General features: G+C 40.6%; 47 protein-coding genes and 1 pseudogene (1 of these 48 only partly in view). 35 read left to right on the top strand and 13 right to left on the bottom strand.

The window, feature by feature from the left end; all coding sequences use genetic code 11:
* The 11 genes from iolB to ACOOE0_RS00400 all read left to right on the top strand — a co-directional run.
* Positions 1–416: the end of a 5-deoxy-glucuronate isomerase gene (iolB, locus tag ACOOE0_RS00450; protein WP_420400530.1), read on the top strand. 460 nt of this gene lie to the left of the window's left edge; the window shows 416 of its 876 coding nt (coding positions 461–876); its start codon lies beyond the left edge, outside the window; it ends in the stop codon at positions 414–416.
* 4 nt (positions 417–420) lie between these two features.
* A complete protein-coding gene (iolC, locus tag ACOOE0_RS00445) occupies positions 421–1,434 on the top strand; it encodes a 5-dehydro-2-deoxygluconokinase (protein ID WP_420400529.1) in 1,014 nt (337 codons plus the stop codon).
* A 10-nt stretch (positions 1,435–1,444) separates the two neighbouring features.
* Positions 1,445–3,304, top strand: a complete 1,860-nt coding sequence (gene iolD / locus ACOOE0_RS00440) for a 3D-(3,5/4)-trihydroxycyclohexane-1,2-dione acylhydrolase (decyclizing) (RefSeq protein WP_420400528.1) — start codon at positions 1,445–1,447, stop codon at positions 3,302–3,304.
* Between the two features lie 21 nt (positions 3,305–3,325).
* Positions 3,326–4,921, top strand: a complete 1,596-nt coding sequence (locus ACOOE0_RS00435; protein WP_420400527.1) for a solute:sodium symporter family transporter — start codon at positions 3,326–3,328, stop codon at positions 4,919–4,921.
* Positions 4,922–4,966: 45 nt separating this feature from the next.
* Positions 4,967–6,445, top strand: a complete 1,479-nt coding sequence (locus ACOOE0_RS00430) for a CoA-acylating methylmalonate-semialdehyde dehydrogenase (protein ID WP_420400526.1) — start codon at positions 4,967–4,969, stop codon at positions 6,443–6,445.
* 11 nt (positions 6,446–6,456) lie between these two features.
* Positions 6,457–7,362, top strand: a complete 906-nt coding sequence (locus tag ACOOE0_RS00425) for a TIM barrel protein (protein WP_420400525.1) — start codon at positions 6,457–6,459, stop codon at positions 7,360–7,362.
* A complete protein-coding gene (gene iolG, locus ACOOE0_RS00420) occupies positions 7,362–8,366 on the top strand; it encodes an inositol 2-dehydrogenase (RefSeq protein WP_420400524.1) in 1,005 nt (334 codons plus the stop codon). Before ACOOE0_RS00425 ends, iolG begins: the two co-directional genes overlap by 1 nt.
* Before the next feature lie 244 nt (positions 8,367–8,610).
* The gene (locus ACOOE0_RS00415) at positions 8,611–9,210 is read left to right on the top strand and encodes an RNA polymerase sigma-70 factor (protein ID WP_420400523.1); all 600 of its coding nucleotides are present in this window, start codon (positions 8,611–8,613) and stop codon (positions 9,208–9,210) included.
* Positions 9,211–9,259: 49 nt separating this feature from the next.
* Positions 9,260–10,423 (top strand): FecR family protein, encoded by a 1,164-nt coding sequence (locus ACOOE0_RS00410; RefSeq protein ID WP_420400522.1) that lies wholly within the window; start codon positions 9,260–9,262, stop codon positions 10,421–10,423.
* Positions 10,424–10,565: 142 nt separating this feature from the next.
* Positions 10,566–13,901, top strand: coding sequence for a TonB-dependent receptor (locus tag ACOOE0_RS00405; RefSeq protein WP_420400521.1), 3,336 nt, complete (start codon positions 10,566–10,568; stop codon positions 13,899–13,901).
* A gap of 18 nt (positions 13,902–13,919) precedes the next feature.
* Positions 13,920–15,674 (top strand): RagB/SusD family nutrient uptake outer membrane protein, encoded by a 1,755-nt coding sequence (locus ACOOE0_RS00400; protein WP_420400520.1) that lies wholly within the window; start codon positions 13,920–13,922, stop codon positions 15,672–15,674.
* Positions 15,675–16,153: 479 nt separating this feature from the next.
* Here the strand turns inward: ACOOE0_RS00400 and ACOOE0_RS00395 are convergent, their stop codons facing one another.
* From ACOOE0_RS00395 to ACOOE0_RS00345, 11 genes are all read right to left on the bottom strand, one after another.
* Positions 16,154–16,789 (bottom strand): CAP domain-containing protein, encoded by a 636-nt coding sequence (locus ACOOE0_RS00395; RefSeq protein ID WP_420400519.1) that lies wholly within the window; start codon positions 16,787–16,789, stop codon positions 16,154–16,156.
* A gap of 596 nt (positions 16,790–17,385) precedes the next feature.
* Positions 17,386–17,943 (bottom strand): sigma-70 family RNA polymerase sigma factor, encoded by a 558-nt coding sequence (locus ACOOE0_RS00390; protein ID WP_420400518.1) that lies wholly within the window; start codon positions 17,941–17,943, stop codon positions 17,386–17,388.
* Positions 17,922–18,305, bottom strand: coding sequence for a hypothetical protein (locus tag ACOOE0_RS00385; protein ID WP_420400517.1), 384 nt, complete (start codon positions 18,303–18,305; stop codon positions 17,922–17,924). The genes ACOOE0_RS00390 and ACOOE0_RS00385 overlap by 22 nt, the downstream gene beginning before the upstream one ends.
* A 371-nt stretch (positions 18,306–18,676) precedes the next feature.
* Positions 18,677–19,255 carry a flavodoxin family protein gene (locus ACOOE0_RS00380; protein ID WP_420400516.1) on the bottom strand — a complete coding sequence of 193 codons (579 nt, stop codon included), beginning with the start codon at positions 19,253–19,255 and terminating at the stop codon, positions 18,677–18,679.
* 4 nt (positions 19,256–19,259) lie between these two features.
* Positions 19,260–20,249, bottom strand: a complete 990-nt coding sequence (locus tag ACOOE0_RS00375) for an alpha/beta fold hydrolase (RefSeq protein ID WP_420400515.1) — start codon at positions 20,247–20,249, stop codon at positions 19,260–19,262.
* 2 nt (positions 20,250–20,251) lie between these two features.
* Complete coding sequence (locus ACOOE0_RS00370; RefSeq protein ID WP_420400514.1) at positions 20,252–20,677, bottom strand: DoxX family protein; 426 nt, start codon at positions 20,675–20,677, stop codon at positions 20,252–20,254.
* A gap of 117 nt (positions 20,678–20,794) precedes the next feature.
* On the bottom strand, positions 20,795–21,574 hold the full coding sequence (locus ACOOE0_RS00365) for a DUF6503 family protein (RefSeq protein ID WP_420400513.1): 780 nt from the start codon (positions 21,572–21,574) through the stop codon (positions 20,795–20,797).
* Between the two features lie 30 nt (positions 21,575–21,604).
* Positions 21,605–22,267 carry a peroxiredoxin-like family protein gene (locus tag ACOOE0_RS00360; RefSeq protein ID WP_420400512.1) on the bottom strand — a complete coding sequence of 221 codons (663 nt, stop codon included), beginning with the start codon at positions 22,265–22,267 and terminating at the stop codon, positions 21,605–21,607.
* Between the two features lie 362 nt (positions 22,268–22,629).
* Positions 22,630–23,217, bottom strand: coding sequence for a Crp/Fnr family transcriptional regulator (locus ACOOE0_RS00355; protein WP_420400511.1), 588 nt, complete (start codon positions 23,215–23,217; stop codon positions 22,630–22,632).
* A gap of 265 nt (positions 23,218–23,482) precedes the next feature.
* A complete protein-coding gene (locus tag ACOOE0_RS00350; protein WP_420400510.1) occupies positions 23,483–24,031 on the bottom strand; it encodes a carboxymuconolactone decarboxylase family protein in 549 nt (182 codons plus the stop codon).
* A 285-nt stretch (positions 24,032–24,316) separates the two neighbouring features.
* Entirely contained in the window at positions 24,317–25,555 is a 1,239-nt protein-coding gene (locus ACOOE0_RS00345) for a hypothetical protein (RefSeq protein WP_420400509.1), read from the bottom strand.
* Positions 25,556–25,680: 125 nt separating this feature from the next.
* Here ACOOE0_RS00345 and ACOOE0_RS00340 point away from each other — a divergent pair, with 125 nt between their 5' ends.
* From ACOOE0_RS00340 to ACOOE0_RS00310, 7 genes are all read left to right on the top strand, one after another.
* On the top strand, positions 25,681–28,011 hold the full coding sequence (locus tag ACOOE0_RS00340; protein WP_420400508.1) for a TonB-dependent receptor: 2,331 nt from the start codon (positions 25,681–25,683) through the stop codon (positions 28,009–28,011).
* A 72-nt stretch (positions 28,012–28,083) separates the two neighbouring features.
* A complete protein-coding gene (locus ACOOE0_RS00335; RefSeq protein ID WP_420400507.1) occupies positions 28,084–29,139 on the top strand; it encodes a hypothetical protein in 1,056 nt (351 codons plus the stop codon).
* A gap of 39 nt (positions 29,140–29,178) precedes the next feature.
* Positions 29,179–30,624 (top strand): aminoacyl-histidine dipeptidase, encoded by a 1,446-nt coding sequence (locus ACOOE0_RS00330; protein WP_420400506.1) that lies wholly within the window; start codon positions 29,179–29,181, stop codon positions 30,622–30,624.
* 8 nt (positions 30,625–30,632) lie between these two features.
* Positions 30,633–31,892 (top strand): purine-cytosine permease family protein, encoded by a 1,260-nt coding sequence (locus ACOOE0_RS00325; RefSeq protein ID WP_420400505.1) that lies wholly within the window; start codon positions 30,633–30,635, stop codon positions 31,890–31,892.
* The gene (locus tag ACOOE0_RS00320) at positions 31,889–32,830 is read left to right on the top strand and encodes an arginase (protein ID WP_420400504.1); all 942 of its coding nucleotides are present in this window, start codon (positions 31,889–31,891) and stop codon (positions 32,828–32,830) included. The genes ACOOE0_RS00325 and ACOOE0_RS00320 overlap by 4 nt, the downstream gene beginning before the upstream one ends.
* A 26-nt stretch (positions 32,831–32,856) precedes the next feature.
* A complete protein-coding gene (locus ACOOE0_RS00315; protein ID WP_420400503.1) occupies positions 32,857–33,486 on the top strand; it encodes a hypothetical protein in 630 nt (209 codons plus the stop codon).
* 3 nt (positions 33,487–33,489) lie between these two features.
* The gene (locus ACOOE0_RS00310) at positions 33,490–34,086 is read left to right on the top strand and encodes a YhgN family NAAT transporter (protein ID WP_420400502.1); all 597 of its coding nucleotides are present in this window, start codon (positions 33,490–33,492) and stop codon (positions 34,084–34,086) included.
* Here ACOOE0_RS00310 and ACOOE0_RS00305 read toward each other — a convergent pair.
* On the bottom strand, positions 34,070–34,723 hold the full coding sequence (locus ACOOE0_RS00305) for a helix-turn-helix domain-containing protein (RefSeq protein WP_420402244.1): 654 nt from the start codon (positions 34,721–34,723) through the stop codon (positions 34,070–34,072). The two genes, ACOOE0_RS00310 and ACOOE0_RS00305, sit on opposite strands and share 17 nt — an antisense overlap.
* A 9-nt stretch (positions 34,724–34,732) precedes the next feature.
* Positions 34,733–34,831: pseudogene (locus tag ACOOE0_RS00300) on the bottom strand (AraC family transcriptional regulator); the annotation flags it as partial.
* 232 nt (positions 34,832–35,063) lie between these two features.
* Here ACOOE0_RS00300 and ACOOE0_RS00295 point away from each other — a divergent pair.
* The 17 genes from ACOOE0_RS00295 to ACOOE0_RS00215 all read left to right on the top strand — a co-directional run bounded on the left by ACOOE0_RS00295 (position 35,064) and on the right by ACOOE0_RS00215 (position 57,606).
* Positions 35,064–36,245, top strand: a complete 1,182-nt coding sequence (locus ACOOE0_RS00295) for a cytochrome P450 (protein WP_420400501.1) — start codon at positions 35,064–35,066, stop codon at positions 36,243–36,245.
* On the top strand, positions 36,233–36,541 hold the full coding sequence (locus ACOOE0_RS00290; RefSeq protein WP_420400500.1) for a 2Fe-2S iron-sulfur cluster-binding protein: 309 nt from the start codon (positions 36,233–36,235) through the stop codon (positions 36,539–36,541). Before ACOOE0_RS00295 ends, ACOOE0_RS00290 begins: the two co-directional genes overlap by 13 nt.
* A gap of 6 nt (positions 36,542–36,547) precedes the next feature.
* The gene (locus tag ACOOE0_RS00285) at positions 36,548–37,792 is read left to right on the top strand and encodes an NAD(P)/FAD-dependent oxidoreductase (RefSeq protein WP_420400499.1); all 1,245 of its coding nucleotides are present in this window, start codon (positions 36,548–36,550) and stop codon (positions 37,790–37,792) included.
* Between the two features lie 10 nt (positions 37,793–37,802).
* Entirely contained in the window at positions 37,803–38,921 is a 1,119-nt protein-coding gene (locus ACOOE0_RS00280) for a Zn-dependent alcohol dehydrogenase (protein ID WP_420400498.1), read from the top strand.
* 9 nt (positions 38,922–38,930) lie between these two features.
* A complete protein-coding gene (locus tag ACOOE0_RS00275; RefSeq protein WP_420400497.1) occupies positions 38,931–39,725 on the top strand; it encodes an alpha/beta hydrolase in 795 nt (264 codons plus the stop codon).
* Positions 39,726–39,917: 192 nt separating this feature from the next.
* Entirely contained in the window at positions 39,918–41,483 is a 1,566-nt protein-coding gene (locus ACOOE0_RS00270) for an MFS transporter (RefSeq protein WP_420400496.1), read from the top strand.
* A gap of 27 nt (positions 41,484–41,510) precedes the next feature.
* The gene (locus tag ACOOE0_RS00265) at positions 41,511–43,481 is read left to right on the top strand and encodes a glycoside hydrolase family 127 protein (protein WP_420400495.1); all 1,971 of its coding nucleotides are present in this window, start codon (positions 41,511–41,513) and stop codon (positions 43,479–43,481) included.
* Positions 43,482–43,720: 239 nt separating this feature from the next.
* Positions 43,721–44,605 (top strand): AraC family transcriptional regulator, encoded by an 885-nt coding sequence (locus ACOOE0_RS00260; RefSeq protein WP_420400494.1) that lies wholly within the window; start codon positions 43,721–43,723, stop codon positions 44,603–44,605.
* A gap of 169 nt (positions 44,606–44,774) precedes the next feature.
* Positions 44,775–46,076, top strand: coding sequence for a GntP family permease (locus ACOOE0_RS00255; protein ID WP_420400493.1), 1,302 nt, complete (start codon positions 44,775–44,777; stop codon positions 46,074–46,076).
* A gap of 452 nt (positions 46,077–46,528) precedes the next feature.
* Positions 46,529–47,536 (top strand): L-rhamnose/proton symporter RhaT, encoded by a 1,008-nt coding sequence (locus ACOOE0_RS00250; protein WP_420400492.1) that lies wholly within the window; start codon positions 46,529–46,531, stop codon positions 47,534–47,536.
* 58 nt (positions 47,537–47,594) lie between these two features.
* Positions 47,595–48,758: a mandelate racemase/muconate lactonizing enzyme family protein gene (locus ACOOE0_RS00245; RefSeq protein ID WP_420400491.1), complete on the top strand. Its 1,164-nt coding sequence runs from the start codon at positions 47,595–47,597 to the stop codon at positions 48,756–48,758.
* Entirely contained in the window at positions 48,730–50,175 is a 1,446-nt protein-coding gene (locus ACOOE0_RS00240) for an aldehyde dehydrogenase family protein (RefSeq protein ID WP_420400490.1), read from the top strand. The genes ACOOE0_RS00245 and ACOOE0_RS00240 overlap by 29 nt, the downstream gene beginning before the upstream one ends.
* A 54-nt stretch (positions 50,176–50,229) precedes the next feature.
* Positions 50,230–50,904, top strand: a complete 675-nt coding sequence (locus ACOOE0_RS00235) for a bifunctional 4-hydroxy-2-oxoglutarate aldolase/2-dehydro-3-deoxy-phosphogluconate aldolase (RefSeq protein ID WP_420400489.1) — start codon at positions 50,230–50,232, stop codon at positions 50,902–50,904.
* On the top strand, positions 50,901–51,989 hold the full coding sequence (locus tag ACOOE0_RS00230) for a sugar kinase (protein ID WP_420400488.1): 1,089 nt from the start codon (positions 50,901–50,903) through the stop codon (positions 51,987–51,989). The genes ACOOE0_RS00235 and ACOOE0_RS00230 overlap by 4 nt, the downstream gene beginning before the upstream one ends.
* Before the next feature lie 14 nt (positions 51,990–52,003).
* Positions 52,004–52,327, top strand: coding sequence for a hypothetical protein (locus ACOOE0_RS00225; protein WP_420400487.1), 324 nt, complete (start codon positions 52,004–52,006; stop codon positions 52,325–52,327).
* 321 nt (positions 52,328–52,648) lie between these two features.
* Positions 52,649–55,873 (top strand): SusC/RagA family TonB-linked outer membrane protein, encoded by a 3,225-nt coding sequence (locus ACOOE0_RS00220; protein WP_420400486.1) that lies wholly within the window; start codon positions 52,649–52,651, stop codon positions 55,871–55,873.
* A gap of 17 nt (positions 55,874–55,890) precedes the next feature.
* Positions 55,891–57,606: a RagB/SusD family nutrient uptake outer membrane protein gene (locus ACOOE0_RS00215; protein WP_420400485.1), complete on the top strand. Its 1,716-nt coding sequence runs from the start codon at positions 55,891–55,893 to the stop codon at positions 57,604–57,606.
* The last annotated feature ends 65 nt before the right edge of the window (positions 57,607–57,671 follow it).

Raw genomic sequence — 57,671 nt, 5'->3', positions numbered from 1 at the left:
AGATTGTGGTGAGGGAAGTCTATACACCTTCTGGTAACTGGAGTTCCTTTCCAGCACATAAGCACGATGAACGGATTTTGGATGATGAAGGGAATGTGTTGGAGCCCATTCAAGAGGAGACCTACTTTTATAAGTTTCAAAAACCTGAAGCCTATGCAATACAACAGGTGTATACGCAAGACAGATCTTTAGATGAGATTGTGAGACCAAGGCACAACAATGTGGTCATGATTCCCAAAGGATTCCACCCGGTAGTAGCAGAACATGGCTTTCATTGTTATTACCTGAATTTCTTGGCGGGAACAGACCAATGTTTGGCAAATACCACAGACCCTGACCATGAATGGATCTATGATTCCTGGTCTGGAAAAGATAAACGTTTGCCTTTGGTCACTGCAGAAATGAACAAACAATAATCCCATGTCCAATAAAAAACTTGATGTAATCACATTTGGCCGATCATCCATCGATCTGTACTCCCAAAATATTGGTACCTCCTTTAATGATATTAAGGGCTTTGATGCTTTTGTGGGCGGCTCTCCCTTGAACATTGCAGTGGCCTGTGCACGACTTGGGGTCAATGCCAGTTTGCTCACCGCAGTGGGAAATGACAAAGTTGGGGAGTTTATTCTGGATTTTTTGAAGCGGGAAAAGGTAAATACCGAGTGCATCCCTGTCAAAAATGGAACCAGAAGTAGCGCCGTGGTTCTGGGGATAGAGCCTCCAGATAAATTCCCTTTGGTGTATTATCGGGACAACGCCGCAGATAGCCAAGTGGACATTGATGACGTGCAAAGGGCAAATATTCCAAATTACCGAATCCTGTTGATCAATGGTACCGCCTTGAACGTGGAACCGAGCAGAAGTGCCACTTTTTTCGCAACTGAAATTGCGAATAAAAACGATGTGGACGTGGTTTTGGATTTGGATTTCAGGGCAGACCAATGGCACGATTACCGAGCCTTTGGATTAACGGTAAGAGCCATTCTTCCCAGAGTGAAGATTGCCATTGGAACAGAAGAGGAAATATTGGCCGCGACCATGGATGATGCTTCGCAAGTGACCATCAAAGATCAGCAAATCTCAGCTCCTGAGATCAAAGGGGACATCGATGTTTCCATCGATCGTCTTTTGGCTTCGGGGATTGAAACCCTAATCGTAAAAAGAGGGGAAGCGGGTGCCAGTATTTACAGTGCCGATGGGAATAGAACCGATGTTCCTGGGTTTCCCGTGGAGGTTTTGAATGTTCTGGGTGCAGGTGATGCTTTTGCTGGAGGTTTCTTGTACGGAATCTTACAGGGATGGGATTTATACAAGGCTTGCCGAATGGGAAATGCCAGTGGGGCACAGGTGGTAACCAAAAATGGTTGTGCCAATTTTATGCCCACTTTGGAGGAATCCCTAAAGTTTATTGAGGATAAAGGAGGGTTTTAATATTGAAAATATGAAAACTAAAAGGCTTACGGTAGCCCAAGCTACCATCGAATATCTGAAGAACCAATATGTGGAACGGGATGGGGTGCAAAATAAATTTTTTGCAGGTTGTCTGGGCATCTTTGGCCATGGAAACGTGGCGGGAGTGGGACAGGCATTGCACCAAAATCTGGATTTTCCCTTTTATGTGGCTCGAAACGAGCAGGCCATGGTGCATACTGCGGCAGCCTATGCCAAGGTCAAAAATCGGCTTCAAACGTTTGTTTGTACCACCTCCATAGGGCCCGGTGCCACCAATATGTTGACGGCCGCCGCTGGTGCTACCATCAACAGAATTCCCGTTTTACTGATACCAGGAGATATTTTTGCAACCAGACAAGTAGCTCCGGTGCTACAACAATTGGAGTCCTCGCAAACCCAGGATATTTCGGTGAACGATTGTTTTAAACCCATTTCCAAATATTGGGATCGCATCAATAGACCGGAACAATTGATTACTGCCCTTCCAGAGGTTATGCGTGTGTTGACATCCCCAGCGGATACAGGAACGGTAACCCTGAGCATACCACAAGATGTGCAGGCAGAGGCGTTCGATTTTCCAGAAGCCATGTTCGAGAAAAAGGTGTGGCATATTGGTAGACCCATGCCAGATGCTTCACTACTGAAGAAGGCCATACAATACATTCGGGAAAGCAAGCGCCCTATAATCATAGCAGGAGGAGGCACTATTTATAGTGGCGCCACAACCGCTCTGAAGAGTTTTGTAAACCGAACCGGCATCCCAGTTGCTGAAACCTATGGAGGGAAAGGATCTTTGACTTATGATGAACCTCAAAATTTGGGGGCTATGGGTGTTACGGGAACCCCAGGTGCCAATGAGATAGCGAAAGAAGCCGATGTGGTCATTGGGATTGGTACCAGATATAGCGATTTTACCACCATTTCAAAATCGGCATTTCAAAATCCACATGTTCAGTTCATCAATATCAACATAACTGAGTTTGATTCCTTCAAGCATGGGGCCATTCCGTTGACGGGAGATGCGAAATCCGTCTTGGAAGCTTTGGACAAGGCACTTTCGGATTTTCAAGTGGATTCCGCTTACGCCAACAAGGTGGAAAAATTCAATAAAAGTTGGGATGATTTTGTTGCGGAAATTTATACAGAGAAAAATGAATCCCCTGCCTTTCAAGGAGAGGTGATTGGAGCGGTAAATGATGTGGCCACGGATAAAGATATAGTCCTATGTGCCGCAGGAAGCTTACCGGGTGACCTGCATAAGTTATGGAGGACATCACACCCCAAAGGTTTTCATCTGGAATATGGTTATTCCTGCATGGGCTATGAAATTGCTGGAGGTTTGGGTGCTAAAATGGCCAATCCCGATGGGGAGGTCTATATCATGGTAGGGGATGGCAGCTATCTGATGATGGCCCAGGAAATAGTGACCGCCATTCAGGAAAAACAAAAACTGACCATAGTAATGCTGAACAACGATGGCTATTCCAGTATTGGTAGCTTGTCCAGTTCCGTGGGAAGTGAAGGATTTGGTACTTATTACCGATATCGAAACGAACAAACCCAACAACTGGATGGGGAAGTACTGCCCGTGGATTACCCAGCAAATGCCGCCAGTATGGGAGCCCATGTAATGACGGCCGCAAATGTAAGTGAGTTGAGGGCAGCTCTGAAAGAGGCCAAGACCATAGACCGAACCACCTTCATCTATATTGAGGTGGACCGCAAAAAAGCTGTTCCAGGATTTGCATGGTGGGATGTGCCTATTGCACAGGTGTCTGAAAAACAGGCAGTAAAGGAGTCCTTAAAGACCTATGGAGAAAATCAAAAGACACAAAAGTATTACCTCTAATAACCACCAACAACCAACCCTATGGATGCCAATCTAGCCATTACGCTTCTTTCCTTCCTGCTTTTTACCGGGGGAGTTGCCTTTTTTACTTGGTACAATCTTAGAAAAACCAATTTAAACTCTTCAACAGGGTATTTTCTGGGAGGAAGAAGCTTAACTGGTGTGGTCATCGCGGGATCCATGTTGTTGACCAACATTTCATCCGAACACTTGATTGGGATGAACGGGAATTCCTATGTCAATGGTTTTATTGTTATTGCCTGGGAAGTGACATCCTCAATTGCCTTGGTCATAGCGGCGGTGATTTTTATTCCCAAGTATCTAAAAATGGGCTTGACCACAATCCCCCAATTTTTGGAAAATCGCTTTGACGGTACCACAAGAACCTTGGTGGCCTTGATCTTGATTCTATCTATGGTGGTGACACTCTTACCTATAGTGCTGTACTCTGGTGCTATTGGGATTGAAAGCTTGTTTGGGATTTCAGATGTTCTTGGGGTAAGCAAAACCAAAGGATTGTGGATTACGGTAGTTGCCATAGGTGCCATAGGTTCCATTTATGCCATATTTGGAGGATTGAAAGCAGTAGCTTATTCGGACACCATAAACGGGATTGGTTTATTGATAGGAGGCATGTTGATTCCCATTTTTGCCCTGTGGGCCATTGGGGATAGCAACATTGTGGATGGATTGGTCAAGGTATACGAGTTTGCACCAGAAAAGTTCAATGTGATCGGAGAGGCAGATTCGGTGATGCCTTTTGAAGTGCTCTTTACGGGATTAATCATCAACCAACTGTATTTCTGGGGAATGAACCAGACCATTATCCAGCGGGCATTGGGAGCCAAAAATTTGAAGGAGGCCCAAAAAGGACTGCTGTTGACAGGACTTTTTAAAATACTGATTCCTTTGGTCATCATTCTTCCAGGCGTCATTTGCTACTACTATTTTCAGGATTCCTTCTTTGATAATCAGGATGCAGTATATCCAGAATTGGTAAAAAAAGTGCTCCCAGTATGGATGATCGGGTTCTTTGCTGCTGTGATTATGGGGGCGGTATTGAGCACCTTCAATTCCGTGTTGAATTCTATTGCCACCCTGTTCAGTGTTGGAATCTATAAAAGACATATCGATAAAAAAGCCTCGGATACCAGCATGGTACGTGTAGGAAAGATTACCTCTGCAGTTTTGGCCATCGCGGCCATTTTTACTGCCCCAATGGTGGCCAATGCCTCAGATGGACTTTACCAATTATTGCAGCAATTGAATGGGATTTTCTTTATCCCGATTGCTTCCATTTTGTTGGCAGGTTTCTTTATGAAAAAGGTGTCAGCATTGGGAGCCAAGGTGGCGCTCATTTTTGGTCTGTTCTTTTACATTTTCATGTCCTGGGGTTATACGTCCCATGGCATTCATTTTATACATCTCTGGGGAATCGAGTTTGTGTTGAACGTGATCATCATGTATGCCGTTTCCCATTTCAGCCCAAGAAAAAATATGTACGAAGTAACGGATGTAGGTGCAGTTGATTTGGTGACTTGGAAATATACCAAGCCCATGTCCATTGCCTTATGCGTGGTAACCGTGTTGATCTATATCCTACTTGGTAACAGTTGACCCTAACATTACAAGAATAAAAACAAATCGTATTTAAGTTTTACAATGAACACTTTAAAGAATTATATAGACGGCGTTTGGACCGAAAGCGTATCAAAACAGACCATTGATGTGTTGAATCCTGCCAATCAGGAAGTCCTGGCAACCGTGCCTTTTGGCAATGATACTGCCCAAGACATGCAAAACGCCATTGAAAAGGCGCATCAAGCCTATTTGGAATGGAAGGATGTCCCTACGATGAGAAGGGTACAACCGCTTTTCAAACTAAAGACTCTTTTAGAAGATCATAGGGAGGAGATCGCTAAGTTGATTACCAATGAATGTGGAAAGACCTATGCGGAATCTTTGGGGGAACTGCAACGGGCCATTGAAAATGTGGAAGTTGCCTGTGGTACCTATGTGATGGCACAATCCGAGTTTTCGGAAAACATTGCCAATGGAATTGATGAGTTTATGATCAGGCAACCCTTGGGAGTTTGTGGTTGTATTACCCCATTCAACTTTCCGGGGATGATTCCTTTCTGGTTTTTGCCCTATGCCATAGCCACTGGCAATGCCTTTGTCATCAAACCTTCCGAAAAGGTACCGATGACCATGCAGTATGTCTTCGAACTTATCGATGAAAAATTGGATTTGCCCAAGGGACTGTTAAGCTTGGTGCATGGTGGAAAAGATGCTGTGGATGCCATGTTGCAGCATCCCAAGGTCAAGGCCATAAGTTTTGTGGGGTCTACTAACGTGGCCAAGTACATTTATTCCGAAGGAACCAAATACGGCAAGCGGGTGCAAGCCCAAGGTGGAGCTAAAAATCCAGTGGTGATCATGCCAGATGCCGATGTGGAAATGACCACGCAAATTATCATTGATTCTGTATATGGATGTGCGGGTCAGCGCTGTTTGGCAGCCTCCGTGATCATTCCAACAGGGGATAACAAACGACAATTTACCGAAGCTTTGGTAGAAGCAGCTAAATCTAGAAATGTAGGTTATGGATTGGAATCAGGAGTAGAAATGGGCCCCGTAATTACCCCGGAGAGCAAACAAAGAATTGAAGGATTGATTCAAAAAGGACAGGATGAAGGGGGGAACCTTTTGTTGGATGGTAGGAATGCCAAAATATCGGGATATGAAAAAGGGAATTTCGTAGCGCCGACCATCTTGGAAGGGGTGCCTTTGCAAGGAGAAATTATCAATACAGAAATTTTTGGTCCCGTAATGAGCTTGGTGAATTTTGATGAGTTGGACCAAACCATTGATTTTATTAACCAAGGGCGGTATGGAAATATGGCCTGTATATTCACCAGGGATGGACTGGCCGCTCGAAAATTCAGGAGCGAAGTGATGGCTGGGAATGTTGGTGTCAACATTGGTGTTGCCGCCCCGGTAGCACAATTCCCATTTTCCGGATGGAAGGAATCTTTCTTTGGGGACCTGCACGGACAGGGGAGACATGCCATTGAGTTCTTTACGCAGACCAAGGTGGTCATAGAACGCTGGCCAAAGAACTGGAGTCGTAAATTTTAAAACCGTTAAGAATGATCAAGATTGCAAATGCTCCATGCTCGTGGGGCGCCTTGGAATTCGATTTGGAAGAAAAATCCGAAGAGATTGGTTTTGAACAGGTTTTGGATGAAATCAAGGAGACCGGTTATGTAGGAACTGAACTGGGGGATTGGGGTTATATGCCAACCACCCCAAGTTTGTTGCGGCAAGAAGTGGACAAGCGCGGATTGCAATTGTTGGGTGCCTTTGTACCCGTGGCTTTGGCTGATCCTACCAAACATGAGCAAGGGATAACAACGGCCTTGAAAACCGCCGAACTCATGTATCAGGCGGGTTATAAAAATGCGTTCATCGTTTTGGCGGATGACAATGGAACCGTACCTGAGCGCACTAAAAATGCGGGAAGAATCTCCCCACAAATGGGGCTTACGGAGGAGCAATGGGAACACTATGCCAAGGGAGCCAATAATATTGCCAAAATAGTGAAAGACACCTTTGGAATCCGAACGGTTTTCCATCATCATTGTGCAGGCTATATCGAAACTCCGGAAGAAATAGATAAACTCATGTCATTGACGGATCCTGAACTACTGGGTCTATGCCTTGATATGGGTCATTATGCGTTTGGCGGAGGAAATCCCATGGAGGCTTTGAAGAAGTATGCCAACCGAATCTGGCATGTGCATTTCAAGGATTTTGATCCCGAAATAGCTCAATTGTCAAAGGAAGGTCAAGGGGATTATTTCGATGCCATAAAAAGAGGGGTGTTCTGCAAGCTTGGTGATGGCGCGGTTGATTTCAAAGAAATAGTAGATCATTTAAATGAAATGGGGTATTCCGATTGGATTGTTGTGGAGCAGGATATCCTTCCTGGAATGGGACATCCAAAAGCCTGTGCGCAGGCCAATAGGGATTATATAAAAACACTGGGTTTATAATGGAGAAATTGAGATTTGCAGTCGCTGGACTGGGTCGTATCGGCAAGATACATTTGGACAACTTGCTGCACATGGATAATGTGAAGGTTGTTGCGGTTACGGACCCGCAAAAAGAATCGATGCAATACGCGAAGGATTTAGGCATTCCAACGGTAGCTAACTATGAAGACTTGTTGGGATACCCAGAAGTGGATGCCATCATCATTTGCACCCCAACAGATACCCATGCAGATTATGTAGAGAAGGCAGCCATTGCCGGGAAACATGTTTTTTGTGAAAAACCACTTGATTTGGACCTCAAACGTGTTGTGGATGTCCTGGAAATAGTGGAAAAAACGAAGGTTAATCTTATGATTGGATTTAACCGAAGGTTTGATCCAGAATTTACAAAAGTGAAGGACTCTGTAAAGAGCGGTCAGGTGGGAGAGCCACATTTGGTTAAAATAACGAGCCGTGATCCAGGGGCTCCCCCAGTCTCCTACATAGAACAATCTGGAGGCCTTTTCTTGGATATGACCATTCACGATTTTGATATGGCGCGCTTTGTTGTTGGGAAGGAAGTGAAGGAGGTTTATGCAAAAGGGGCTGTCCTGGTGGATGAAGCCATTGGAAAAGCAGGAGACATTGACACTGCCATAGTCACCCTTACCTATGCAGATGGCACCATGGCGGTCATTGACAACAGCCGAGAGGCCGCATATGGATATGACCAACGTGTAGAAGTTTTTGGGTCCGAAGGAATGGTGCAAGGCAACAATAATTTGCTGAACAACCATAGGTTGTACAACAAGGATGGGATTCATGGCGCATTGCCCCTACATTTTTTCTTGGAGCGCTATGCGCAAGCCTATAAAACGGAAATGCAAAGTTTTGTGGATGCCCTTACTGGCGATTGCGATATCCCAGTAGGGGGTGAGGATGGATTATTGTCCTTGAAGATTGGTCTGGCAGCTAAAAAGTCGTTGCAAGAAAATAGACCTGTGAAACTGGAAGAAATAAAATAATATAATTGTTTTTAGCGGAGATCAATGTGAATAATAATAGTGCCGTAAAAGTTCAATGATATGAAAATGGAACTTTGATAAGATGTAATTGATGGTATAGTAATATTAAGTCCGAACAGATAACTTTTTGGTTACTTAAAGTAGTAATTGGAAAGGTAGTTTTACAGCTCAATCAGGCTAAATCAGAGACTGGTTTAACAACTGATTTGTTGAAACAATATAGAACTGGAACAAACTGGTTTTTTTGGAAAGTCGCAGCATAAATATCAATGCAAATTCTTTTATCCTTCTTCTAAGGAAGGGGGATAATAGGGCTTTTGAAACCTTGTTTCGATTGTACTATGACAAGCTCTTTCACATTGCCAAGGGGTACTTGGATAGTCATGAAGATGCTGAGGGAGTGGTCCAGAATACTTTTCTGAAGATTTGGGAGTATAGATCAAAGCTGGAAGAGTGCACCAATTTGAACGGGTATCTTTATGCGATGACCAAAAATGCCTGCTTGGATCATTTGAAACATCAAAAAGTCAAAAACAATTATTTTGACCTACGTCAGCATAAAAAAAGGATGATTCAATACCAGTTTTTAAAGGATGAAGCAGCATCCCTACTCTTGAAAAATGAATTGGAGCGAAAAATAATCCAAGGGTTGGATTTACTTCCCGAAAAATGTAAAAAAGTCTTCGTAAAAAGTAGAATGGAAGGCTTAAAACACCACGAGATAGCCAAATTGATGGGCATTTCGAAAAGAACCGTGGACAATCACATTGCCAATGCCTTAAGGCATATGAGGCTTCATTTAAGGGAATTTTTGTCCCTTATTTTCATAATTCTTCTCAAATAGACTAGGTATACTTCACGGTTGAATCGTCTTTAATATATAGGCGATTTTTATGAGCACCGAAGAAATTCTAAAATACATCAAAGGAGATGCTTCAACTGAAGAAGCCAAGCAAGTTGAAGATTGGATAATTTCCTCCGATCGGAATGCAAAAAAGTACAACCTGCTGAAATCCCAATTTATTGCGGCCACTTTTGACCAAACTTCGGATGAGGTTGAGGTTGGAAGGGAATACCAAACATTCAGCAAAAAGGCTCAAAAACTCAAGAGGATTCAAGGACTTAGATCCTTGTTGAAATATGCAGCTTCCATCATTTTTGTGCTGGGGACCGGCTATATTCTGTACACCGCCAACTTGAATGATAATGAACCCGTTCCGATACCCGAGAATGCCATAACGCTCGAAACCGGGGATAACAATATCATGGTCATTTCCGAAGATGGAACCGCAAAAGTCTTGGACAAACAAGGAAATATAGTGGGGGCACAGTCCGGATCCAAACTGGTCTATGACAACACATCAGAATTGGAAGAATTGGTATACAATACACTTACAGTGCCCTATGGAAAGACCTTTGACTTGCAACTTTCCGATGGAACCAAAGTGACATTGAATGCAGGAAGTTCCATAAAATATCCCGTGAAATTCCTTAAAGAGGGTAATAGAGAGGTTTTTTTGATTGGGGAAGCCTTTTTTGATGTAGCTCATGATGCGGAACATCAATTTGTGGTGAATGCGGATCAGATGAACATCACAGTACTGGGCACCAAGTTCAATGTTTCATCTTATCCGGAAGATACGATGGTCAACACGGTTTTGGTAGAAGGTTCCGTTCAAATTTCACCTGTGGATGAAGAACAAAATATGAAGACCAACACCCAGTTGGAACCAGGCTTTAAAGCTTCTTTGGAAAAAAGGAATGGCGAGGTTACGGTTGATGAGGCCGATATTTCGCTTCACACGGCTTGGATCAATGGTAAAATAGTTTTTCGTCACACTCCATTTAAAAACATCGTCAAAAAACTGGAACGCCACTACAATGTGGAAATAATCAACAATAATCAGCTACTGGACGATGAAGTGTTTACGGCCAGTTTTGATATTGAAACCATAGAAGAAGTATTGGCTACGTTCAGCAAGACATATCCGATAAACTATCAATTCAACGAAATCAAACAACTAGTAATCAACTCAAACGAAACGCCTATGAATTAAACCAACGGTAGAAAGAACAACACAATACCAAACAAGTTAACCTAATCACACTTGTAAAAACAAAAAAACCGGGAAATGGGCCAGCATTCCCCGATTGGAAAGGTGATTAAATTAATTAACCACACAATACATTGATAAAAATATGAAAAAACGAATCAAGCTAGGGAACGTGCGTCCCTTTAGACTAAAATTCGACCTCAAAATGAAACTCACTACTTTTTTATTGATAGTTGCTTTGTTTCAAATCCATGCTAATGAATCTTACGCGCAAAAGACCAAGATTACATTAAATGTGGAAAGCATTAGTCTGGAAAAAGCATTGGACAGAATAGAATCCATGACGGAATTTAAGTTTCTGTACAATGACAGAGAGGTGAACTATACCAAATTGGTCAGCGTTAAGGCCAATAAAAAAAAGGTTTCCACAATTTTGGAAAGGCTTTTGAAAGATACCGATGTAATTTTTGAAGTATACGGGAAACAAATCGTATTAAGAAAAAGGGATGTCGAAGAAACTATCCAACCGGAAGAGAAAGCACCCGTCCCCGTTGAGGAAAAGACCGTGCAGTTTGCGGTCAGCGGACAGGTAGTGGACGAAACGGGACAACCTTTACCCGGAGCCAATATTTTGGAGAAGGGAACCACCAACGGGGTGCAATCCGATTTTGATGGGAATTTTTCCATTGAGGTGGCCCAAGATGCAGTTCTTCAAATTTCTTATATCGGATATGCCACCAAGGATGTTGCCGTTCAAGGGCAATCCACCATTAGAATACAGTTGGCACCGGACGCTACCCAATTGGATGACATTGTCGTGGTAGGTTACGGGGTTCAACGAAAGTCGGACATTACTGGTGCCATTGCCTCGGTAAAAAGCGAGAACTTCAATAAGGGGGTTGTTGCCAATCCAGGGCAATTGTTACAAGGAAAAATGGCTGGTGTAAATGTAACCAGTGTTAGTGGGGAACCAGGTGCAGCGCAGAATATTATCATTAGAGGTGTTGGAAGTTTAAGATCGGGTACAACGCCTTTGTTTGTTGTTGATGGTTTTATCATTGACAATTCTGGAATTGGGGTAGCCGCGGGAGCCAATCCTTTAAACTTTATCAACCCGCAGGATATTGAGTCCATTGATGTTTTGAAAGATGCATCCGCTGCGGCCATCTACGGAGCAAGGGCTGCCAATGGGGTAATCGTTATCACCACTAAAAAAGGCCAGGGTGGCAAATCGGAAATCAATCTTTCGGTTTCAACCGCCATGTCTACCATAGCAAACCCAATGGACGTTTTCAGTGCCAATCAATTTAGGGAGCAAGTGGTTGCCGTTGGTGGTATCCTGGATGATCAAGGAGCCAATACGGATTGGCAGGATGAGTTGACAAGGACAGGGATTTCCAAAAACATCAACCTGTCTATGAGCGGTGGTGTTGCCAACCAATCTTCCTACTTTGTGTCTGCAGGGGTGGACGATCAAGAAGGTACTTTGAACAATAGTTCTTTAACCAGATATTCAGGGAGGGTTAACCTGACCCAAAAAGCCTTGGATGGACGTTTTAATGTAGCTTTTAATCTAACCGCCTCTAGAACGGTGAACGACCGACCGGATGATAGGGCAATTGTCAGGGACATGTTGGAATTGAATCCAACTATTCCGGTTTTTACCAATGGCGAGCCCACTTTTCTGGACGAACGTTTAAACCCAATTCTTAGAAACCGAATTTTTGCAGATCGAGCCAACAGTAACCGAATTTTGGCCAATATTGCTCCATCTTATGAAATTATTAAGGGATTGACCTATAAACTGAATCTTGGGGTGGATTATTCTTCTACCAATAGGGATGTGCAGCAAACCCCATTTGCCTTGTTGGAAGGTTCGGAGAATGGTTTTCTAACAACATCGGCTACGATTAACACCAATACCTTGATAGAGAATACATTGACCTATAACTACAACAATGATAAGCATAATGTCACCGTATTGGCGGCTCACTCCTATCAAGAAACCAAACTGGAACAAAAAAGTTTCGGATTGGAGGGCTTTGCGGATAATGGTATTGAACCAAGGTATCAGGATCAAATCAGTACAGATATTTTTCCAACAACGTTGAATTCGGTAGCCTTTAAGGCCGAGTTGCAGTCTTTCTTTGTTCGATTGAATTATACCTATGCGGATAAGTATTTATTGACAGCCACCATGCGTGCGGATGGCTCTTCAAGATTTGGGGAGAACAATAAGTATGGATACTTTCCTTCCGTGGCGTTGGGCTGGAACATTACCCGCGAGGATTTTATGGACGGGAACGGTGTTTTTAACAATTTGAAACTCCGGGCCAGTTGGGGACAAACGGGAAATCAGGATGGTATTCCTAGCAACGTGAGTTTGGCAAGTTTTGTGGACTCCAGGACAGAAAATGACACCTATCCTTTGGATGGCGACGAAGTTACCCTGGATGACTATCCTTTTGGAACTGTGCCCGTTCGTACGGCATTCCCTGATCTAAAATGGGAAGTCTCGACCCAAACAAACATTGGTTTGGACTTTGGGCTTTTTGGCAACAAGGTGACCGGTACATTGGATTACTTTAACAAGGTGGTAACCGATGTGGTACTTTTTGCAAACCGTACCGACCCAATTCAACCTACCGAAAAAATCTGGACCAATATTCCAGAGATGGAAATCATCAATAATGGTGTTGAACTTTCCTTGGATTACAGAGGCAGTTTCAGCGAGGATTTCACATACAACATTGGCGGTAATATTTCGTATACCAATAACAAGGTTGAAAACTCTCCTTTTGAAGTGTTGACCACGGGTGGGGCCGTAGGTGCGGGCCAAACTGGAGCTACTATCAACGGTTATATAAATGGTGAACCGGTTGGAACCTTCTATATGAAGGACTTCATTGGAATTGGAGACGATGGGTTAAACCAGTTTAGGGACATTAACGGGGATGGTGTATCCTTGGATAATGATAGATTGGCGGTTGGGAGTGCCTTACCGGACATTATCTACGCATTCTATCTCAATTTTAATTATAAAAACTTGGATTTAGGGTTCAACTTCAATGGGGTATCTGGTAACAAGATTTACAACCATACCGCCATGACCATCTTTTCCAGTAGTCAACTTAGTAGAAACTTGAATACGACAGCTTTTGCCGTTCAGTTTCCGAATGAGGACCTTAGCAATTCCAACGAAGTTTCCACTAGATATTTGGAAGACGGGAGTTTCCTAAGATTGAACAATGCTACCTTGGGTTACAACCTGGCCCCCGAAAAACTGGGGCTTGATGAATTGGTAAAGGATATACGCTTTACGTTAACTGGCCAAAATCTCTTCGTAATTACGGATTATTCCGGTTTTGATCCAGAGCTTAACTCAGGGAATACGTTGGACGGGATTCAAACCTTTGGTATTGATAGGTTTACCTATCCCTCGCCCAGAACGTTGCTGTTGGGATTAAATGTGTCATTTTAATAAAAAATTGTTGAAAAGATGAAAAATAGAATTTTATATATAGCCATTACGTTAAGCGCCTTGCTAAATTGGAATTGTACCGATTTGGAAGAAGAAAGACTGGATGAGTCTGAATTTGGAGGTCAGGCGGAAATTGTGAGCGGTGCCATTGCGCCAGCTTACGGGTATGTTTCCTGGACATGGAGGCACACCAATTATTATGGACTTCAATTAATCGCTTCAGATGAGGCCGTTTTACCCTTTCGTGGAGGAACGGATTGGTTTGATGGAGGTAAGTTTATAGCCACCCATACCCATGCCATCACGCCAACAAACGATTTGGTTGGGGATAGCTGGAACGAACTGACAACCAATATTTCCAGAACATTGGCGGCCATTGAGGTGTTGAGACCACTTGCAGAAAATGGGGACTCCGAAGCCCAAGGGGCACTGTATGAAATGATTGCCTTGAGAGGGTATCTGAATATGTTGTTATTGGATAGCTGGGGCTTGGTGCTCCGGAAAGAGTCCTCTGCGGAATTGTCCGAGGTGCTCCGTGGCCAGGAAGCGGTGGACTATATTGAGGCGGAACTCATGTCCGTTGTGGACGTCATTAACACCAATAGAGGTCCAGGTAGAATTACCCAGGCCGCGGTTTGGGGCTTTTTAGCACGATTGCATCTGAACGCTGCTGTATACCGTGACCCATATGGCACTCCTAATTTCACTACGGAGGACATGAACGCTGTGATCAGCTATACGGACAACATCATTAATTCAGGAGGATTTAGTTTGTCAGCAGAATATTTTGAATTGTTCAACGACGATAACAACAGCAATAACGAACTGATCTTTGCCTTGGATCAAAGGGGGCAGTTAAGAAGGGAGCACAGCCGTTGGGCCTATTGGTCCATTGCCGGATCCATGTTCCCAAGACCCGAATTCCCTAGTGCCGATGGTACGGATGGGCCTGCAATCACCGTGGATTTTTACCAAACTTGGGTGGATGCTTATGGAGCAGTTGACCCTGCAGAAGCCGATGCCAGATTTTATCAAAGGAACAATATGGTTCCTGATGCCCAGTTGATGGATTTGGAAGGAAGAGAACCCTTGTTGGCTACGGAAACGGACAATAGCTACTACTGTATCGATCCCAATGCATTTGAAATGGATCGGGGTATTTTAAGGGGAATCCAATGGGGGCCTAGAAAAGGAGATGATGGTTCATTCTTGACCTGTGATGATGGTGTAAGGATTGGCCCCATCCAACAAAGAAAGGGTAATGGTCCTGATAGGGATGTAGGCTATGTGGACCATGTCTTGGATGTAAACTTCACTACGGAGGGATCTTTGCACAATACAGGATACCGTGTTTCCAAGTATCAGTTTAGCCGCACCTCTCCCAATGGAAACAATTTTAGCAGTGTGGATCTTGTCCTCATGCGTTTGGCCGAAATCTATTTAATGAGGGCCGAGGCCAAACTTAGAAATGGGGATTCCGCTGGTGCTCTGGCCGATGTAAATACCGTAAGAACTTCAAGAACCGCCCGTCCAGCGCAAACTCCAGAAGGTTTAGCTTCCATTGATGCTGACATTCTTTTTAGGGAGCGTGGATTTGAACTGTACTGGGAAGGTTTTAGGAGGGGAGATCAAATTCGTTTTGGAAAATATGAAGATCCATGGACAGACAAAACGGATAGCGATGCCAACAAAAGATTATTCCCAATACCACAAAGCGCCATTGATGCCGCTTCAGGAATAGAAGGATTCTTGGAACAGAACCAAGGGTATTGATATACACAAGTTGAGTTTGAGTTAGTTTGAGTTAATTGTGGAAAAAGGTGGCCTTGGTTTAGGCCACCTTTTGCTTTTGGTAATCATTGAATTCCTGAGGGTAATCTTAGTTGCACAACTTCAAATACAAATATTTTTATCCACTTTAGAAAACAAAGATTTATGCTTAATACATTTTTTAAACAAATAAAATGACCTTTTGGAGTTAAGGCTACCCTTACGCAATGTTAGTTATCTACCTATGCTTGAAAGCGCAGAAATGGCAAAATCCAAACAAGATTGATATGGGAATAGGAGATGGTATGCGGTTTACTCGGATTCCTTCTTATCCAAGAGTAGAACAAAACGAATAGGCCAAAAGCATTCTCAAGTTTGAAAGAGTTTGTATGAGGCTGAGGTTTTCTTCTAATTACCAACTAAACGTTCATGCTTAGTACATCACTCTTTACTTTGAACACCCAACTTTTACTTTGTCAAGACTAATCATAGTAGTTGACCACGATGCCGTGCCTATCTCTGTCAATGGCAAAGTATCCAATGGCAACCCGTCTGCTCCTTTCCTCCATCATGGCATGGTAATGTCCACCTTCTGGGCCTTCTTGGTAAAACAATTTGGGGACCCACCAGACTGACTTTTCCACGGTGCCTTCAGAATCATCACCCCCTCGGCCGCCACCTGCAGCACCTTGGGATCGCCAATCACAACCATCATTCCAATGAAAGGTGTCGTTTTGAGCTGCCAAACGGGCTTCACGCGCAGCACATAACTCATACTCAATGGCTCTAACATAAGGTGGTAATCCATGCTTGGCCCTGTAAAAGTTAATTTGGTTTACCGCGTATTCCCCAACATCAACGTATCCGCAGTATGGGTCATCAGACATCAATTGCATTTCGCCATTGGCACAAAGATTTTCTGGATTGCCTTCACCATCAGGAGATTCTCCCACCAGTGAGGTGGTGAGCCTTGACTCAACTTCGGCATCGTCCATTCCCAAATCAATCAATGGGCTATGCTGTTCTTCATCGGATTTGGAACAGGCTAGGTTGAATAAAATCAAACATAGGAAAATGGGAAGGGTAGCCGTACTGATTTTGGGAAGTGATTTTTTCATTATAGTGCAATAAGTAGGTTCTAAATAAAAAAACGTTTCCTTTCATTATTTAGTGTTTTTAGGTTGGACTTTGTCTGCAAGCAAATAAGATTGGCGTATGTCCATTATACGCATATAAGAGTCTCGGTGACCACGGCAGGATGGTTTCACTTCCTTTGTACTCCCTCCTGAAAATGCAAGTCTACATGGCTATCGCCCTGCGGTTTTGTCATTTTCTCCAGCTAACGAAAGCCATTCGCTTTCGACGCTTTCAGAAAAAACAAAACCCTGCATTTTCATGCAGGGCTTGCGCTTTAAGTGACCTCGGCAGGATTCAAACTGCCTTTCAGTGACCGCGGCAGGGTTCTAGCGACTACCAGGAATCCGAGGTTTTATACGTTTTAAAACGACTTTACAAAATCTGTTGACCGATTTGTTGACGGTCTATTTGGTTGCAAATAGTGTCATTTGACTTTCATCTCAAAGTTAAGGGTTAAAAGTTCTAAAACAAGAGATGTAACGAACTCTTCAGATCAAGTATCAATAAACGTTATTTTTAAGAAACCTATTGATTAGGATGTATTAGTCCATTGTTAGTTTTAAATAAGATGTACTCCTTAAACCGCCATCAACCAATTTTCCTCTAAGAATATTTTGAGTTTTTTTCTTGCTTTTGAAATTAGTAGCCAGCAGTAGGCTCTATTGATATTCATGTTGTTGCAAATCTGGTTTGTGTTCAACCCTTCTATTTTAAGTCTAAGGGCGCTTGATTCCTTTTCCGTCAGAGAATCAAAACCCTCTTCCAATATCTTAACCAAATCATTTAAAACAATATACGTCTCAGGGTTGGTACTATCCAATTTAAAAGAATGGGGATTCAAAGGAGCATATCCATTTAAGTATTCTGACCATAGAGCCCTTTCTTTTGTAAGCGCCTTTTTTGTATTAATACCTCGGTAGTAATCCGCTATTTTGTGTCTAAGTAAGCCAACTAACCAGTTGCGTTCTGTGGAGTTGCCCTTATAAAGGGGTGCGGTTTTCAATGCTGAAAGGAAGGTTTCCTGCACTAGATCCTCCACTAGGTGGAAAGGTGCCATTTTGAGCACATAAGCTTTAAGGAAGTCAGAATAATTGGAAATCCAACGTTCCGGTTTTAACAATCTTCTTTCGTCCATGTTGATTTTTGGTTTTGTTGGCGGGTCAATTTTGTTTTTGGATTTCCTCCAAAGTTATTTTTGAGAAATTCCTTATCCATGAATTCGATGACACCATCTTCCCCTTTATCGACATATGCCTTTGATACCTGTAAAATTTTCCCATAACACTTTTCTTTTTTTTTTACTTCCGGTCTTAACCTAGTGAAGACCCAGTAGATATTGCCGAAGAATGGCAATAACATAGAAGCAACTAAAACGAGCATCATCCATTTATGTAACATTACATCAGGACTGCTGTAATAACTAAATATTAGGTAACCGCAGCTTAGGAGCAAAACAGCAATATGCCAGGATATATAATTTTTCCAAATTTGTAACACGATAAATTAAATTTGGTTAAGGCCGAAACTTATTCTTGTTAGATAGTCTACATAGACCATAAGAAGCAAGGCTTTATCCGAACTGTTTTCAGTTTCATTTTTGGGAGGGCAATCAGACCAAGTTTGAAAATTTTGTCCATGAATTTTTTCCTTTCTTAAATAATGCCTTATGACAATTGATTTAATCAAATTAGGCAAAATTATTATCGCCATGCTCATAATAAACAGCCCCTGGAACACGAGGTCAAAGTTTTGCGATGGCACCCAATTGTTGGGGCTGGCCCAAGTGTCAATTGTTTCAATGAATGGTGTCAAAAACTGCCTTATTGTTGGGTCCAAGAAAGACTGAAACCATAACGGAGCCAACAATTCTATTTTTTAAGCTGGTTAGTGATTTCGGCAAGTCTCGCCCCGTAGAGTATCCCGGTTTCCAAGTCCCCTTTTCTTGGTGCCTCTTCGGGAGAGGCATCAGACGGTGCAATTGCCAACAGACCAGCATATCCCCCTGTCCAATTTATATCCTTGGGACCATGTTCCTTTTTGTTACTAGATAAAAGTCCCAGACCAACCCATATTTGACCATGCTGCATGGCCAGTGTGGTCAAATAAGACATTGTGGAGTGCTTGTCCCCATTGGTGGAACCTGAAACGGTAAACCCGCCTGCAATTTTGTTCTTCCAAGCCCGCTTGCTCCAGACGGCTCCCGAGGCATCAGCGAACTTTTTAAATTGCCAGGCAACACTTCCCATATATGTTGGCGAACCATAGATTATGGCATCCGCCTCGGAAAGTTCCTCAAGCCAAGTATCGGGAATTTCCCCATTTGCATTAATCCTGTATGTCTTTAACTCCGTATTGTCTACAGAGGTTATTCCTTCGGCTATAGCCTCAACCAACTTTTTGGTGTGTCCATACCCGCTGAAGTACGCGATTGCAAGTTTTGTTTTCATGATTTTATTTTTTAAATATTGATGACTGGATTTTGTTTATGAATTCCGTAATGAGCTTTGCGGCCTCCTCTGAATGGAGTTCCAATAGAAAGTGGCTTCCATCTATCAAATGGGTCTCTACATTTTTAAGGTCTTTTGAGAATGCCTTTGCGCCGTCGACACTGAAGAACTTGTCATGGATTCCCCAAATAATAAGGGTAGGGGGCTGGTTTTCCCTCAAATATTGCTGCCAAGCCGGGTAACTGTCGAAATTGCTGCCATAGTTGTTCAAGAAGGTAATCTGTATCTCATTGATACCCTCCCTTCTCAATAGAGCTTCGTCAGTCAAATAGGATATGGGGTCAACTTTTGAAGGGTCTTTGACCCCATTGAGGTACATTTCTTTAAGCCCCTCCAATGACATCCACCAATTTTGGATTTTAAGAACACCATCCATGTCTCCAACTTCTAACATGGTACTATATTTCTGTGCCCACTCTCCGCTGAGCCCTTCAAAATATGCGTTGGCGTTTTGGACAATAAAGCCCTTGACTTTTTCAGGATTTCTAACCGCCATCCTAAATCCAATGGGGCCGCCGTAATCTTGCATCATAATGTAGTAAGAGTCAATGTCCAGTTTGTCCACAAACGCATCCATCAACAAGGACACATTGTGAAAGGTGTATTCGTATTCTTTGATCGTTGGGGCATCACTGAACCCAAACCCGGGATAGTCCGGTGCAACCACATGGAAATCAGAGGCCAATTTTTTCATAACATCCCTGTACATATGGGATGAACTTGGAAAACCATGTAACATTAATATGGTTTCTTTTTTGGGGTTACCGGTTTCCCTATAGAATATGGAAATACCATTGACCTCTATTTTACGGTGTGCAGTCTCCAGATATGTTACGGTATGGGCAATGCCATTTTCGGATTCCTTTTTGGATTGTTGCCCTATGGCCATCTGTGCCAAAGCGATTAATGACCATGCTAGAATTAACTTTTTCATTGTTATAGATTTTTAAGTTTTGTGTTGGACTGGAGCAGTTTTTCAGAAAGGGATATATTTCCCGCACCTGTGAAATAAAGGCTAATCGCCGTCAACATAAAGAACAGGTTCAGCTCCACCTTAAAGGCCCCAAACTGGTTGATCTCGAAGCCCGACCATCCGAAAGCAAGATATATGGTCATTGCCATCGTAAATGCTATCAAAAGGGATGCACTTCTTGTAAACACTCCTAAGATCAATAGGATAGGGGCAACAACTTCTGCAACGGGAACGCCCAACCATAAAAACTCCGGCAATCCTGCGTCTGACAATACTTTTTTAATAAAACCGTGCCCGTCCACAACTTTTTTTATTCCGTGGAACAACAGCAGACCACCAATTGTAATCCTCAATATGAGCAGCCCTATGTCCTGATTAACTTGTTTCATTTTTTTAGTAATGGTTGTTGGATATACAGTATTTTTTTGATGTTGAATTTGTAAAATTCAATTGTAGAACCCAGCAGGGCCTTGACCCTGCGAGGTTTTTTTTTGTTATTGTTAATATTAGATTCGGATGTTCCTTAGATCGTAACCGTTGTTGAACTTTACGTTCTTGGTGTATTGTTCCGTCCAGGCCTCTTTTACAACATTGCCCTTCCAATCAGCAGGGGCGTACTTTCGAAAAGTGGTCAGATAGACATCGCCGAATTTCTCGTACTTGAGCTTCATAAGACTAGGGTCAGTTATCCCAAAGCCCTTTGCAGTGTAAAGGAACTGGTCGATTCTATAGGTGTCAGGATTGATGTAGAGGATATATTTGTCATCGGACTCCCCAACGTTTTCCCCAAAGGTCATTTCCACTATCTTGTAGGAGGTTCCGTTTACCTTTCTATCCGCTAATTGTTTGTGGTTTACCCCTGGATCCAAAAGTTTGAACATCATGGCGAACCAGTAGTAATTGGTCTTTCTAAGGGCATGCCCGATATAGGCTGGCTGTTGTTCCGTGATAACATTTCCGTTGATCAAGGAAACGGTCTTTTTGCCGTCAAAAAACTGGGTGTGTTCTCCTTTTAGTTGAGGAAGCGCATAGACCTGTCTTTTGGTGTATTCCCCATAGGATACCTCCCCATTGAAAATGTATCTTTCCTTGGATACATCGACGACATTGCTGGCCGGAACCTTAAAGGTATAGTCAAAGGATACGTCCTTTAACTTGCGCAGGGCCTTGACACCTCCATTGGCATCCACCACTTTTGTAATAAGTCCCCGGGCATCTTGTGCCTGGACAGAGGTTGCCAGTATTGTAAGCGCAACTGAAACGATTTTGATCAATTGTTTTCTCATGATAATTGTGTATTTAAGTATTACTATTTGTTATTTGTTCAAAGCATTTATGATTTCTCTTGGTTCCACCCGATTACGGTAGTCTGCACCTTCGGACTTGGCAAAAGAGATAGTGCCGTTCCTTTCAATGATAAAGGTTGCGGGTACAGGCAACTCACTATCTTCGTCAGCGTTGTAACTATCGTAGTCATACCCCATTTCCGTCATGGCTTTAAGTGATCTTTTTGGGTTAGGATGTACCGTGGTGTACTCCTTGGCGATAAGGTTTCCGTTATCACTCAATACCTCGAACTGGAGCCCGTTCCTTTCCTGTATGTTCAATGACCCATCGGGGCTTTGTGGGGAAATGGCAATAAGTGCGGCACCGGCTTCGGTAATCTCCGGCAAGATTGCCTGATACTGGTTGAGTGCAAGGTTACAGTAGGGACACCAGGCGCCCCTATAAAAAGTGAGTACGATCTTATCTTTTTTTAGGATTTCGTATAAGTTGATACTCTTGTTGACTGCATTGGATAATGTAAAATCAATAGCCTTGTCGCCCCTTTTTAGTTTTAAAATAGACGTGTGTTCCTTTTGAAGCGTCTCTGCATCTTTATCAAATATTTCCAAAGCATCGCCTGGTAGCATATCTACAAGGCTCCCTCTTAGTTCATTCAAACCTTCTTTATAAGAAGGAACTACAACCTCTTTCATGGTATATACTTTTACTTTTTGAAATAAAATCACACCACAAATCTCCTGTGAAATGAGGTGGATAAAAATGAACCAAGACAGGAAATACCCTTGAACTGGAACAACCGACAACCTTGAACTAGTTCAAGATTTTAAAAGGAGGTGGATGATTATTTCGGAAAATCTAAAGGTGATTAATAGGTAAGAATACCCGCGTATTGGTGAATCTAGAATTTGCGGGTTTGAGATATGGACAAACCTTGGAAATTTAAAAAGCAATGAAAAACCACCGGGCTCTCCATTGCTTTATTCTCGAAAGAACAAAATTAGTGGGCTTAAAAAGATTAAAAATGAACTGAAACAGAAAATTATCTTGAACTAATTCAAGTTTTCTTATTCGGACGTGCTCGAATCTTGCTAAGAAATTCTGCGGAAATCCCTAAATAGGAGGCAATCACATATTGGGGAACCCGGTTTACGATATGCGGATACTTGTTAAAATATTCCTGATAGCGTTCTTCGGATGTTTTACTGAAGTTGGAAACTATTCTATTTTTGGAGTTGGCATATGCCTTTTCCAATATGACCCTCCAATATTGGCTTATGGCATGACTTTTAGAACATGTTTCTTCAATATCTTCGTAGCTCATTTGGAATATGATGGAATCTTCTAGGGCCTCTGCAAAAAAGTTTGAGGGCTTTTTGTAAATATGACTGTAGAAATCGGTGAAAAACCAGTCCTCGATACCAATGCTAACAGTATGTTCCTTTCCCTTATCATCCAAAAGGAACATTCGGAAAGCCCCTTTCACAATATAGTTCCTGTATTCACAAGGATAACCTGGTTGGATTACGAACTGTCTTTTCTTTACCCGGGAAATCTTGATTATGGAGGTGAACAATTCCTTTTCTTGGTCCGTTAGCTCAACATTGCGGGCGACGTTTTTTAATATTGGTTCAAATTTCTCCATTTCTTGACAGGGAATCTCTAGGCTCAATGATTTTTGCTAGTTACCGTGTTTGCCTTTAAATATAATGATTTAACTGAATAGCTGAACCAAAGAGCTTGATGAAAATATGGTCGCTACCGTAGGCAATATCTTGAGAAATGCTCGTTGAACTTGCACTCAGAAAAATCACAGTTATAAAGATTTTCAATATGCGGTTTATCTTTTCTATTACAAAGCGGGTTTAGAGAAGTAAGCCCCACAATGCTTGGGGCTTACTTAATGAAAACTAGATATTGGGAACTTCTGGAAAGTCCACTGGAATCTTAGTAAAGTTGTGTAGATAGTTACTAATGATTTTATCACCGATTACCATAATGATATCGATCACGTTTGCTTGTGTATAGCCAGCATCGAATAGGACATCCGCAGCTTCTTCTGATGCTCTACCACGGTTGACTGTGGTATCTTTCACAAACTTTGCCAGGGCATCATATTTGTCATTAAAAGTAATCTGGGCCCCGCGAATTTCCAAGATTTGCTCATCTGTAAATCCATGCATTTTACTGATCATCGTGTGTGCCGGCAAACAATATTCACATTCGTTGACCTGGCTTACAACCAAGTTGATGATTTCTCTTTCCTTAGCGGATAAAGTGCTTTTGCGATTTTGCAATGCTAGATAGTCGGGAAGTGCTGTTTCGTTCAATGCAAAAGTGGCATATAGATTGGGAACTGTGCCGAATGATTTTTGCATTTGGTCAAAAATGGCCTGGTTCTTAACAGATACTTGGTCTTTAGTAGGTACTTCAAAGGTTACTTTTTCTTGTGATGTCATTTTATTTTGTTTTTAGATTTTGTTTGTCAATATCGACAGTACAAAGTTGCAATGACATCAAGAGGATAAAAATGAACCAAGACAGGAAATACTCTTGAAATAAGACAAGGCACAATCTTGAACTAGTTCAAGATTGTTTTCTGACAAGGGTTTTATCTAACACTCTTTATGAAATACATTAAGTATACATTGGTGAAGCAGGGTTTGTAAAATTGTTGATAAATGGGATTTAAAGTACATTCCCATAGTCCTTCATCAATTCTTATAAATGATTATTGGTTTTTACTAAATATCTTGGATGCTTTCAAATCCTATTTTGACTTCACCTGAAACCAGACGATTTTCAATATCTATGCCGCTAAAAACACCAACATGGGTTTCCCCATCTTCTTTCAAATAATAGGTCTTAAAATAAACATCGATCTGATCGAAGGCGATAATGCCGGCAAAATCAAAACTGAAGTGGACTACCGAGCCCTTATTTAAGAGTTCAATCCTATCCTTTTCAAAATAAACATTATCTGTAAGAGCAAGTATTTTGTAGTTGGTCTGCAAAACTTTGAACTTCAATTGTTCATTAGACCCATCAGAAAATACAAAGATTAAATTGTATGTTCCCGCCAAACCTTGGTAAATGGAGGCATAAGGACTATCATTGGAGATTTCCAGATGATGTTTCGGCACAATACTTTTATTTATTATTCGTTTATTTCTGATTTCCATAGCTATATATGGCGGAACATAAGGGCTTTTGGCCCTTTTCTCCATGTCTTCCTTAGACTGGCATTTCTCCAAAATACTTTGGCCGGCCACTGTATTGGTATAGATATCAAATGTGCAGTAGGCTCCAATTAGAAATTCTACGTTGGACGGATCGTTGTGGCCAATATAATAGGTCTCTCTACCGCCTTCCACTAATTTACCGTCCAATAGGGTTTTGGAGCTAATATGAAGTGTATCTTCCCGTCTAACAATGTTTCCAAAGTTGTAGTGTTCCTTAAAACTGCCGTCTTCTTGGGGATATAGGTATGTATGCTTTATTTTACTCCAATTATTGGAAATTACCGTTTCTCCTTTATAGATAACATCATCCTCCCCATAATAGTAGTTCAAGTAGTAATAGGTTTTTTGAGCTTTTTCATTGTAAAGCAATGAAATTTGTTTCTTTTCCTTTTGCTCCTCAAGTTTGTTATGGGTTAAAAAAGAGTCAACAGAGTCGTAACCTATATACAATAGTACTATTGACTTGTAGTACCGGTTCAATTTGATAATGGGTTTACCCTTATGGTAATCCCTTACTTTATCATAAAGGTATTTTCCATTAACGAAATCGCTGCCAATCCGTTCCAGATCGCTTTTGAGATTGGGATTTTCAGGATCATAATTTCCGTAGCCAAAGAATTGCATTGACTTGGGAAGCTCATTTAAGTCGTGTTTTTTTTTAAAGGTATCTCTCAACGATACCAGCAAAATCCCGAAATATTCAGAAGTAAGTGGCAGGGAATCTACTTCCTGTTTTTTCATAAATTCCTATTTTATTTCTAAAATTATTAAATAATGTATTAATATTCATAAATAATCGTAAGTAATAAGTGAGCGTTACCTTGGGTTCATCTAACAAAAGAACCTATCTTTTAAAACTGGAACTCATGAAAAAATTACTGTTTATTTTAATCCTGATCCCCTTGACAAGTTGGGGTCAAGAAAGAACCATACAGGGTATTGTAACAGATGGCACTGAACCCCTACCAGGAGTCAATATCCTAGAAAAGGGAACTACGAACGGCGTGACCACCGACTTTAACGGAAACTTTGAGATATCAGTCTCTTTCGAAGCTATATTGGTATTTTCTTATTTAGGTTTTGAAACCCAGGAAATTACATCTGAAAACGAAGTTAACCTGAATATTGTCATGAAAGAGGATGCCCAGCAATTGGATGGTGTTGAGGTTTTGGGGTTTGCTGGTGTTATTGGAAAAGCGAGAAAACGTACCGCATCGATACAAACCACACCAGAATCGGTTACCGCCTTTAATTCAGATGGGATTGAAAAAATAGGGATTAACAATGTGACCACCTTTGCTAATCTGGTCCCTAACCTTAAACTTAGTGAGAGTCAGGCTGTTGGTGTTAACTCTCTGGTGATTCGTGGTATTCCGCAAATCCGAAACACGGACGCACCAGTTGCCTTTGTAATAGATGGTGTGACCATCGCTGATCCAAGTTTGTTGAACCAAGAGTTGTTTGACTTGGCGTTAATAGAAGTGGTCAAAGGCCCGCAAGGCGCGTTATATGGAAAAAACGCCATAGGTGGCGCAATCAATATTTACTCCAAAGAGCCTACCAATGTGACAAAAAATAAGATTACGGTTGGCTATGGAAATGGAAATGCTTTTTTAGGAAGATTTATCTCCTCGGGAGCAATTCAAAAAGACAAAGTCTTTTATAGGGTTTCAGCACAGTATCGCGATTTTGATGGGCTTTTAAACAACGAATTTTTAGATGAAAAGGTTGACTTTAAACAGGAATTGACCTTAAGGGGGCAATTGATGTTCAGGTTTTCTCCTAATTTCAAAGCAAGCCTCACCACGCAGTACATAAATTCTGAAGGCGGTGCAACCTATTATTCCACTTCTCCTGGTGCGCCTGCATTTATAGATGCAAACGATGGTATTTTACCTTACTTGAACCCTACTCCGGATGACGGTAATAATGTTATTTTTCAGGATATTCTAGGAGAATCCGATTTAAAAAATTTTTACGGCAATCTGAATCTGGAGTGGAATCTTGGCAATGTCAAGCTGCAGAGTATTACCTCATATAGTGATGTAAACCGCTCTACCATTGGTGATCTAGATATGACAGTCACTGAGGACTGGTTCTTGGACCAAGGCGAAACCAATGATACACAAACCTTTAATCAAGAAATCCGTTTGACCAATAGGAGTACCACAAGCAAGTTGGACTGGAGTTTTGGAGGATTCTTTCAGACTATAGAAAGACCATTTTTTCAAAGTGATTTTACCTTCAGTGATGTCTTTGCTGTGACAGATTATGTCGCAAATTTCCAGACCATTGCTCTGTTCGGTTTTATGGATTATAAACTTAGTGATAAACTCACGGGTTCAATTGGACTTCGTTTTGATAGTGACAAGTTTGAGCTAGAGGATTTTCTCAATGGTCAAACCGATGAGAAAAGTGAGGATGTACTGCAGCCCAAAGCATCTTTATCGTATCAAGCCACAGAGAATACCCTGTTATACTCCAACTATGGTAGGGGTTATAGAGCTGGAGGTTTCAACCCAAGGGTAACCGATTTGTTCAACAGGGATTTTGAAGGTGAGTTTTCGAACAATTTCGAGATTGGATTCAAGACTTCTTCCTGGGGCAACCGTTTTATCCTAAATGGGTCGGTGTTCTATTCCGACTTCAAGAACCGACAACAATTTGCAATAACATTTCCAGATTTCACCCCAGGGAATTTCAATTACGAAAAAAGTGAGATTACGGGTTTTGAAATAGATACTAAAACTAGAGTTTCCAAATATTTGGATGTGCTGTTTAACTACGGTTACGTAAAATCCATAATTAAGGAAGGAGGGTCTACAGGAGGCGCAGATGGAATGGCCAGGGATTTAAATCAGTTTAATGACAACAATACCTCTTTGGTGCCCCAGAGCAATTTTAATCTGGGTCTTGAGTCAAGTATTCCATTCAATGAAAAGACCACATTGGATCTTAGTATCAACTATAATGGAACAGGAAAAATCTATTGGGAGGACTCCAATGCCGACGAGTTTACCTCAGATGCCTATCAACTATTGGATGCCCAAGCACGACTTACATCTGGCAAGGTCGCCCTTACCCTTTGGGCAAGAAATATATTGGACGAGCAGTATTATTTGGAATACACCGACTTTGGAATTGGTTGGAGGGGTACTCCGGCCACAGTAGGAACCACGTTGTCCGTAAGCTTTTAATTTTTTAATTCTGAACATTAACCATAGAAAAGGGAATGCGGGTTAATTCCCTTTTCTTTAATATCATGATATATGAGCACAAAGTATTTTTTGGAAAGTGCTAGAGTAGCAAAAACCTTGATACAAGATATGTTTCAAGTCCAGCCTGGAGAAACCGTGGCTATTACAGGAGACACGGAATCTAACCGAGATTTTGCCGATGATCTGGCAGGAGCTGTGCACGCTGTAGGGGGAAAACCCCTGATTATGTGGACGCCCAAATCACCTTATGATGGACAAGCAGGGGTCAAATATTGGCCATCAGAAGCCCTCACTGCAGCGCTGAGTAATGTCGATGTATGGATTGAACTGCATACCAATGTAATGTTATATTCAGACATTTGGGAAAGCGCTTTTGACAATAACAAAAAATTGAGATACATGGTTCTGGGCCAATCATCGATACCCTCCCTGACCCGTGTCTTTACAACTTTTGACATCAAGACATTGGGTTTGTTTCTAGCCAAGGTCAAGGACATGTGCATGAAGGCAGAAAAAATCCGAATTACTGCAGAAAATGGTACGGATGTTTCGTATGAAACCGATTTGAACTATTTATTTGATTATGACGATGGTGACTTATCAACTCCTCGGTTTGGTACAGCTCCGGGATACGTGAACATTGTTCCAAAAACAGGTAGCATGAATGGTACTATTGTGTTTGATTTGTTGATGAATGCGGATATCTATGAAAATGATAATCAAATTGAGTTTATGATGAAAGATGGCGACATTGCAGAAGTAAAAGGCACAAAATCGGAAGTGAAAAAGTTTAAAAAATACCTGGCGTCCTTTAACGATCCAAACATGTACAAGATTTCACACAACATGTTTGGTTTTAACCCTGGGGTCCGTCAATTGTGCGGGGAGATCGTAGAGGACGAACGGATTTGGGGCGGCGTAGATTTTGGGTTTGGCCATACCAGTCCAATGGATATGCCGCCTTTGGGTCAACCTGCCAAATCGCATTTTGACGGTGTAGTTGGAAGGACTAGTATTTATTTGGATGATATTCTAATTGTGGACAATGGAGTAGTTTGCCATTCTGATTTGAAGCCCTTGGTGAAAAAACTTGTAAGCGACGACTAAGAATCTATAATAGCCAAATTTTAATCGAGAACCGTAATAATGACAGTCAGGGAACTTGAACCAAATATAGTTTGGCGATATTTTGAAGCCATTAATGCAATCCCTCGGGCCTCTACCAAGGAAGAAGAAATTAGCGCCTTTATGGTTGCGTTTGGTAATTCATTGGGATTGGAAACTTCAATGGACCAAATTGGAAACGTCATTATCCGTAAAGCTGGAAGCAGTGGAAGAGAAAATTGCAAAACAGTAGTGCTGCAGGCTCATTTGGATATGGTACATCAAAAAGAAACGGGGTCCACTTTTGATTTTGATACGCAGGGCATTCAAATGTACATAGAAGGAGATTGGGTAAAGGCGAAAGACACCACTCTGGGTGCAGATAATGGTATTGGGGTGTCAGCAATTATGGCGGTATTAGCGTCTGATGCATTGGAACACCCACCAATTGAGGCCTTATTTACTATTGATGAGGAAAAGGGAATGACGGGGGCGATGGCTTTGACCAAAAATCAACTACGTGGAGAATTTCTTCTAAATCTTGATTCGGAAGAAGACGATGAGATTACCATTGGTTGTGCTGGTGGTGTGGATGTAGAAATACGTGGCTCTTACCAAACAAAAATTCTTGACGCCAAGGAATATGAACTTCACCAGATAAAACTGGGTAGTCTTAAGGGAGGGCATTCTGGCGTGGACATTCACCTGGGCTCTGCCAATGCAATTCTCGTAATGTCCGAACTCTTAAATAATCTAATTTCTAAAGTGGATTGTAGATTGCATTCGGTCAGTATTGGTGCGCTTACCAATGTCATTCCTCGAAATGGTATGGCCATTATGGCTGTTCGTGAGGACAAACTTTCCAGCTTTGAATTGGAATTTTTGGCTGCTGCTGAAAGGATAAAACGGGATTATCAACTTACGGACCCCTTTATGTCCATAGATAAAGTTAAAGTGAACCGCTCTACAGGAATAATGGATGTTAACACTCAAAACCAATTGATATCCGCGCTGTTAAAATTGCCAAATGGTGTTTACAGCATGACCAGGGGACTTGATGATTTGGTGCAGACTTCGAGCAATATTGCTGTATTAAACATCGAAGATGGTTCGTATGAAATCAAATGCCATACCCGAAGCTCAGTTAATTCTGAAAGAGATGAAATGGTAGCTTCTATTCAAGAATGTTTTCCTTTTGCCCAGGTTAGCGAAATTGGCCCGTATCCTGGATGGGAACCAAAACCTGATAGCGAGTTATTGGCAATTGCCAAAGCGTGCTATGAAGATTTAAATGGAGTTGTTCCAAATGTGAAATCTATACATGCTGGCCTGGAATGTGGCGTGATTGCGGGTATGTACCCTAAAATGCAAATGATTTCTTTCGGCCCAAATATATTGGGGGCCCATTCGCCGGAGGAGCGTGTTCAGGTAACCTCTGTTAAAAAATTCTGGAAGTTCCTTGTCAAATTATTGCAAACTCTTGAATAATCCAAACTATGGCCGATCAGTATACAAACTCCAAAGTACAACCCAAAGATTATAGATCTGGATGGGTTATCGCGTTGATCATTGCCGGTACGGGTCTCACTTTGTCAATTTTTTATCTGGGAGCTGAGATAGCTTTGGGCATTGGTTTCAAAAAAGCAATATGGGCCTTTGGCATTTCTACTTTTATACTGTCTTTGCTGTGTCTTGCCACTACTAGAATTGGAAATCGATCACGATTCTCAACCTATATGATTCTGTATTTCAGCTTTGGGAAACAGGGGGCCAAAATTTTGAATTTTGTCTTTGGAATTGTGTTGTTGGGTTGGTTTTCGGTAACCTTGGAATTACTTTCAGTTGCTGTTGCAGATACTGCATTGGCCACTTTCAATATGGTTGTGCCCCATTGGCCCATTATTATGGTGATGGGGGCTTTGATTACTGTTACTACAATTTATGGTATTCAAAGCTTAGAAAGATTGACCAACATCGGCGTGCCTTTTTTAGCCTTGTTTCTACTTTATGTGTATTATGTAAGTTTTCAAGATGGAATGTCTTTCTCACAAATAATTGATTTCGTTCCGGAAGAACCATCCTTAACACTTTTTGAAGCTGTAGCCATACTTGTAGGTTCAACTGTTTTCCTTCCAGTTTTCATCGCAGATTTTTCAAGATTCACAACAAATGACAAGCACAGTTTAATTGCTGTTCTAGGGATTCTTCTTGGGAGCCCTTTTGCTCTCTATTTTAGTGCTGTTCCCGCAATCCAAACTGGCGAGGTGGATATCATCAAAATTATGACCAAATTTGATTTGGTATTGCCAGCCTTTGTTTTATTGTTCTTGTCTACATGGGTTACAAACTCCCTGAACCTATTTTCTGCGGCTTTGGCCTTTGCTACCATTAAAACAAGATGGGGCTATAAGAAGTTGACGCTAATCGCCAGTTTTTTTGGGATTGCGTTTGCCTTAATGGGTATCACAGCGCATTTTTTTGTGTTTCTGAATGCATTGGGGGTTTTGATTCCCTCGATTTCGTCCATATATATGGTTCATTTCTTTTGGATAAAAAAACAGCGATACGAGCTTGAAGAGGTACAGGATTGGGATTATTCCGCACTGCTTAGTTGGGGAGTGGCCTCTGGGGTGGCCTTTTGTACCTACTTGGAGTTATTTCAATTGACGCATGCCTACTTTGTAGATTCCTTCCTTGTAGGAGGTTTGATCTATATCTTCTTGAACAGAAAACAAATAAAAAGGTTATCTAAATGAAGAGTAATCTAAAAGTCATAAAAAACCGTTCGGATATAGGAGCAGGTACGAGAGGTGCCGACATGGGTATCGATGCTATGGAAATCGCAGCCATTAATTCGGGAAACGATTTTTTTAACAGGATTCCATTTATTGACGTCGAAACCCATAATGAAACCATATACAATATGGTTCGAAACTCCTTTGCCAAACGAATCAACTTTGTGGTTGAGCAATGTAGTCGAGTTTCCAATGTAGTCAGGGAATCGCTTTTAAAACATGAATTCCCACTGATATTGTCTGGTGACCATTCATCTGCTTTGGGCACTATTTCGGGCATCAAGGCGGCAAATCCGGATAGCCGACTTGGAATCGTATGGATAGACGCACATGCCGATCTGCACACACCGTACACCTCTCCTTCCGGAAATGTTCATGGTATGCCTTTAGCTGCCGCCCTGCAGGAAGATAATGTCCAAATGAAAACCAATAATCCTGATGGGAAGACCATTGCATCTTGGGAAAAACTAAAAAACATAGGAATAAATCAGCCAAAATTCCTGCCCCAAGATTTGATTTATTTTGGAGTCCGGGATACTGAAGAGGCCGAGGATCAATTGATGGCCCAAATGAAAATTAAGAATTACAGTGTTGAAGAGGTTAGATTTAGAGGAATACAAAAGTGTATTAAGGAAGCTATACATAAGCTGGCAGATTGTGATTCCATTTACCTAACATTTGATGTGGACAGTCTGGATTGTGATTACGTGTCCCTTGGAACAGGTACCCCAGTACCTTTTGGATTTAGTCCAGAGGAAGCAAAAAATATAATAATCGGATTTCTTAATACAAAGAAGGTGGTTTGTGTTGAGTTCACGGAGGTTAACCCATTATTGGACAACAAGGGAAATCATATGGCCGAAACGGCATTTGATATATTAAATTTTTGTTTTGGATAAATAGAGTTTCTTCAAAATTGTCAATCATGTTTATATTATCAAGCATCTTTGGGGTTATATTAGGCGCTCTGGGATCATTTTGTGTATGGTTTTATCTTTATCGTTATCTGGTCCCTAGAATACAGTTTTCAAGTAAAATAAGTAAGATTGTTCGAAGGGGTGAGCCAATATACAGGGTGAAATTCAACAATCTGGCCAAACGAAATGTTATTGATTTGAATATCACCGCATGTTTGCATATTCTCGGTTTGTTTGAAGCCCAGCCCAATAATTGGAAGGACATTTATGTGAAGCTCAACTTGAACTATGTTCCTGTTTTGAGGACAACCACGAAAGGAGGTCTTCTAGCCAATTTATATATAAATCATACGAATGATTTTTCCAGATATCCATTTCCGAAATATATTAGTGAAAAATATGAACAGGAAAACTTAACCCTCGAAGATGTTTTTGATATTGGTAAAAAAGTGGAACTTACCTTTATTATTATGGGCTATGACTCTTTTAGTGGGGCAAGAAAAATGTTCGAATCTAAAATATATGAAAAACGGGATATTGTTGAAAGTATATTTGAACAGCATTCACTTGACATTAAAAAGAGTGCTCCAAAAGAAAATCAAGTAATAGGTAAAAACATTGGAAACCAAAAAACATAGCAAATGACCGATTTAGGAACTTCAATATTGTCTACAGCAGTTTTGCTTTTTTTTTTAATGGATCCGTTGGGAAACATTCCCGTACTCTTGTCAGTTTTAAAAGGAATACCGCCTAAACGGCAACGATTTATTATCATAAGAGAACTCTTGATAGCTCTTGGAATTTTAATTCTTTTTCTCTTTGCGGGACAGAGAATTCTAGGGTTTCTGCACTTGCAACAGGAATCGGTAACCATTGCTGGTGGAATAATTCTATTGATTATAGGGCTGCGGTTAATATTTCCCAGTAAAGATGGGGTTATGGGGAAACAGCCTGGAGGTGAACCATTTATTGTGCCAATAGCCATTCCAATGATTGCAGGGCCATCGGTATTGGCCATGTTAATGCTTTTGACCCAACAAGAGGACGGACAAATGTCGAATTGGTTTTTTGCCCTGTTGATTGCTTGGGGGCTTTGTGCTTTATTATTAATGACTGCCCCTTTTCTTTATAAAATTCTACGGGAACGAGGGCTTCACGCCATTGAACGTCTTATGGGAATGATCCTGGTAATGATGGCGGTACAAATGTTGATTAACGGGTTCAAAGTCCTTTTCTAAATTTTTTTCTGAATTTCCCTGGTGAAATTCCATATGCTTCTTTAAACTTTTTAAAAAAAAATGGAGGGGATTCGAAGCCACAAGAAAACCCAATTTGAGCGACCGAATCGTCCGTGTCTACCAATTGTTTTGCTGCCATTTTTATCCTGTATTCATTTAAAAAAACGAAAAAAGATCTTCCCATCACTTTAGTGAAAAATCGTGCAAAAGACTGCTCCGAAATATTGATTAAATCACTCAATTCTCTCAAATAAATCTTCCGATGATAGTTCCTCTCTGTAAAATTGTGAACTTTGGACATACGGGTGCCAAATTCACTTGGCATATGATCTCTAAAACTGGCCTCGGATAAGGTAGTATATGAAAGCTCAGTTAACTTTAAAAGGTTTTTTAAGAGTGCTGAATACAAATTCGAACCAACTAAATTGGGCATCTTTTTTATTTCTTTCTCCAATGTTTTAGATCCCTCAAGATCAAACAGAATGCCTCTTGAGGCGATTCCCAACAAGGAAAATAATGGCTGTAACTCGGGAATTTTTGCAAAAATACCTTTATCCCACTGCACAACGTTAGATACAGATCTATTATCGCTAGAAGAGTGATTCTTCCAACAATGCGGGACATTTGACCTTAACAAGACCAGTTCTCCAGGTTGATATGGGCCAACAAAATCGCCAATAAATTTGGTTCCTGTACTTTTTTCAATATAGGTAAGCTCATGTTGGGGATGAAAATGCCAGGGCATTTCAAAATCTGGTTTATTGTAAACAAAAGCCGAAATTGTTTTCCTCCTATTTTGATGTATCGGTTCAAGAATTGGCTTCATTTATATGTTATTATGTAAAACATATTTGAATATATCATTATTAATGATAAAATAGTTAATTATTTTGATAAAATAGGAAATTTAAACTGTTTTCATTTTTGCCAGCTTTGCTATTGGGGTATAACATTAGCTTCCTAAAGCAAGTTGGAATATGGATAAAAGTAGATTTGATGATCCCTTTCATGAGGCTAGGGTCAAAAAGGGCTTGGGGAAAATGAACGACCAAAATGACCCTGTAAAAATGATACTTGGCCACAAAGATGTCAGAAAATGTGCGCATAACTGGAAAACATTCCAGTCTGGAGGGGAAGAGGTCGGTAGAATAGTTGTGCCGTCTGAAATCCATATCAGGGACATTAGACAGATACCTTTTGAGGTTGACCCGCCGGAACATAAAGGTTACAGAAATCTTGTTGAACCATGGTTTAAAAGGCCATTGGACGAGGAATACCAAGCTAAACTGAAGAATATTATTGATGAAGTTGTTGATGAAGCCCTCGAAAAAAAGAGTTTGGAAGTGGTGGAAGAATTCTCACTAAAATTACAATCCAGGGCACTTACCCTTCTGCTGAACATTCCTTATGAAGAATCTGAATTGTGGATTTCATGGGGGACACATGTGTTTAGAAGTGAAGACACCGCTTTGGATAAGGAGAAAGCAAATCTTCTCTACAATTACATCGAACAAGCAATTGAAAAGGCGATTAAGAACCCTAGGGAAGATTTTTATTCCGTCTTATTGGCGTCTGAAGTCAATGGCAAAAAACTAACTAAAGAAGAGGTTAAAGGTGTTTTGACATTGACCTTTGCCGGTGGTAGGGATACGGTCATTAATGCGGTTACCAACTCCATAGCATATTTTGCTGAACATCCACGGTCGTTGCAACGGTTGAGGGAAGATCCCGAAATACTGAATACGGCCATTGAAGAGTTGATTCGCTATTACTCTCCCCTTACTCAAATGGGGCGTGTGGTCACTGAAGACACTCTGGTTTGTGAACACGCTGTTAAGGCCCAAAGTAGAATCTCATTGTGTTGGGCCTCGGCCAATAGGGATGAGCGTGTGTTTGAAAAAGCCAATGAGGTGGTCTTGGACAGAAAAGTGAATCCGCATGTAGCTTTCGGTTTTGGCACGCATAATTGTCTAGGAGCAACACATATACGTCAAATCATGAAAATTCTTTTGGCCGTGCTTTGTCAAAAAGTAAGTTCAATGGAAATTTTGGATTGCAAAGAAAACATAGAAGACTTGGACGAATTTAAACGTAAAGTTGGGTTTAATAGCATTCAGGTTAAATTCAGTGGACTTAAACAAAAAGAATGGCAAAAATAACATTTATAACGGGCAGTGGTGAACTTATTGTAGCCAAAGGTACATCTGGCAGTGTTATGGAATTAGCTGTTAAGAACAAAGTAAAGGGAATAGATGGAGATTGTGGCGGAGTGTGTTCCTGTGCTACTTGCCATGTTCATGTGAACGAAGAATTCTGGGATGCCGTTGGCGAGCCAGGGGAACTCGAAAAAGATATGCTGGAGTTTGATGATAATGTTAACAAATACAGCCGCTTATCTTGTCAATTGAAAGTAAATGAGGTCCCTGATGGATTGATTTTAAAAGTTGCGAGATAGTTTTATATGGCGGTGTTGACCCAAAGCAAGGTATGTGTTGTTATTGGTGCGAGCCATGCTGGAACAAATCTGGCTTTTGCTCTGCGAAAAGAGGGTTGGGAAGGTGCTGTAATTCTTTTTGATGCTGACAAGGAGTTTCCTTACCACAGACCACCACTTTCAAAAACATATTTAACAAGTGAAGAAATTACTGAACGAAGCTTGCTGTTTCCAAAGGAGAGATACATCGATGAAGACATCGTGCTTAAACTTGGGATTGAAGTAAAACATATAAACCGAAAGGGCCGGTTCATAACATTGGATGATGGTTCGATTCAATCTTATGATACATTGGTAATTGCTACTGGCGCACGTCCTTTCATACCCTTATTAAAGGGAATGGATGTTGCTCAAAATGTGTTCCCAATGCGCACGGCTGAGGATGCTTCAAACATCAGAAAAGCTGTTAATTCTTCTAAACAAAAACGTGTTGTTGTTATTGGTGGCGGATATATTGGACTTGAGACTGCTGCCTCTCTTAGCAAATTGGGAGCAAAGATTGTTGTTCTTGAAAAAGAAGATCGAGTACTTCCCAGGGTTACTGCAAGGGTAATGTCCGATTTTTTCACTGAATTGCATCAAAGCAATGGTATTGCAATTCTCACAAATAAAAACATAACTTCAGTAAAACAAAATGATGGGTACAACACTGTTATTTGTGATGATGGTTCCGAATATAAAACGGATGTCATTGTACTTGGGGTTGGTATTCAGGTAAACACCGAACTGGCCAAAGATGCCGGTTTAGCTATTGAAAATGGTATTCAGGTTGACGAAACTGGCAAAACCAATGATAAGTTTATCTATTCGGTTGGAGATTGTACCAATCATTTTAACCCACATTACAAACGCTATGTCCGTTTAGAATCCGTTCAAAATGCTTTGGACCAGGCAAAAACTGCTGCCAAAGCTATTTGCGGGCAAGATAATGTGGTCTATGATTCAATTCCTTGGTTTTGGTCGGACCAGTTTGATGTAAAACTTCAAATTGTTGGACTCTCAAGTGGTTATGACGATGTTGTGATCAGAAGAGAAGGGGGAAAAAGTTTTTCAGTGTGGTATTTTAAGGAAGATGAATTATTGGCAGTTGATGCGGTAAATTTTGCAAAGGCATACATTCTAGGTACAAACTTTATTGTTTCTAGACAAAGGATTGATAAAAGCAAAATAGTGGATATTAACCTGCCCTTTAAACCAAATAGCTTTAATTAAAAAAAAATAGATGTCACTACAGTCCAAATCGGCGATAGCTACAGGAGATGGAAACTTCATCATTGATGCCGTCACTATTGCCACCCCTAAAGGAGACGAAATCATTGTCAAGATTAAAGCAGCCGGTTTGTGCCATACCGATTATGATTCCCTAAGCTGGGGGAAACCTATTGTGTTGGGTCATGAAGGTGCCGGTATTGTGGAGCAGGTTGGTGCTGAGGTCACCAATTTTCAAGTAGGGGATAAAGTCATTTTAAACTGGGCCACACCATGCATGAAGTGTTTTCAATGCCAAGCTGGTAACCAACATATTTGTGAGAATAATTCTCCAGTGACAGCTGGTGGAAACGGCTATACCCCTGGTCATGCACATTTGGAGGGTTCACTTTGGAATAACAAACCTATAGAGCGTTCTTTCAACATTGGAACCATGGCTGAATATGCTTTGGTTAAAGAATCTGCTTGTGTAAAGTTGGATAGTAATATGCCAATGCCCTCTGCGAGCATTCTTAGCTGCGGGGTAATGACAGGATATGGTTCTGTTGTAAATTCGGCACAATTGGTAGCCGGTAGTTCTGCCGTTATACTAGGTGCAGGAGGAGTGGGTTTAAACGTTATTCAAGGGGCAAAAATATCTGGAGCATCAAAGATTATAGCTGTTGATATTAATGAAAATCGACTGAAAATGGCCAAATTATTTGGAGCTACCCATACCATTAAGACAAGCAAAAAGGATGTTGGATTGAAGCAAGCTGCAGAAAAAGTCAAAAAAATAACGGGTGGCAGAGGTGCTGACTATGCCTTTGAATGTACTGCCGTGCCTGCTTTAGGCGCTGCTCCACTCTCTATGGTGCGAAATGCCGGTACTGCCATCCAAGTAAGTGGTATTGAAGAGGAAATTACCATCGACATGAATTTATTTGAATGGGACAAAATTTACATCAACCCACTATACGGAAAATGTCGGCCACAGATAGATTTCCCAAAATTAGTGTCTCTTTATGATAAAGGGGATTTATTGTTAGATGAAATGATTACCAGAACTTACCCCCTAGATAACTTGCAACAAGCATTTGACGATATGCTGAAAGGAAAAAATGCCAAAGGGGTTATTGTATTTAATACTTGATTAGATCATATGTCCAAAAGTTTTAGAACCATAGAATTATCCAATCAAGAATTTGAATCAGGCCTTCGATTCTTAACCGTAAAGTCGGAAAATCTTAACGGGCGGGGGGATATTTGTTTGTATGTCCCTAATGTTGAAAAGGAGACCAATTTACCAATTTACATACTATTGCATGGGGTGTATGGTAGTGCATGGGTTTGGGCTTTGAAAGGTGGTGCTCACCACACTGCAAAAAGATTAATTACAGAACAGAAAATTAAACCCGCTATTGTGGCCATGCCCTCAGATGGCTTATGGGGTGACGGGTCTGGCTATTTACCCCATAAATCTGAAGACTTTTCCAAATGGATAGTTGAAGATGTTCCATTGGCCATTCGTGAAAACATCCACGAGGCCGGAGTAAACTCGTCTTTATGTATCGGTGGGCTTTCAATGGGTGGATATGGAGCAATGTGCCTAGGTGCTGGTCATCCGAATGTTTTTAATGCAATTTCTGCCCATAGCGCTATAACTACATTTGAGGAAATGGCATTGTTTGTGGAAGAATCCTTAGATTCCTATTCACTTAAATCAAGTGATAATGATGTAATCGACATATTAAGTGAACATAAAGAAAATCTGCCTAAGCTACGTTTTGACTGTGGTATGGATGACGAATTGATTCAAGGGAACCGATTATTGCACCGACAGCTTATGGACCTGAAAATCCCACATATTTATGAAGAGTATATCGGTAGGCATGAATGGTCGTATTGGCAAGAACATGTTGAAAAAACCTTTCTGTTTTTCAATAACTCCATATAGGCAAAAAACTCTCTAACCCTTATACTTCAATTTTGTGGTCCAGTAAGATCTCATATAAGTTAAAAAAGTGCTTTTGACACCAAAAAAATGGCCTAAAAGTTAAGTTATAGCTACTAAAGGTGAATATTTGCAGTAAAGCTTTGCTTGCTAAACATGTATTTTGCATGATACTTAATTGATGAAACTGATTCTATGGGTTCATATAAGAGAAGAGCATTTGTGTATGCCACCATTGTGGCAAACGGAGGTTTGATTTTTGGTTTGGATGCCGCCTTGATTTCAGGCACCGTCAATTTTATAAATCAAGAATTTGGATTAAATGAAATTCAGTTGGGTACTGCCGTAAGCGCACCGGCATTGGGTGTTCTAATTGCATTGCCCTTTGCGGGTTATGCTTGTGACGCTTTCGGTCGAAAAAAAACCTTGCAGATTGTAGCTTTTCTCTACTTGTTTTCAGCAGTAACTTCTGCTCTGGCACCTAGCTATTGGGTGCTGGTAATAGCAAGATTTATTGGCGGATTGGCATTTAGTTCCATTTCGTTGGCTTCTATGTACATCGGCGAAATTGCACCACCCAGATATCGGGGCAAATTGGTTTCAATGACCCAAATAAACATTGTGATTGGGTTGTCAGCCGCTTATTTTATCAATTATGTCATTTTGCAATACACCAATAGTGATGTTTCTTGGGTGCAATCGTTGGGAATTGACCAAAATACTTGGCGTTGGATGCTTGGAACCGAAATTTTACCTGCATTGGTTTGGCTAATACTTTTGTTCGGAATTCCAGAAAGTCCAGCTTGGTTAATTTATAAAAACAAGATTACCGAAGCCTCCAAGGTACTTGGTAAAATAGTGCCAGAAAATGAAATTGACGGGCGCATAAAAGAAACCCGTCAAGGACTGGCTAAGGATCATAAAGATCGGACTATGGTTTCGCAGTTGAAGACGGTTTTCAGTAAACCAATGCGCAACATTTTAATAATTGCAACTACCATTGCAATTGTACAGCAGTCCACAGGTATTAATGCAATAATGTTCTATGCACCAACTGTTTTTGAGCAGTTGGGTTTGGGTACAAATGCCGCTTTCATGCAGGCCGTGTGGATTGGATTAATAAGTCTGGTATTCACAGTCTTGGCAATATTGATGGTTGATAGAGTAGGGCGTAGACCAATGATCATAATTGGATTGGCCTGGATCATTGTTAGTTTAGGATTGTGTTCTTACGGTTTTAATGCTGCGCGGTATCAACTAAAAAGTGGGTCATTGGTAGAGTTGACGGATATACCTAAGCACGAACGCTTAAATGTTTTAGTGGACAAAGAATTTAAAAGTGATACTGAATTCAAGCAGGCTTTAAGGGAAGCTTTGGGAGAAGCCGATGCGCGAGATTTTTCAGGTATTCTATTGGAGAAAGCTACAAGTTTGAATATTACATTGGTGCTATTAGGCTTGTTTAGTTTTATTGCTGCGTTTCATTTTTCAGTTGGACCTTTAATGTGGGTTTTGTTCTCTGAAATATTTCCAGTTGCCATTAGGGGTATCGCAATTCCTTTCTTTACCATCATAACCAGTCTCACCAACTATCTGGTGCAGCAATTTTTTCCGTGGCAGTTGGCCACCATGGGCAGCAGTGCCATTTTTCTGTTTTACGCTCTTACAGTTGCCATAGGACTCTTTATCCTATATTTCTACTTAAGGGAAACAAAGAACATGAGTATCGAGGAAGTACAGCTAGTGCTGTTAAAAAAATAACCGACATTTAATTTCAACATTTGAAGCATGACCAGTAATAAAGCCACCATAAATACTGCTAAAAGTCCTCATGTTAAACTAAGGGGTATCAATATTGATGATTGTCGATGGACAGAAGGATTTTGGGCCAATAAATTAAAGACAGCCCAAGAAGTTATGGTCCCCTATATGGGCAAAGTGCTCTGCGGGGATGTTGGCCATGCGCTAAATAATTTCAAAATTGCTGCAGGCGAAAAATCAGGAGAGCATAAAGGAATGTTTTGGCACGACGGGGATTTTTACAAATTTATGGAGGCCAAGACTTATATATATGCGCAAACGGGTCATGAAGCCTTGCTCCATGAGTTGGACGAGTATATCGATTTAATCGCAAAAGCACAGGAGCCGGATGGTTATCTCCAGACTCAAATTCAACTAAGAGATGATGCGGACCGCTACGAGAACCGGAAATATCACGAAATGTACAATACTGGCCATTTATTGATAAGTGCTTGTGTTCACCATCGATTGACCGGTAAAAATAATTTCTTGAAAATCGCCATAAAACATGCGGATTTATTGTACACCATATTCATGCCGAACACCAAGCACTATGGGCGATTCGGGTTTAATCAAACCCAAATTATGGGGTTGGTGGAATTATATCGACTTAAGGGAGATAAAAAGTATTTACACTTAGCCGAAAAGTTCATCAATAATAGGGGAGTGTACAGTGTAGAGCATCATTCCACAACAGAAGGATATCCTATTGGTGATATGGTGCAGGAGCGAACCCCTCTTCGTGAATCTAGCGAAGCAGTGGGACACGCCGTTTTAGCACTTTATTATTACGCTGGCGCTGCCGACGTGTATGCGGAAACAGGTGAAAAGGCGCTTATAGAAGCCTTGGATAGGTTATGGGAAAATGTGACCGGTAAAAAAATGTATATCACAGGTGCTGTTGGGCAGGCGCATTATGGGGCATCCACAAATTTGGATATGATTGAAGAGGGCTTTATTGATGCGTACATGATGCCCAATATGACCGCCTATAATGAAACATGCGCCAACCTTTGCAACGCGATGTTCAGTTATAGAATGTTGGGTATTCATGGGGAGTCAAAATACGCGGATATTATTGAACTGGTGCTTTATAACAGTGGTCTTTCTGGAATCAGTATTGAAGGTAAGGACTACTTTTATGCCAACCCACTTCGTATGGTACACAATTCGAGGGAGTATGGGGCTCATGAAAATTCCACCGAAACTCCTAATCGCGAACCCTATTTGGATTGTTTTTGCTGTCCGCCCAATTTAGTTCGGACATTGGCCAAAGTTGCTGGATGGGCATACAGCACCACACAAAACGGAATAGCCATAAATCTTTTCGGCGCCAACAATTTGGAAACCACCTTGGAAGATGGCTCTGTACTTGTATTGACACAGGAGACCAACTATCCTTGGGAAGGACAGGTGACAATTACCATTGATCAATGTAAGGACTCACCTTTTGAGGTATGGATGCGAATACCGGGTTGGTCAAAAGAAGCAACATTGAAAGTCAATGGGGACGCTGTAACGGAAGAGATCATTTCTGGACATTTTACCAAGTTGGAAAGAAAATGGAAAGCTGGCGATGTTATTTCGCTGGGTATACCTATGGAAGCTAATTTCGTTCAAGGGCATCCACGAATAGAAGAGGTAAGAAACCAAGTTGCCATTAAACGCGGTCCAGTTGTTTATTGCGTAGAATCGCCTGATTTACCTAAGAACACCAATATTCTGGATGTATACGTTGATGGAAAAACCAATTTTGAAGTAACCCACAGGCCAGACTTTCTTGGCGGGGTATCAACCATCAATGCCAGTACGCTATTGCGAAAACACTGTTCTGATGAATTATATTCCACAGTAAAGCAGCTCGATTGGGAGCCTCTTGAGACCACTTTTGTGCCTTACTTCGCATGGAGTAACCGTGGGGAAGCGGAAATGACCGTTTTTGTCCCTGTTGTTTGGTAACACCTTTTTGATATGCGCTTATAATTTCCTCAATAACATTGCCTTTTCCTTCTATTGGATTGTTCCTTGAATTCAATAGTTTTAAAGAATTGAAGTATGAGCACAAAATAAGACTTGCACTATTTTATCATAAAAAATGAGAAATATTCATATTTTGGGTATATTTGGCCATATTGAATAAATAGAGTGTATTCCATAGCACTAACCAGAAATTAGTTAAGATTTTAATTTTAAAAGCTATGAGACTAACATACAAACCTACTGAAAGGAAACCTGGTCGTTCATTCATGGCGAGGCAAGACAAAATCCCTTGTATTGAGCAAGACTGGCATTATCACAAGGAGCTGGAACTAATTTATTTTATCAAGAGTACCGGAACAAGGTATGTGGGTAATTCTATAGGTAACTTTGGCCCAGGAGAGCTCTATTTAATTGGAAGCAATGTTCCACATTTATTTAGAAACCACAAAGAGTATTATGAAAACAATCAAGAAATTGAAGGGGTTGATCTTATTGTGGTCAAGTTTGAGAAAGAGTTTTTGGGTGAGACTTTCGTTGAGTTGACGGAATCAAGTAAAATTCAAATGTTATTTGAAAAGGCAAATAGAGGGCTTAAGTTTTCAAAAGCCGTTTCCTATTTGGTGCATAGTCATATGGTTGGTTTGGTGGGTAGTCAGGGACTGGCGAGTGTCATTGGCATTCTTAACATTTTAGATATTCTGTCCATAAGTGAAAATTGTAAGACCCTGTGTGCTGAAGAAATCAGTCATTCTTTTAGAAAAGACGAAAAAGAACGAATGGCCAAGATTATTTCATTTCTTAATGAGAATTTTGACAAAAAAATTGAACTAAAGGAAGTGGCCTCCATTGCTAACATGACACCAAATGCTTTTTGTAGATATTTCAAGAAAAGAACAAAGAAGTCATTCTCGCAATTTTTGAATGAAATAAGAATACGGCATGCTTGCAAACTACTTATTGAGGGGAGACTTCAAATCGCGACAATTTGTTACCAATCAGGTTTTAACACACTTACAAACTTTAACAGGCAGTTTAAATCATTGATGAACATTACCCCAACTGAATACATGAAAAAGTACGAGACCAATGTGGAAGTTGCCTAACCGATACTTATAATATTTACTCGTTGCAAGGGGGAATGGGTTTAAACTCCAAATACGTGATTTTCTGGATAAAATAATACCGCCATTGGGTAATTCGTGGTAATTGGCTAGAATGCTATCCAGTTAGTTTTAAAACCTCAATAGCCTGTATTGTATAGAGCGCCAATTTATGACGAGCCTTTTAATCCTTATTTTCTGTCTTGTTCTGCTTATTGTAGCCGTAACAGTTTTAAAAATTCACCCTATTCCCACTTTGTTGATTTTGGGGTTAATCCTGGGGCTTGCCATGGGTGGTACGGTAACAGAGACAACAGATAGTCTTTTAAATGGTTTTGGGAATACGTTAAAATGGATTGGTCTGGTCATTTTATTTGGCACTTTGTTAGGCGAGATATTGTCCGTGACTGGTGGAGCGGATGTTATTGCTGATACCATAATAAATTTATTTGGGGTTAAATATCTACCCCTTAGTATGGCTATTATTGGTTTTTTGGTGGGTATTCCCGTATTTGTTGATGTTGCATATCTTACCTTATTGCCAACAATTATAGTGCTGTCTAAAAAATCGGGACACTCTATATTGGTTTTAGGCTTATCGCTTGCCATGAGCCTTGGTATAGCCCATGCCCTAATTCCTCCCACACCAGGCCCTTTGGCGGTTGCGGCCTTGTTGGAGACGGATATTGGTAATATCATCCCATTTAATGTGCTGGTTGCCTTATTTGCCGTTCTTGGAGGTCTTATTTGGATTAAATACAACAAAAATAAGTTAACACAACCCTTGACAAATACAAATGAGGATATTTCAAAAAATGTAATTGAAATTAAAGGGTTCAAAAAAACACTACCATTTTTAGCATTGTTAAGTCCTTTGGTACTGATGTCAATTGGCACCTCATTTACAACAGAGAATGCATTTTTAGAATTCGTTAAGAATCCTGTTTGGGCTCTAATGATTGGTGTTCTGCTTTCACTACCCCTTTTAAAAAAGAAACATTTTTCCAAAGATTTGAACGCGTTTTTCAAAAATTCAGGAGCAAAATCTGCCCCGGTTATCTTGATAACAGGAGCAGGGGGGGCATTTGGTCAGGTAATCAAGGATTCACACATTGTGGATGCTCTATTCAGTCAATCAGGAGATTTTGCATCCACCGGTATAATTATACCATTTTTGTTAAGCTTTCTTTTTACTTCGGTAACAGGTTCTATAACAGTTTCACTTATTACCACCTCCTCCATTATGGCCCCATTGGTTACCAATGGCGTACTTACTCCGGAATTAACAGCCGCTGCCATCGGGGCTGGATCTTTGGGCATAATACATGTTAACAGTAGTTTTTTCTGGCTATTTAAGGAAGTCCATGATATTTCAGTTTCCAAGCTATTAAAAACATTTAGCCTGCTAACCTGTGTTGTTTCGATATCTGGTGGTTTAATAGTCTTTTTGCTATACCTTTTCAGATATTCATAGGATAAAATAGTACTTGCACGAGATAAATTTCACTCATTTCCAAACAACTATTTGATTTAGATTTGTATCTGAGCAAAATAGGTTTATAATATACTTCAAGAGTTATTTATAAATATTTGAGTTAGTTTTTAGTTCGGTTATGTAAACGGCGAGATGGTAGCGTTCTTGCCGTTTTTTTTTTTTTTACATCCATGTTAGCAGAATTATATCTATCAGCTAAACACTATCTAAATTGTTCTAAAGTATTTTTAAAGTGTTGATTTAATCTACAGTTGAATGTTTTTGATGCTTTCTCCGAAACGGGATAGGTAACTTGAATACATACACAGTGACCGTAACAATCCACAAAATAATTTTTAAAACCTGTATTTGGTTAAAATAATGCTAATTCAAGTTAATTTATATAGGTTGAAGTACCTTGTATTAAACTTAATTTGCTGTAAATAAATTTTATGGAAATTGAGTTACTTCCCCTTGTTTTAGTTTTACTGGCAAGTTTCTTTCAAGGAACTTTTGGATTGGGTATGAAATATATGGCCCCATTAAAATGGGAAGCATGGTGGCTTATACATGCATTTGTTGCCATGATATTGGTCCCAATCTTATGGGCGCTTTTAGTCATTCCTGATTTGTTCAGTGTAATTGCAAATACTGAAAGTACAGTTTTATGGTTGGCTGCATTTTATGGTTTTCTATGGGGTGTAGGGGGTATACTATTTGGAGTTAGTGTGGAGAAAACTGGAATTTCAATTACATATGGGATAGTGATGGGGTTGGCTGCTTCTATGGGCTCTATAATACCCTTGTTTCAAATAGAAGGGGCAATATCTCAACCATCATTTCCAATTATATTGGTAGGAGTCGCCCTATTGTTGGTGGGTGTTGCGATTACGGCAATTGCCGGAGTACAAAGGGACAGACTAAAGGCAGAAAGCTCCGCGCCGGACAAGGCCATTAAGCTAGGAGTGTTCATAGCTGTAGCTTCCGGTGTTTTATCGGCATTTTTAAATGTTGGGTTCTCAAATGCTGCCCTGGTCGCTAAGGTGGCCATAGACCAATACGGGGTTGGAACTCAAAATGCTAGCTTGGCTTCATGGGTGGTGGTGCTCTTAGGTGCTTTTCTCATGAATGGAGGATATGCAATTTTACGTTTAGCACAAAATAAATCATGGGGATCCTATAATTCACCTAGCAGTAGAAAGGCGTACACCTGGGCTATAGTGTCAGGAATTTTTTGGTTTGCAGCCCTTGGAGTTTATGGGCAAGGAGCTGCACTAATGGGCGATATGGGTCCGGTAATTGGCTGGCCTATTTTATTGGGTCTGGCTTTGATAATAAGTAACGTTTGGGCCTATCGGGCTGGCGAATGGAAAAACGCTAAAAAGCCTTTCACCATATTATTAATGGGTCTGGGGGTATTAATCCTTGCGATTTGCATTTTAGGATACTCCAATTATTAATTAAAAAAAAATCATGATATCGCTTCAAGACGATGTTTTGATTATTAAAAAATATTAAATGAAGATAGCTAAAATTGAACCGTATATCATCGTGTGCAAACTTGAGACTCCGTTCTATTTCTCTCAAGGACAATATGATACAAGAAGAATATGCATTGTAAAGGTAATTTTGGAAGATGGTACATATGGCTGGGGGGAAGGCTATGGACCCGCAGATGTAATCAAGTCCGGCATAGAATATTTCAAGCCATTTTTAGTGGGCAAGGATGCTTTGGGCCACGAAATATTATGGGAAGAGATGTATCATAAGTCTTTGGATTATGCGAGAAGTGGTTCACTTCAGGCTGCTATAAGTGCTATAGATGTAGCGCTATGGGATATCAAAGGAAAATTATTGCAACTGCCTGTTTCAGTACTCTTGGGTGGGATTAAAAACCCATTGATACAGCCATATGCTACGGGATTATATTTCACTAGAGTGGACAATCTTAAGGAAAAGTTAGTGGAAGAAGCCCTTCTTTATAAGGCCCAGGGTTTTAACGCAACAAAAATGAAGGTTGGGTTGGGTATAGAAGAGGACATTAAGTATATATCTGCCATTAGAGAAGCAATTGGGCCGGAAATGAAGTTGATGATTGATGCGAATCATGCCTACAGCTATAGAGAAGCTTTGGAACTTGCAAATAAAGTTGAGAAATATAATATAGCGTGGTTTGAAGAGCCCGTTTCACCCGAAGATTATGAGGGTTATAGAAGGCTACGAGCGAATACTTCGATTCCCATTGCTGGTGGCGAATGTGAATACTTAAAATACGGCTTCAAACGTTTGCTCGAAAATGAATGTGTAGACATTGCACAACCCGATATCTGTGCCACAGGTGGGCTTACGGAAGCTAAAAGGATAGCAACTTTAGCTCAGGCCTATAGTAAAGATGTAGTGCCACATACATGGGGTACTTGGATAGCCATCAATGCTGCTGTACATTTTGTGGGTAATCTAGATAAAAACCCTGGTAGAATGCATTGTGATATGCCCACCATGGAGTTGGATCGGACAGAAAATGCTTTAAGGGACGAAGTTACCAAGAGTACCATCATAGTAGAAAAAGGAATCTTACAAGTTCCAGAAACTCCTGGTCTAGGAGTCGATGTGGACTTAGATGCTTTAGAGAATTACATTGAAATAAACACTGATGAATCCAATGTTAAAGTACGGTCATAAAAAATTATACATAGATGGCAAGCTGTCAGAAGCAGCCGATCAAAAAAAATTCGAGGTAATTTGCCCTGCCACCGAAGAACCTATTGCTACAATAGCATGGGCGAATCAAGTGGACACACAAAGAGCATTGATTGCCGCCCAAGAAGGTTTCGAATTTTGGTCACAATTACCCTTGCAAGAAAGACTGGATTGGATTGATAAGCTAAGAAACAAACTCATTGAAAATGAAGAGTTGCTTCGCTCTAGCATTATGTATGAGATGGGAAAAATATGGGAAGGTTCAGGTGAGGATTTTACAAGTATTATCAATTCATTACAGTATTATTCTGAAGAAATCAAGAAAAGAAATGATATTGCTATTGATGATAAGGAAGGTACTCATGTGCATCATTTAAAACAACAGCCACTTGGCGTTGCTGTTGCATTTTTAGCTTACAACTTCCCATTGTTAAATCTTGGGTTTAAATTGGGTCCAGCACTTGCGGCCGGATGTTCTATCATCTTAAAACCATCCGAATTTTCTCCTTTATCTGCATACATTATTGGCGAGCTTTGTCAAGAAATTAATTTTCCAAAGGGAGTCATCAACATTATATGCGGTGATGTGAAAGAGGTTGGTATTCCGCTTTGTGAAAGTAAAATTCCTAGGTTGGTTACTATGATTGGTTCAACGGAAACCGCCCAAAAATTGATACAACAAAGCAGTAAAACATCCATTAAGCGATATAGCATGGAGTGCGGTGGTAATGCTCCTTTTATTGTCTTCGAAGATGCAAATATGGACCTTGCTGTAAATACTGGAGCAGCTCTTAAGATTGGCAATTCGGGCCAAATATGCGTCGCGCCAAATCGGTTCTTTGTCCAGGAATCGGTAATCAATGATTTCTGTGATGGGATGGTTACAAAATTCAAAAATGCCAAAATAGGCTTTGGAAGAGAGAATAAACCGGATATGGGGCCGTTGACCAATGAAGCCTCGGTAGAAAAGGTTCACAGCATCATTATTAAAGCCATTACCCAGGGCGGTGAATTACTTTTTGGTGGCCGCCCAATTGAAGGGACGGGATTTTATTTTGAGCCAACAGTTATAAAACTTGACAATAGAGCTGAAGTTTTAAATCACGAAATTTTTGGTCCAGTTGCTTTAATTGTACCCTTTAAAACCAAAGAAGAAGCCATTGCTTTGGCCAATAACACCGATGCAGGTCTAGCCTCTTATGTGTTTTCAGAAAACAAAGAAACTCTGAATTACTTTGCCGATAAATTAGAATTTGGTGAAGTGCAACTTAATGGTGTAAAATATGATATTTACCTCCCACATGGAGGGGTAAAGAATAGCGGTATTGGTGTGGATTGTTCTACATATGCCCTTGACGATTATCTTATAAAAAAGAGAGTTTCACTAGCGCTTCAATAAATTAAGGCAAAGGTAATATACTGCTAGTTGAGTTTAACAAAGTAAAATTATATAATGAGTTTTAAACAACGGGCCATGACCCCCGAAATAATCAAAAAAGTAGATGATGCTGGTGTGGTTGCGGTTTTGGTTATTGATGAATTAAGACATACCGTTCCTCTAGCAAAAGCTCTGTTGAAAGGTGGGGTCAGTGCAATTGAATTAACGCTGCGCACCCCTGTTGCGATTGATGCAGCCAAAATCATTAAAAAAGAAGTACCACAAGTTACATTAGGCTTCGGAACGGTTATAAGTATAGATCAGGTAAAAGCTGTGGTAGATGTTGGAGCCGATTTTGCAGTGGCCCCAGGTTGTAATCCTAAAATAATTGCGGAAGCAAGAAAGCACGGACTTCCGTTTGCGCCGGGAATTATGACTCCTTCCGATATTGAAGTTGCCATTGAAGAAGGTTGTCAAATACTAAAATATTTTCCTGCGGAAACATCCGGAGGAATGGAACACCTTAAAAGTATAGTTGCTCCTTACCAATATTTAAATCTAAAATTTATCCCTTTAGGAGGGGTTAACATTAATAATGCGGCAACGTACTTAGAATCATCTCTAATTACAGCCGTTGGGGGTTCTTGGATTGCAAAAAGACCTTTAATACTAAGTGAGGATTGGGAAGGAATAACTAAAAATTCGAAAGAAATCTCAGAACTGATAAAAAAAATAAGAACTAGGAAATGAAGAAAGTAGTAACATTCGGTGAAATCATGGGTAGACTTGCTTCACCTGCTAATTTACGTTTACGTCAATCCCGGCAATTTGAAGTTACCTATGCCGGCGCAGAAGCTAGCGTTGCGGCATCAGTATGTAATTTTGGTGGGCAGGCAAGATACGTAACTGCTTTGCCAAGACACTCATTGGCTGAGGCTACAATGGATGCTGTCCGAGCCGTGGGAATTGACATTAGCTGTATAATAAGGACAGATGGGGGCCGTTTAGGGCTTTATTTTTTGGAGACAGGTGCTAACCAACGCCCAAGTAATGTCATTTATGACAGAGAAGACTCATCCATTGCGATCACGCCGCCAGGAGAATATGACTGGAAAACAATTTTTGATGATGCGCAATGGCTTCATCTTAGTGGCATCACCCCAGCTTTGTCCAAAAACGCCGCTGAAGCTACTTTGGTGGCAGCAAAAAAAGCTAAAGACGCTGGAGCTTCCGTTTCAATAGACTTGAATTTTAGAGGTAAACTATGGAAATGGGATAAATCCAAATCTGCACGGGAACTAGCCCAGGAAACCATGCGTAAGATTCTACCTTTTATTGATGTCGTTATTGGCAACGAAGAAGATTGTCATGATGTTTTAGGAATTAGAGCTGGAGATACCGATGTACATTCAGGTTCCTTGGATATTTCAAGATATCCGGATGTGGCAAGACAAGTCATAAAACAGTTTCCCAATGTGGGCAAGGTTGCCATAACCTTGCGAGAAAGTCTTTCGGCTTCCCATAACAACTGGGGAGCAATGCTTTTTGATGCGAAATCGGACCAACCTTTTTTTGCACCGTTGGATAAAGAAGGTAATTATCAACCTTACCAAATTAAAAACATTGTAGATCGTGTAGGAGGGGGCGATTCATTCGCAGGTGGATTGATTTTTGCGCTTACCACACCGGAATTAAGCAGCCCTGGGATTGCGGTAAAATATGCAGTTGCCGCTTCGTGTTTAAAACACTCCATAAAAGGGGATTTCAATTTTTCCACCAGAAAGGAAGTTGAGGCATTAATGGGAGGATCGGGCTCAGGAAGAGTGGTTAGGTAAGCAAAAATAACATCATGATGAAATATCAATTTAGCCATATAGGTATTCCAACGACCGAAGAAAAAGATTGGGATGGTTTTTATGAAGCCGGTAAAATACATTACACAGAATTTGACAAAGATGAATTTGGAGTGGAATGGATTAAGTTTGATGCTGATAGCCCAATGCCCGAAATGATGCAAAAATTACCCCATGTAGCATATTTGGTCGAGAATATTGAAGAAGCATTGGAAAACAAGAGGATACTCGTAGAAACATTTTCACCTGCAGAGGGTGTTCGCGTGGCTTTCATAAATCACAATGGCTCCCCTGTTGAGTTCATGGAGCTTTCAAATTAGCAACTGGATTACCATTCGAAGAGGGTAGAGAGTTCTTAGTCATCTATGAGGTTTAACCCTTTTTTAACCCCTAAATATTCATATCGGTTAAAATAATGTTAAACGTTGGTAAATTTTGCTGATAATGAAAAATGATATAAGACTTCTTTTGTAAAAGATATCAAGTAATTATCAATTTCTATATCTAGGTTTTTTATTTCCCCAATTATCTAAAATAAAAGATTTGTGGATTAAGAAATTGGATTATTTCGCTTGAAATTAAAGGTATGGTTATTACAAAACTGAATAACTCAGACTTATAAACTTAAATTAACTAAACGTATGAAAAAATCAAAAAAATTATTGGTTGCTAACCAACCCTTTAAAAAGGTTGGTTTGACCAATAGACCTCAGTTTAAAATCATACAAATGCTGGTTTTTACCCTTTGTATGTGTTTAGGCAGCACTTATGCCTTGGCTGAAGAATCACTTGACGCAAAAGTTGAGCCAAGCATGGTGCAAACGCAGATTACCGGTACAGTTTCGGATGCAAATGGACCGCTACCAGGAGCAAGTGTTGTTGTAAAGGGTACCAGTAATGGTACTCAAGCGGATTTTGACGGAAATTATTCATTAACAATTGATGGGACGGATGCCGTTTTGGTATTTTCCTATATTGGCTATTCCGCACAAGAAATTCCGGTTGGCAGCCAAACAGTAATAGATGTTGTTCTGTTGGAAGATACTTCGAAATTGGATGAAGTGGTTGTAATCGGTTATGGTACCAGAACCAGGGGAGAACTTACGGGTGCGGTAAGTACACTGAACAGTGAAGAAGTAACGAGAACCTCCAATAATGACCTGGCAAAATCCTTATCCGGGAAAGCTGCTGGTTTAACTGTAGTTGACCGAGGCGGTTATCCCGGTGAAAACCAGGTTAACGTTTTGGTCAGGGGTACATCCACATTGGGGAATAATGCTCCACTTGTTGTAATAGATGGAGTGCCGGTTACCGACGTTGACGGCGCTGCCGGCGGTGGTGGTTTTGCCTTTTTAGCTCCAGAAGACATAGAAAGTTTTTCGATTCTGAAAGATGCCGCGGCGGCCATATATGGAGCAAGGGCTGCAAATGGGGTAATTGTTATAACCACGAAGCGAGGTAAAGTTGGAAAGCCAACTATCAACATCTCTCATTCAAATCAGATACAGGCATTTACCAGAGTTCCCAAATTCATGAATTCGTTTCAATACACAACCTATCAAAACGAATACGACTCTAGGTTCAATAGGCCATTGATTTATTCTGAAGAAGATATCATCAACTTTCGTGATTCAAACGATCGGGTAACATATCCAAATACAAATTGGTATGATTTGACCATGAAAGATTGGTCCACACAATACAGAACCGGTGTATCAGTCTCAGGAGGTACAGAAGCGGTGAAATATTTTGTTAATGGAGACATACTGGATCAAGGGGGATTATATAAATCCAATTCCCTAAAATTCAAAAATTATCAATTGCGATCTAATTTGGACATTAAAATTAATGACTGGATAGATTTAGGAGTTGATATGTATACCACTAGCAGCAAGAGAATACAACCAGGGGTAGACAGGGGCTTTATCTATAAGCATTTAACGGTAACCTTACCTACTGAAGTTGGCCAATATCCTAACGGACTGTACGGTGTGGCAGCAGAAGATGGAGCCAATCCGGCTGTAATGTCAAGATTAGATTCTGGGTTTGAAGACCAACGGGATTCTGAGATTAGAACTAGGTTAAAACTAAATTTCGATTTGGACTGGATCACAGAAGGTCTATCCTTTAATGCCAATACAACCTTCCGAAGGTTGACCACTGACACTAAAGATTTTACCAGGCCTTGGACCGTATACGCTTTTAATCCAAATACAAATGAATACGTACCTCAACGTGGATTTGATTTCAATTCTGGTGATTTCTTTGCTGTGGAAGAGCGATTCATTAAATACAATGAGGAATATTTGAACTTTCAGTTGAATTATGATCGAACCTTTAATGATGACCATACTTTTAGGGCATTTGTGGCCATGGAAAAAACAGATTGGAGCGATAGACGTTTCCAAGCTTACAAGAGGGATTTGATTTCAGGTGAACTACCTTCGCTTTTTGCGGGAGGCGACGAGGGACAGCGCAGCACAGGATTTGAAGTAGACCGAGGTAGACTGAATTATTTTGGTTCACTGGGATATAATTATAAGAGAAAATACTTGTTGGACTTTACCCTTCGCTACGATGGTTCAGATAACTTCCCAGAAGGTAATAGGTTTGGTACGTTTCCTGGAGTGCAGGCCGCATGGGTGATTTCCGAAGAGCCATTTTTGGAAAATTCAAAGGCAATCAGTTTCTTGAAATTAAGGGCTTCGTGGTCAGAGTTGGGTAATGATAGAATACCAGGTTTCGGATTTTTAAACACTTTTCGTTTTGGGGGAAATTTGCCAGGAGCTAACCACAACTACTATATTTTTGGCGAAAGTCCGACCCAGGTAAATACCTTCTTCAACAATAATGTGGCCAATCCAAATATAACATGGGAAAAATCCATGAGTCAAAATGTTGGTCTTACCTTTGGTCTTTTTGATGGCCAACTAACAGGGGATGTGAATTATTATTGGGGAACAAGAACAGACATTTTAACCCAAAGAAATGCCTCGGTTCCAGATTTTACAGCTTTGGAGCTACCAAATGAAAATTTAGGTGAGGTGGACAACTATGGCTACGAAATAGAGCTAAACTTTGCGAAAACTGTTAATGAGAATTTTTCATACAATATTGGGGGTAATTTTTCAAATGCCCAAAACGAAGTGGTCTTCCTTGATGAAGCTGCAGACACACCTGAATGGAGAAAACGAGAAGGTAAGGGTATAGGCTCTTTTTTAGCTTATCCTACAAATGGATTGTATAGAAACCAAGCAGAAGTGGATGCCGATCCGGCTGCTGCTGATGGCACCTTGCCGGGCGATGTAAGATATGTGGATACTGATGGCGATGGTGTAATAAGTGGTAATGATATTGTCAGAAGAGACATTTCCAACATTCCAGAAATAACGTATGCCATAAATGCTGGATTAAAGTATAAAAACTTTGATTTGAATGTCTTGTTTCAAGGCCAGGCCAATGTGAATGTTTCTATATTTTATGACAATAATGGTAACCGACCTGCATATTTGTTTGAGCAGCGGTGGACTCCAGACAATCCGAACGCTAGATATCCAAGAGCGTATCAAAGGGCCGATCCATTCAATGCAAAAAACTCTCCTGTCAGTGATACTACAACTCAAGATACCTGGCTTCATGACGCTTCTTTCCTAAGGTTAAGAGATATGCAATTGGGGTATAACATACCCAAAAGTTTGGTAAAATTCGGGGATATTAGACTCTTTGTAAGAGGTTCCAATATTTTCACATGGGACAAATTGAAAGATTTAGATTTAGACCCTGAAATGGCAGAATATCGCAATTTTGAGGAAGGCCTCTACCAACCATTGAAAACCTGGACTTTAGGGGTTAACGTTAGCCTATAATTCAAAAAAAAATAAAGATGAGAAAAATAAGATTAATATTAGCACTGGCCATAATTGGTCAAATAAGTTGCGAAGACTCGTTGGAATCAGTTCCGGGTGATGCTTATTCTGATGCCGTAATCTATAGTGATATTGAGGCAATTGACAACCTTGTTTTCTATACTTACAATACCACAGAGAACTGGGGGTTAAATTTTAGTAATTGGTGGACTAGAAGGATCGGTATTGAAGGGGCTTCTGATGAGGCGTACTTTCATTGGGCAAGCAATACCCTTTTTACTTCCAATTATTCCACTACGGATTCGAATAATTTTGGGTTTTATGTAGATATCTGGTCAAGGGACTATGATTATATAGGTACTGCCAACAACTTCCTAAGCAGAATCGATGAGGCACCAGTTGGTGAATCCAATCCAGATGAAATAGCAGTGCTAAAGGGTGAAATGAAATACCTTAGAGCGCACACTTATGCTAGATTGATCAACTTTTTTGGGGGAGTGCCATTAATTACGGAGCCGTTTTCGCTCAATGATGAAAGTTTTTCAGTTCCTAGAAGTAGTTATGAAGAATGCGTAGATTTTATTGTCAGTGAATTGGATGAGGCAATAAGCTTGTTACCTGATGGCGCAAGGACAGGTCCAGAATTTGGAAGAGTTTCCAAAGCTGCGGCTCTAGGTTTAAAATCACGGGTGTTGTTATATGCAGCAAGTGCCCAACATGATCCTGGATCTACAGCGTCTCCAAGAGGGGCTATGTACGACTATACAAAGCCGAGCAAGTGGCAAGATGCCTCTGATGCTGCGAAGGAATTGATTGATTTGGGTGAATACACTTTGGAGCCAGTAAGTACCGCTGACGATTATCACTCCATTTTTTTAAGACCAAATTCAGAACTGATTTTTGCCAGACCATTTAGTCCTGACTTTGCAAATGCGGGTAATGATTTTAATACCTTGCCAGATAAAGCTCATGGAGCCGTTGCCAATGGTGGGTGGGGACTAAGTAACCCAACTCATAATTTTATACAGCGTATTAAAATGAACAATGGTTTGCGAATTGACGAACCAGGGAGTGGCTATGACGAGAATGACCTTTATGCCAATAGAGAGCTACGGTTTTACGCCAATTTTAATTATCAAGGATCAAGTTTTAAAGGTCTTGAGTTAGAGTACTGGTCCCCATTTGGTAATTCAAGTAAAGATTTGCCAGGTAATGACGGACGTCATTTTGCAATCACTGGATACAACGTTAAAAAGTTTCTAGATCCCAATATCACTATTGATGTTGAGCAATCGCCTAACAGACCTTATCCATTGATTAGGTTCCCTGAAATACTTTTGAACTATGCTGAGGCTCAATATCACTTGGGTAACGAAGGTGAGGCAAGACTATACGCCAGTATGGTGGCCGAGCGGGTTGGGCTTCCAGCTATTACTTCGTCTGGTGATGCTTTGTTGGATGATATTAAGTATGAAAGAAGTATGGAGCTTTACTTTGAAGGGCACAGATATTTTGACCTAAGAAGATGGATGGACAGTAGATTAGGTGAAGACGTTGTTGGTGTACAATGGGAAAAGCAGAATGCATCTGGGGAATTGGATGCAAATGGCACACTTGTTATGCTTGGCCCAAATTTAATTGATGACCGTACATTCAATATTGAGGATTACTATTTACCAATTCCATTTAATGAAATTGAAAGAGCAGGTTTAGAGCAGAATCAAGGATACTAGTTAATTTCTTTTCACTAATATATTATTAGTAAATAAAAATATCTACCATCGCCTTTTTCTGCGGT

Origin of the sequence: Flagellimonas sp. (genome assembly GCF_965215805.1) — a bacterium.
Classification (GTDB): Bacteria; Bacteroidota; Bacteroidia; order Flavobacteriales; family Flavobacteriaceae; genus Flagellimonas.
Note: the sequence above shows the minus strand (reverse complement) of the source record. Positions and strands in the feature narration are given on the sequence as shown.

Excerpts from the sequence above, each read along its gene's own strand:
- ACOOE0_RS00255 (WP_420400493.1), top strand. The coding sequence starts at position 44,775 with ATGACGAGCCTTTTAATCCTTATTTTCTGTCTTGTTCTGCTTATTGTA.
- ACOOE0_RS00390 (WP_420400518.1), bottom strand. The coding sequence starts at position 17,943 with ATGGACGAAAGAAGATTGTTAAAACCGGAACGTTGGATTTCCAATTAT.
- ACOOE0_RS00370 (WP_420400514.1), bottom strand. The coding sequence starts at position 20,677 with ATGAAACAAGTTAATCAGGACATAGGGCTGCTCATATTGAGGATTACA.
- ACOOE0_RS00265 (WP_420400495.1), top strand. The coding sequence starts at position 41,511 with ATGACCAGTAATAAAGCCACCATAAATACTGCTAAAAGTCCTCATGTT.
- ACOOE0_RS00270 (WP_420400496.1), top strand. The coding sequence starts at position 39,918 with ATGGGTTCATATAAGAGAAGAGCATTTGTGTATGCCACCATTGTGGCA.
- ACOOE0_RS00320 (WP_420400504.1), top strand. The coding sequence starts at position 31,889 with ATGAAGAGTAATCTAAAAGTCATAAAAAACCGTTCGGATATAGGAGCA.
- iolC (WP_420400529.1), top strand. The coding sequence starts at position 421 with ATGTCCAATAAAAAACTTGATGTAATCACATTTGGCCGATCATCCATC.
- ACOOE0_RS00275 (WP_420400497.1), top strand. The coding sequence starts at position 38,931 with ATGTCCAAAAGTTTTAGAACCATAGAATTATCCAATCAAGAATTTGAA.
- ACOOE0_RS00410 (WP_420400522.1), top strand. The coding sequence starts at position 9,260 with ATGAGCACCGAAGAAATTCTAAAATACATCAAAGGAGATGCTTCAACT.
- ACOOE0_RS00335 (WP_420400507.1), top strand. The coding sequence starts at position 28,084 with ATGAGCACAAAGTATTTTTTGGAAAGTGCTAGAGTAGCAAAAACCTTG.
- ACOOE0_RS00365 (WP_420400513.1), bottom strand. The coding sequence starts at position 21,574 with ATGAGAAAACAATTGATCAAAATCGTTTCAGTTGCGCTTACAATACTG.
- ACOOE0_RS00225 (WP_420400487.1), top strand. The coding sequence starts at position 52,004 with ATGATGAAATATCAATTTAGCCATATAGGTATTCCAACGACCGAAGAA.
- ACOOE0_RS00315 (WP_420400503.1), top strand. The coding sequence starts at position 32,857 with ATGTTTATATTATCAAGCATCTTTGGGGTTATATTAGGCGCTCTGGGA.
- ACOOE0_RS00295 (WP_420400501.1), top strand. The coding sequence starts at position 35,064 with ATGGATAAAAGTAGATTTGATGATCCCTTTCATGAGGCTAGGGTCAAA.
- ACOOE0_RS00280 (WP_420400498.1), top strand. The coding sequence starts at position 37,803 with ATGTCACTACAGTCCAAATCGGCGATAGCTACAGGAGATGGAAACTTC.
- ACOOE0_RS00330 (WP_420400506.1), top strand. The coding sequence starts at position 29,179 with ATGACAGTCAGGGAACTTGAACCAAATATAGTTTGGCGATATTTTGAA.
- ACOOE0_RS00245 (WP_420400491.1), top strand. The coding sequence starts at position 47,595 with ATGAAGATAGCTAAAATTGAACCGTATATCATCGTGTGCAAACTTGAG.
- ACOOE0_RS00310 (WP_420400502.1), top strand. The coding sequence starts at position 33,490 with ATGACCGATTTAGGAACTTCAATATTGTCTACAGCAGTTTTGCTTTTT.
- ACOOE0_RS00425 (WP_420400525.1), top strand. The coding sequence starts at position 6,457 with ATGATCAAGATTGCAAATGCTCCATGCTCGTGGGGCGCCTTGGAATTC.
- ACOOE0_RS00290 (WP_420400500.1), top strand. The coding sequence starts at position 36,233 with ATGGCAAAAATAACATTTATAACGGGCAGTGGTGAACTTATTGTAGCC.
- ACOOE0_RS00435 (WP_420400527.1), top strand. The coding sequence starts at position 3,326 with ATGGATGCCAATCTAGCCATTACGCTTCTTTCCTTCCTGCTTTTTACC.
- ACOOE0_RS00215 (WP_420400485.1), top strand. The coding sequence starts at position 55,891 with ATGAGAAAAATAAGATTAATATTAGCACTGGCCATAATTGGTCAAATA.
- ACOOE0_RS00400 (WP_420400520.1), top strand. The coding sequence starts at position 13,920 with ATGAAAAATAGAATTTTATATATAGCCATTACGTTAAGCGCCTTGCTA.
- ACOOE0_RS00220 (WP_420400486.1), top strand. The coding sequence starts at position 52,649 with ATGAAAAAATCAAAAAAATTATTGGTTGCTAACCAACCCTTTAAAAAG.
- ACOOE0_RS00360 (WP_420400512.1), bottom strand. The coding sequence starts at position 22,267 with ATGAAAGAGGTTGTAGTTCCTTCTTATAAAGAAGGTTTGAATGAACTA.
- ACOOE0_RS00345 (WP_420400509.1), bottom strand. The coding sequence starts at position 25,555 with ATGAAAAAACAGGAAGTAGATTCCCTGCCACTTACTTCTGAATATTTC.
- ACOOE0_RS00405 (WP_420400521.1), top strand. The coding sequence starts at position 10,566 with ATGAAAAAACGAATCAAGCTAGGGAACGTGCGTCCCTTTAGACTAAAA.
- ACOOE0_RS00325 (WP_420400505.1), top strand. The coding sequence starts at position 30,633 with ATGGCCGATCAGTATACAAACTCCAAAGTACAACCCAAAGATTATAGA.
- ACOOE0_RS00230 (WP_420400488.1), top strand. The coding sequence starts at position 50,901 with ATGAAGAAAGTAGTAACATTCGGTGAAATCATGGGTAGACTTGCTTCA.
- ACOOE0_RS00235 (WP_420400489.1), top strand. The coding sequence starts at position 50,230 with ATGAGTTTTAAACAACGGGCCATGACCCCCGAAATAATCAAAAAAGTA.
- ACOOE0_RS00430 (WP_420400526.1), top strand. The coding sequence starts at position 4,967 with ATGAACACTTTAAAGAATTATATAGACGGCGTTTGGACCGAAAGCGTA.
- ACOOE0_RS00260 (WP_420400494.1), top strand. The coding sequence starts at position 43,721 with ATGAGACTAACATACAAACCTACTGAAAGGAAACCTGGTCGTTCATTC.
- ACOOE0_RS00285 (WP_420400499.1), top strand. The coding sequence starts at position 36,548 with ATGGCGGTGTTGACCCAAAGCAAGGTATGTGTTGTTATTGGTGCGAGC.
- iolD (WP_420400528.1), top strand. The coding sequence starts at position 1,445 with ATGAAAACTAAAAGGCTTACGGTAGCCCAAGCTACCATCGAATATCTG.
- ACOOE0_RS00350 (WP_420400510.1), bottom strand. The coding sequence starts at position 24,031 with ATGACATCACAAGAAAAAGTAACCTTTGAAGTACCTACTAAAGACCAA.
- ACOOE0_RS00355 (WP_420400511.1), bottom strand. The coding sequence starts at position 23,217 with ATGGAGAAATTTGAACCAATATTAAAAAACGTCGCCCGCAATGTTGAG.
- ACOOE0_RS00240 (WP_420400490.1), top strand. The coding sequence starts at position 48,730 with ATGAATCCAATGTTAAAGTACGGTCATAAAAAATTATACATAGATGGC.
- ACOOE0_RS00395 (WP_420400519.1), bottom strand. The coding sequence starts at position 16,789 with ATGAAAAAATCACTTCCCAAAATCAGTACGGCTACCCTTCCCATTTTC.
- ACOOE0_RS00375 (WP_420400515.1), bottom strand. The coding sequence starts at position 20,249 with ATGAAAAAGTTAATTCTAGCATGGTCATTAATCGCTTTGGCACAGATG.
- ACOOE0_RS00250 (WP_420400492.1), top strand. The coding sequence starts at position 46,529 with ATGGAAATTGAGTTACTTCCCCTTGTTTTAGTTTTACTGGCAAGTTTC.
- iolG (WP_420400524.1), top strand. The coding sequence starts at position 7,362 with ATGGAGAAATTGAGATTTGCAGTCGCTGGACTGGGTCGTATCGGCAAG.
- ACOOE0_RS00380 (WP_420400516.1), bottom strand. The coding sequence starts at position 19,255 with ATGAAAACAAAACTTGCAATCGCGTACTTCAGCGGGTATGGACACACC.
- ACOOE0_RS00340 (WP_420400508.1), top strand. The coding sequence starts at position 25,681 with ATGAAAAAATTACTGTTTATTTTAATCCTGATCCCCTTGACAAGTTGG.